Below are 54657 nucleotides of genomic sequence, written 5' to 3' on the forward strand. Positions count from 1 at the left end.
TGCGCTTCGCGCTGAGGGCGCCGCGGAGTCGGCGCTCGAAGCGTTCTCCCCAAATCCCAGGCGGCGCAGCGCCTCCGACGGCGAAGGCATGTCGGCGGCGTAAGCGAGCCGCACCAGCACCATGTCGGCCGCCGCCAACGGCCGCTGCGCGCCGCGCAATTCGTCGACGCCTTTCATCAATATTTGCCAGGCGCGCGTGAGCGCAGGAACCGAAAGGCGCGTTGCGGCCTCTTCGCCGCGACGTTTCTCTTCGGGCGTCAACGCCGCCGACTGGGCGGTCTCCGGCGCAAGCTTCAGGCGTGTGGCGAGATGGGTGAATTCGGCGAGCTCCAGCAGCACCTGCGCCGGATCGGCGCCGCCGTTATACTGATCTTCGAGAATGGCGATCGCCTTGGCGATATCGCCCGACATCGCCGCTTCGAAAAGGTCGATGATTCGCGCTTTGTCGGCGACGCCGAGCATCAGCCGCAGATCCTCGGCGGCGATCGCGCCGCCCGCCGAATGCGCCGCGCCATAGGCGATCGCCTGATCGAGCAAGGACAGCGCATCGCGCGCCGAGCCTTCCGCCGCGCGCGCGATCATGGCGAGCGCTTCCGGCTCGATGGCGACGCCTTCGGCCTTGCAGACGCCCAGCAGATGATTGGCGAGCAGACCGGCGTCGATGCGGCGCAGATCAAAGCGCTGGCAGCGCGAACGCACCGTCACGGGCACCTTGTCGATTTCCGTCGTCGCGAAGATGAACTTCACATGCTCGGGCGGCTCTTCAAGCGTCTTCAGGAGACCGTTGAACGCGGCCTTCGAGAGCATGTGCACTTCGTCGATGATGTAGACTTTGGTCCGCGCCATCACTGGGCGGTAGCGGGCGTTGTCGATGATCTCGCGGATGTCGTCGATGCCCGTGTGCGAGGCGGCGTCCATTTCGAGCACGTCGACATGGCGCGAATCGATGATCGCCTGACAGTGGACGCCGAGCGCCTCCATATGAATCGTCGGCTGATTGATCGCGGGCCGCCCGTCTCCTGCCGGCAGTTCATAGTTGAAGGCGCGCGCGAGAATGCGCGCGGTCGTCGTCTTGCCGACGCCGCGCACGCCGGTCAGCAGATAGGCCTGATGAATTCGATTGAGATCGAAGGCGTTTTCGAGCGTGCGCACCATCGGCTCTTGGCCGATCAGGTCTACGAAGGTGGTCGGTCGATATTTGCGCGCCAGCACGCGATAGGCCGACGGCGGCGCCTGATCGGCGCCAAATAGCGAAGGCCCCTCGTCAGGCGCCAGCGATGGCCTCGGCGGATCGTGCTCGTGGTCCATCTGCATCCATCCGGCGGCAGACGAGCGACGAACAGCGCAGTATATTGCGCTACGCCATTCGCTGCTCGCCGAAGAAGGTGGGAGGCTGAACGAAGACCCGCCCAAGCTCGTTAGGGCTGCTTCCTTCCGGACCTGACCCGGTTGGCGAGTGAAGCGTCCACCGCCAACCTCCCGGCCCCTTATTTGGCAGACGAGCGCGAGGGATGCAAGGCTCCGGACCGCGGCCTTTGCTTTGGGCGTTCACCTTTCGCCCGGAGCAGGGGTGCGCAGGCGCGGCGCACTTGCTAAAGAGAGCGCAAATTCGAGGGATTTGCGCTTGAACGCCGTCACCGCCACTTCCGCAGAACGAGAAGCTACGAGCCTTGCGGCCATCCTCGCGCATTTCGCGCGCGAGGGGTTCGCACGCTGCGAGCCGCGCCTCCTGCAGCCGGCCCATGTATTTCTGGATCGATCCGGAGAGGATTTCCGCGGCCGGCTTTACCTGACGAGCGATGGCTCAGGCGCTGAATTTTGCCTGCGGCCGGAATATACGATTCCGGTCTGCCTCGATTATCTCGCCTCCGCTCGGGCGGGCGATCCGGCCGCATATGCGTATGGCGGCTCGATCTTTCGCGCGCCTGAACATGGCGCGACCGGCGACGGCGAGTTTCTTCAGGCGGGGCTGGAGAGCTTCGGCCGCCAGGACCGCGAAGCAGCGGACGTCGAAATTCTGGCCGCTTCGCTCGAGGCCGCGGCGGCGGCCGGCGCGACGGCGCTCAGGGTCCTGATCGGCGACGCCGGGCTCGTCGCGGCCTTCCTCGAACGACTTGAGATGCCGCCGGTCTGGCGGCGGCGTCTGGCGGCCGGGCACGCGCGCGGCCAAAGGATATCCGATATTTTTGCCTCGCCCGAACGCAATGGCGGATCGGAACAGTCGGGCGTCTTGGCGGCGCTGACCAAAGTCGACCCATCGGATGCGCGCCGTCTCGTCGAGGACTTGCTGTCTATCGCCGGCATCACCGCCGTCGGCGGCCGCAGCGCGGCTGAAATCGCCGAACGCTTTCTCGATCAAGCGACGCTCGCCGAAGGCGCGGGAGTGTCCAACGAGACGCGCGCGTTGGCGGAGACTTTTTTCACCATCGAAGGCGCGCCCGAGTCAGCTTCCGCAGCCATGCGCCGGCTGGCCGCCGACGCACAGCTTGACCTCTCCGCCGCGCTGGACGCGTTTGACGCGCGCGCCGAGGCCATCGCCGCGCGCGGCCTCGCCGTTCACGAGATCCGCTTCTCGGCAAGTTTTGCGCGTCATCTCGACTATTACACCGGCTTCGTTTTCGAGGCCCGCCACTCCAGCGAGGGCGAGCCGGTGATCGGCGGCGGACGCTACGACAGACTGCTCAAGACGCTCGGCGCAGCATCGGACATACCGGCTGTCGGCGCCGCGATCTGGATCGACCGTCTTTCCCCGAGCGCGGGAGAAGCATGATGGCGCCCGTGCAAAAACTCATCATCGCCTCCCCCTCAAAAGGCCGGCTGCAGGAGAACGCCGCTGCCTTCTTCGCGCGCGCCGGCCTGGAGCTGACGCAAGGCCGCGGCGCGCGCGACTATCGCGGCGCCGTCGCCGGAGTCGAAGGCGCGGAAGTCGCCTATCTCTCCGCGTCCGAGATTACGCGCCGGCTGGCCTTGGGCGAAGCCCATCTCGGCGTCACCGGCGAAGATCTGGTGCGCGAGGAGATCGCCGACGCCGACAAGAAGGTGGAGCTTCTCGCGCCGCTTGGGTTTGGCGCCGCGAATGTCGTCGTCGCGGTTCCGCAAGCCTGGATCGACGTGCGCTACATGAGCGATCTCGCCGACGTCGCCGATGGATTTCGCACACGCCACGGCCGCGGGCTGCGCGTTGCGACGAAATACGTCAACACGACGCGGCGCTTCTTCGCCGCTCATGGCGTGTCCGACTACCGCATCGTGGAAAGCTCAGGCGCAACCGAAGGCGCGCCCGCGGCGGGCTCCGCCGATCTCATCGTCGACATCACGACGACGGGCGCGACGCTCGCGGCGAATGCGCTGAAGATCATCGAGGACGGCGTCATTCTCCGCTCGCAGGCCAATCTCGTCGCCTCGCTGACGGCGCCTTGGAACGATGCGGCGCGCGAAGCGGCGCGCGTCATTCTCTCCCGCATCGCCGCGGAAGAAGAAGCGCGCACGACGCGCGACGTGCGCGCAAGCCTGCCAACGCCGAGCGAACATATCCTGCGAGAGGCCGAGGCGAGCTTCGGCGCCGGATTGCGCAACATGGACTACGAGTCAGCGACGTTTTCCTGTCCGGCGAAAAAAGTGGCGGCGCTCGCCGATTGGCTGATCGCCCGAGGCGCCAAAAGCGTCACCAGCGCGCGGCTCGATTACATCTTTCAGGCGGAGAACGCTTTGTGGAGCAGGCTGGCGGCGCGGCTTGGGTGATCAAAATGTCATTCCCGGCGGGTCGAAGACCCGACCGGGATTCCAGAGCCGCTACACTGAATCCAAGATTTTTCTGGATTCCCGATCACGCGCATCGCGCGTGTCGGAAATGACAAGCCGCAAACTCACGCTTCCATCAATGCGCCGACATGCGCCGCAACGCTGCGCGCAAGATCCTCTGGGCGATAGCCACCTTCGAGCAGCGAGACGATGCGACCCTTGCAGCGGCGTGCGGCGATCTCCATCACGCGCAGCGTGACGTCCCTGAAATCTTCGGCGATGAATCTTAATCCGCCGAGCGGATCATGGAGATGAGCGTCGAAGCCGGCGCAAAGAATGATGAGATCGGGCGAAAACGCATCGACACACGGCAGAATGCGAGATGACAGCGCCTCACGGAATTGCGTGCCGCCATCGCCCTTTGCGAGCGGCGCGTTGACGATCGTGTCATGCGCGCCGGTTTCGCTCACCGCCCCGGTTCCGGGATAAAGCGGCATCTGATGCGTCGAAGCGTAAAGCACGTTTCGATCGCTCCAGAAAATCTCCTGCACGCCATTGCCGTGATGCACGTCAAAATCGACGATGGCGACGCGCGACGCGCCATGCGCCGCGCGCGCATGCAGCGCCGCCACGGCGGCGTTGTTAAAAAAGCAAAAGCCCATCGGCGCGTCGCGCGTCGCATGATGTCCCGGCGGCCGCATGGCGACGAAAACATTCTTGGCGTCGCCGCGCATCACCGCATCGACGGCCGCGAGCGCGCCGCCGGCTGCGCGCAGCGCCGCTTCATGCGTGGCGCCGTTCATGGCGACGTCCGGACCAATGCGCGCATATCCCTCTGAAGGCGCCGATTTTGCGAGAAGCGCGAGGTGTTCAAAACTATGCGCGCGCGATAAAGCTTCCTGCGACGCTAAAGGCGCTTCGGCGCGCATGAGGCCTTCGAAACGCGCTTCGTCAAGCGCGCGCAGAATGGCGCGAAGGCGCTCCGGCCGCTCGACGTGACCCGGCCCCATGTCATGCGCGAGCGCAGCAGCATGTGTGACGAGCAGGGTCGAGGCCGTCGCGGCGCGCGCGCCGGAACAGGCAAGGCTTGCGCCGGCGCCGATAATGGCTTGCCGTCGCGTAAAGCCATCAATGTAGCGTTTTCGCGGCATTTCCGGTTCGGTCCGTGGCTCAACCATACAACATAGGTTCGCCCGGCGAGTATCGGCCGGATCTAGATTTGACCGCAAGAAACGCATTGCGGCGGTCGTCGCAAAAGATGGATGATGCGCGGAATGCAGATGAACGACATGACGCAGGCACATTCGCTCGACCCCGACGAGACGCGCTGGGCGGCGGTTGTCGCGCGCGATGCGCGCCGCGATGGCGACTTCTACTATTGCGTCGAAACGACTGGCGTCTATTGCCGACCCTCCTGCCCGTCTCGGCCGGCGAAACGCGCCAATGTGCGCTTTTGCGCCACAGCCGCCGAAGCGGAGGCGGCTGGTTTTCGTCCTTGCCGCCGCTGCCGGCCCGAGGCGCCGTCGCAGCAGGAACAGGACGCGCAGAAGATCGCCCGCGCCTGCCGAATGATCGAAGCGGCCGAAGCGCCGCCGACGCTTGCGCAGTTGGCGCGCACGATCGGATTGAGCCCCTATCATTTCCACCGACTGTTTTCGCGCATCGCCGGGGTTACGCCCAAGGCCTATGCTCAGGCGCATCGGCGCGCGCGCCTGCGCGACGAACTCAAAGAGAGCCGCACAGTGACAAAGGCGATCTATGATTCTGGCTATAATTCGAGCGCGCGGTTCTACGCGACGGCGAAGGACACATTGGGCATGACGCCAAGCGCCTATCGCGCAGGGGCGCCATGCGAGACGATCCGCTTCGCCATCGGCCAGTCGTCTCTGGGCGCGGTGCTGGTCGTGGCGAGCGCGAAGGGCATTTGCGCCATTTCGCTGGGAGATGACCCCGAAGACCTGCTGCGCGATCTGCAAGCTCGATTTCCGCGCGCCACGCTCGTCGGCGGCGATGCGGGCTTCGAAGGCTATGTCGCCGCGGCGGTGGGCATGGTGGAGCGACCGCAATCATCTTTTGAACTGCCGCTCGACATGCGCGGCACGGCCTTTCAACAGCGCGTCTGGGCCGCGCTGCGCGAAATTCCCGCGGGAGAAACGGCAAGCTACGCGGAGATCGCCCGACGCATCGGCGCGCCGAAAGCGACGCGCGCCGTCGCGGGCGCCTGCGCGGCCAATCCGGTGTCGCTCGCGGTTCCCTGCCATCGCGTCGTGCGCAGCGACGGCGCGCTTTCCGGCTACTATTGGGGAGTAGAGCGCAAACGCGAGCTGCTCGAACGTGAACGCAAACCGTGAACCGGCGGCGCATTACGCGCTTCGAAGCGAAGCATGTTCTTCATTGATCGCGTCGTGCAGCTCTTTCCATAGAGCATTGATGCGCACGTCCGGCCCCCAGTTGTAGAGCGCCTTGGCGACCTCCGCGATCGTCTCATTGATGGGTTCGCTTTCCCCCTCCTCCAACTCGAAAGAGAAGAGCTGCGGCGGCGCTTCGCCTTTCCAGGCGTCCCAATGTTCGTTCGAATAATTGGAAACGCCTCGCTGCGCCGCGAGCAGTTCTGGCGCGTATTTGGCGAAGCGTCGGCGCAAGGGGCCGTCAGCCGCCTCTGCACGATAGGCGTCGCGCACAACGAAATAGCGCACATGCTGCAGTTCATGCGCGAGACAGCAGCCAAGGCGCGCGTCGCTCATATGCGGATCGTAAAAAATTTCGATGCGGCCATCGGGAAAAGACTGTCCCTCCGAAGTGAAGCTTTGGCCGAGATAGTTGAACGTCTTTTTCTGTGGGCTGAGGGTCACTTTGCTGAGGTCGTAGCCGAACTCCGCCACGAGCGCCGCGAGCGTTCGCCGCTTCCTTAAGAAATCGGGCGCGTTTTCGATCTCGCTCACCGTCTGCACGGGCGCCGGGTCGGCATGCGGCATGCGCCGCGCGGCAAGCCTTGAGCGGAGAAAAGACAGCGCGTCAAAACCCCGCCGCTCACGTCCCAGGCGCACTTCCGAACGGCTCCTCATGCGTGATCACCCAATCGAATTCGGGATGCGCCGCGGCGACATGTTCCCACCATCGCCGGCCGTCCTGCAAGCGCGGCGAAAGGTCGTTGACCCGCAGCAGCCGGAACGCGCCGGGACGCTCCTTTACCCCGGCGATGACGGCCTCCACCATCGCCCGCCCCAAGCCGCGCTGCAAAGAGTTGATCTGTTCGAAAACCAGCGACGGCGGCTCATACGCGCCGGCGAGCAGAAGCGCGATCCCAGACGCCTCCCGCCCGTCGGGCGTGGTGATCAATTTCGAGGAGGTCGAGGCTTTGATTTCAAAGAACCCGCGCCCGTATGGCCGCGAATCGACGAATAGGCCCAGAGCCGCGAGATTGCGGGAGATCGCCTCGGCGATCGCCAGCATGGCTGCGTCCGGCTGTTGAACCGCCGGCTTCCTCCACCAGAACCGCAAAACGTCCCAAAACGCCATACAGCCTCCTAAAAGGGGGGCCCAGATCGCCGTGCCCTTCCCGCCATTCCATGCGATAAAGGACCATGGCGACACCGATTCGCAACGCTTTCGACCCCGGCTTTGGCGTCTATGTCCACTGGCCGTTCTGCCTGTCGAAATGCCCCTATTGCGATTTCAACAGCCACGTGAGGCGCGGCGACGTCGACGAGGACCGCTTCGTCGAGGCCTTCAGCGCGGAGCTTGCGCATCGCGCCGCGCTGACGCCCGGGCGCGAAGTCCGCTCGATTTTCTTTGGCGGCGGCACGCCGTCGTTGATGTCGCCTTCGACGGCGCAAGCCATTCTCTCCCAGATTTCGAGCCATTGGAGTCTCGCCAAAGACTGCGAAATCACGCTCGAAGCCAATCCGACGAGCGTCGAGGCTTCGCGTTTCAAGGGGTTCAAAGCCGCCGGCGTCAACCGCGTCTCGCTCGGCGTGCAGGCCTTGAACGACATTGACCTTCGCGCGCTCGGCCGGCAGCATTCCGTTGCAGAAGCCCTGATGGCGCTCGACGTCGCCAATTCCGTCTTTGAGCGGACATCGTTTGATCTGATCTATGGCCGCTCGGGCCAGACCGCCGCCGCCTGGCGAAAGGAGCTGGAGCTGGCGCTCACCCGTTCGCCGGAGCATGTCTCGCTTTATCAGCTGACGATCGAGCCGGACACGATGTTCGAGCGCATGGTCAACACCGGCAAGATGGCGTTGCCCGACGCCGATACGCAGCGCGCGCTCTGGGACGTGACGCAGGAAGTCACCGCCCGCGCCGGCCTGCCGGCTTACGAAGTCTCCAATCATGCGCGGCCCGGCGCCGAGTGTCGGCACAATCTGGTGTATTGGCGCTACGGCGAATATGTCGGCGTCGGTCCCGGCGCGCATGGGCGGGTGGTCACGCCGCGCGGGCGGCGCGCCCAGTCCACCGAGCGGCATCCCGAGATGTGGCTGACCTGCGTCGAGACCGAAGGCCACGGCATCATCGAGGACGAATTGCTCTCGTCCGAGCAGGAAGGCGACGAATTCCTGCTAATGGGGCTGCGGCTGCGCGAAGGCGTCGATCCGCAGCGCTATTTCCTGCTGACCGGCAAACGCTTGTCGCAGTCGCGCATCAGCGAACTGATTGGCGACGGGCTGGTCGAATTCACCCGCGACAACAGGCTGCGCGTGAGCTCCGAGGGTTTCCCGGTGCTCGATGCGGTGGTCGCGGACCTCGCGGCGTAGCGGCGCGCCGCCGTTCTTGTCGCAGCGGTCGCGACCGTGACCTATATCGTAAGGATCACCGCTCCCTCTGATGCAGACGCGGTGAGCGCCCTTCTGGCGGCGAGCTATTCAACTCTGTTGGCGTCGCATTACGAAAAGGCGGTGCTCGAACGAGCCTTGCCTTTCATGACAAAGGCAAATCCGACACTCCTCGCATCTGGCGCCTTCTACGTCGCGCAGAGCAGCCACGGCGAACTCATCGGATGCGGAGGCTGGTCGCTTGAGCATCCAGGGACCGCCAAGATCGTCCGAGGGGAAGCGCATATCCGACATTTCGCCACCCATCCCGGCTGGGCTCGCTTGGGCGTCGCGCGTTCCATTATGAATCGGTGCTGCATGGACGCTAAGGCTCGGGACGTAAGCGAACTTCATTGTTGCTCAACGTACGCTGCCGAAAATTTTTACAAGGCGCTAGGATTTAAAACGATAGCGGAGGCGAATGTCCATCTTGATTCGGAGACGTCATTCCCGGCCGTGCTGATGCGACACGCATTGCCGTGAGGCAGATTCAGCCACATGGAAGCGTCGGCTTCTGCACATGCAGCGAACCTGAGAAAGCAACCGGCGCCGCTCCAAGAGTCGGCGCCGGCTTCGCAATATGCGGCGGGTGACTTAACGTCGATAGAGCTGCTCTAGCACATCCGCGCCGAGGAGTTCGTGAAGACGGCCAAGGATCAGCAGCACGACGCCGAAAGTCGCTAGCGACATCCAGCCGAAAAAGACGAAGCCCCAATGCAGCGGACCTGCAAAGCCTTCGTCCATTGCCCAGAACGTGTGACCCCATTCATTGAATCCCACATTCGGGATCGTCATGAAGACGCCGACGACAAGAACCACGAAGGCGAGAGAATAGCCCTTCGCGAAAGTCGGCAGACGCGTTTTCGCATAGCAGAACGCGCCGAGCCCGATGATCGAAAAAAGCGGATATGCAATATAGAAGGTGATGATATTGCTCGGCGTGAAATCCGTGTCGCGCACGGCGGTCATGTGCCAGACCGCCGTCTGCTCCGAAAAGAAGCTTAAGCCCCAAAACAGGGCGAGCGCGAAAACGAGCAGCCACTGGACGAGATAAACAAGCCGTCGCGTTTCGGCTGAGGCTTGCAAATTCGCCAGATCGCGATCGCGCGTGCGCCACAGAAAGCCGACGAGGCCGACCGCGCCCAAGCACGACGCGAGAATCGCAAATTGCAACAGGCCCAACCAATAGAGCTGAAACTCTGGCGAGAAGGAATCGAGGCCGAAGCTCCAGGCGAAGATTTGTTCATAGAGGCGCAGGAAGGCCACGAAGAACATCAGCGCCAAAACGCCGATAAGAACGGGCCTGGTGTCGATAATTCGTTCGGCGCTTCGGGCGGCGGAACGGGCCTCTGCTTTTGTCATGCTCATAAGTCATCTCCAAAATTCTGGTTATGGGGGGCATGCCCCTTCGAATGGTTTGATGCGCGCGCTCGGCAGTCGCCGCGTCTGCTATCGCAGCCGTCGCAACAGGATCCGTTGAAGGATCTTTCGCGAACGCGCTCTCGCTGCATCGCCATCGCAATGATGGCGGCTGCGTTGGATTTCAGCGCGAGAAAAACTTCAGCCCTGTCGGGGAGGAGCTCGTGGCGATTGAGGCGCGCGCTTTGGCTCGATGCGCGGCGCGTGACCGAACCTCTCCAGCGGAGGCGAATGCGCCTCAGCTGGAAAAATCAGAGCGATCGAAACGACTGGCTTGGAAGGAGGCGCGTCCAACGCGCCATTGTGAAGAACGCAACAGAACCCATGGCGATGGCGTTCATTTGGGAAAAGCGGCGCTTCGCCGTTCACCGCATCCTGCGGCGCGCAGATTGTTCCGAAAGCGACGCCTTCTCCCAGCGCAATGGCGCCTGCACCCGCGCTCGTGGTCTGCACGAGCAGAAGGAAAGCGATGAGCGCCGCAAAAATGCGCGCGCGCTGACTTTTCCGCTGGAAGATTGGATCCACCGCCGCCTCTCGGGTTCCAAGTACCGAACTTAGGTTTCAATCCTGGGCGCGGTCAAGCGAGGTAACGAAAAACCGCTGTGCGACCAAGCGACGCGTCATTTTTGATGCATGACAAAGCGAATGCGCGACGCCGCTTCACGCTTGATTACATGACTCGCGCTCGATCCGGGTTGGTCGGATTCCGGGACAGTGAGTCTGTCGATATGGACTTGCTTCTCGCAGTAACCCTCCAGCTTTGCCGTCACTGTGCGGGGGCGCGCAACTTTCGATCGGCCTTCCGGGTCGCACATGATGTTCGCCCAGCAGACTCGCCGAGTCGGAGGCGCGACCATAGATCTATCGAGCGACGCGTTATGCGGCGCATGAGTGGAAAGTCCATGCCGGAGGCGAAATCAGGCCTTGAGCGGGCGTCGATGCGCCCCGTGGAAGACGCCCAGGAGATCGTTCTTGAGGTCGTCCGCGGTCTCGTCATCGAGTTGCATCCGGATATGGTCGAGGCGCGTCTCGTGCAGCTCGACAGCGACCTTGATCGCGATCTGGCGCTGGATAGCCTGACCCGCGCCGAGCTGTTGCTGCGGCTCAACCGCAAATTCAAGGTGCAGCTCTCCGAACGGCTCCTGGGAGAGGTCAGCCGTCCCCGCGATCTCCTCAACGCCGTTCTCGCGGCCGGCGCCGCGGTCGCGCCTGCGGCGCCTCGTCCAGCTCCGCACCTTACGCTTGAGTCTGTGGACGAACCGCTCGAGGCCAAAACGCTGGTCGAGGCGCTGGCTCAACACGCAACGCGGCATGGCGCGCGCGAAAATGTTCTTCTTTGGCGCGCTGAAGGGCCTCCGGAGCCTCTGACGTATCACGACCTCTATCACGCCGCCCGGGCCGCGGCTGGCGGCCTCATCGAACGAGGCGTTGGCTCTGGCGATCGCATCGCGATCATGCTGCCGACGAGCCGTGATTTCTTCGTTGCCTTTTTCGCGGTTTTGTTCTGCGGCGCTGTTCCCGTTCCGATTTACCCGCCATTTCGTCTATCGCAGATTGAGGATCATCTGCGCCGCCAAGCCGGCATATTGTCGAACGCTGAGGCCTGTGCGCTGATCACCAACGACGAGATCAGAATTGTCGGACGCTTGCTCTACGGGCTGGTCGGCGCGCTTCAACACATCGTGACGATTCCCGAGTTGAGCTCTGCGGCGCCTTTGCCCGCGCCATTGCCGGCGCCGCCCGACGCGACAGCGCTCATTCAATACACCTCGGGCAGCACAGGCGACCCCAAGGGCGTTGTGCTGTCGCACGCCAATCTTCTCGCTAACATTCGCGCCATGGGCGCCGTGTTGAAGGCATCCTCGGCGGACAGGGTCGTCAGTTGGCTGCCGCTCTATCACGACATGGGGCTGATCGGTTGCTGGCTGGGCAGTCTCTACTATGGAGCGCCTGCGCTGATCATGTCGCCGCTGTCTTTTCTCGTTGATCCGGCCCGCTGGCTGTGGGCGATCGACGCTCATAAAGCGACGATCTCGGCGGCGCCGAATTTTGCGTACGAGCTCTGCCTGAAGGCCATCGACGATACGAAGCTCGCCAATCTCGATCTTTCTTCGCTGCGCGCAATCATGAACGGCGCTGAACCGGTGAGCCCAATATCAATAACGCGCTTTGTCCAACGGTTTTCGGCTTATGGCTTTCAGCACCAGATGATGACTCCCGTCTACGGCCTCGCGGAAAATGCGGTGGGGCTCGCCTTTCCGCCGCTCGGCAGAGGACCGCTCATCGATCGCGTCGATCGGAAAGCGCTCGATCGGGACGGCGTGGCGCGCGTGGCGGGCGCCAGCGGCGAGGATGTCATTTCCTTGGTGGCTTGCGGGCGTCCTCTCCCGCATCACGAGATCCGCATCGTCGATGACTCCAGTCGCGAATTGCCTGAACGCCAGGAGGGACGCATCCAGTTTCGCGGGCCATCCGCAACGCGAGAATATTTCCAAAATCCGGAAAAGACTCGCGCGCTGTTCGACGGCGACTGGCTCGAGACGGGCGACCGCGGCTATGTCGCCGGCGGCGACGTTTTCGTCACCGGCCGCATCAAGGATTTGATCAAGCGCGCGGGGCGCAACATCTATCCGCAGGAGCTCGAAGAGGCTGTCGGGTCGCTCGAAGGGACGAGAAAAGGCTGCGTCGCGGTGTTTCCCGCGCTCGACGCGCGCGCCGGCACGGAACGACTCATCGTTCTGGCCGAAACGCGCCTGACCGAAGACGCAAGGCGGGAATCGCTGCGCAAAATGATCGTCGAGGCGTCCCAAGCCTTGCTTGATCTCGCACCGGATGAAGTCGTCCTCGTTCCGCCGCACACCATCCCGAAAACCTCGAGCGGCAAGATACGACGCTCGGCTGCGCGCGCTATGTTCGAATCCGGTCGGCTGCGCGTGAAAAGCGAGAGCCCGCAATTGCAGCTTGTCCGCATCGCCCTGTCGGGCGCAGCGCCGCGGCTGCGCAAAGCCCTGTCCAACCTCGCGACCTCGGCATACAATGGCTACGCGTGGAGCGTGCTGACGTTAATTGGCGTTTTCGTTTGGCCATGCGTGCTGGCGACGCCAAAGCGGTCATGGCGTCACCGCCTTGTCAGCGCCGCGGCTCGATCGTTTTTTCGCATGATCGGATGCCCCCTCTCGGTCACGTGCGACGCGCCGCTCCCGCAAGACAATGCGATCCTCGTCGCCAATCATTCCAGCTATCTCGACAGCGCCGTGCTGGTCGCCGTCTGCGCGGGAGAACTCTCCTTCATTGCGAAGGAAGAGCTCGCGCATCAGCGCGTCGCCGGACCCTTCTTGCGGCGACTCGGCGCGATTTTCGTTCGCCGCTCTGATCCGGCAGGCGGCGTCGCCGACGCCAGGGAAGCCTTGAAGTCGGCACGCGCCGGCGTGCGTCTGGTCTGGTTTCCGGAGGGCACCTTTTCGCGCATGCCGGGACTGCTAGGGTTTCATATCGGCGCGTTTTCCAGCGCCGCGCAGTTGGGGCTTCCAATTGTGCCGATCACCATACGCGGCACGCGTTCGATTTTGCGCAGCGATTCATGGCTGTTCAGGCGAGGCCCGATCGCCGTCCATATCGGCGCGCCGATCGCGCCCGAGGGCGATGATTTCCAAGCGGCGATCGCGTTGCGCGACGCCGCCCGCCAAAGAATATTGGAGCGTTGCGGCGAACCCGACCTCGGTCACGAGCGCGTGGCGTTGACGGGGTAAGCCGACTCGCGACGACTCGCGATCAGCCCCGCGACGCGGCCCTCACCCCATTTGCCCGCGATGGCGCAGGAAGTGGTCGGCGAGCACGCACGCCATCATCGCTTCGCCCACCGGAACGGCGCGAATGCCGACGCAGGGATCGTGACGGCCCTTCGTAATGATCTCAGTCTCATTGCCAGAGCGATCGATCGTGCGGCGCGGCGTCAGAATCGACGACGTCGGCTTCACTGCAAAGCGCACGACGATGGGCTGGCCTGTCGAAATGCCGCCGAGCACGCCGCCGGCGTTATTGGACAAAAACTGCGGTCCGTTTTGTCCGGCGCGCATCTCGTCGGCGTTGTCTTCGCCGGTCAGCTCGGCGGCGGCGAAGCCCGCGCCGATCTCGACGCCCTTCACCGCATTGATCGACATCATTGCCGCGGCGAGATCGGCGTCGAGCTTGCCGTAAACCGGCGCGCCCCAACCAACCGGAACGCCCTCGACGACAATCTCGATCACCGCGCCCACGGAGGAGCCATCCTTGCGCACGCCATCGAGATAATCAGCCCATAATTCCGCCGCGCGCGCGTCCGGACAGAAAAGCGGATTGCGCTCCACCTCGTCCCAGTCGAACCGCGCGCGGTCGATTCTGTGCGGGCCAACCTGCACCAGCGCGCCGCGAATCGTCACGCCGGCGATGACCTTCCGCGCGATGGCCCCGGCGGCGACTCGCGCCGCGGTTTCCCGCGCCGAGGAGCGCCCGCCGCCGCGATAATCCCGGACGCCATATTTCGCGTCGTAGACGTAATCGGCGTGGCCGGGCCGATATTTGTCGGCGATCTCGCCATAGTCCTTTGAGCGCTGGTCGGTATTTTCGATCACGAGCGCGATCGGGGTTCCGGTCGTCACCTGTCGGCCATCGCCGTCAGAAAAAACGCCCGAAAGAATCTTCACCTCATCCGCCTCCCGCCGCTGCGTCGTGAAGCGGGATTGTCCCGGCTTGCGCTTGTCCAGAAAGCCCTGGATCTCCTCCGCTTCCAGCGGAATTTTCGGCGGACAGCCGTCAACGATCGCGCCGAGCGCCGGCCCGTGGCTCTCGCCGAAGGTGGTGACGCGGAAAAGATGGCCGAAACTGTTGTGGGACATGCGATCTTCTAGGCTTGGCGTCGGCGACGGTCAAACGGCGGTTTCGGGGTCCAGCGTCATGACGCGGCGCGCGCGCGCCGCTAAGATAGGCGCATGACCCTCACGCATAAGCCCGTCGGCCCCGGGAGCCACATCTTCCTCGTTGACGGCTCCTCCTTCGTCTTTCGCGCCTATTTCCAGTCGATCCGACAGGATGCGAAATACAACTATCGCTCCGACCGGCTGCCGACCGGCGCCGTGCGGCTGTTCTGCACGAAGCTGTTGCAGTTCGTGCGCGAAGGCGCGGCCGGCGTGAAGCCCACGCATCTCGCCATCATCTTCGACAAGAGCGAGCATTCCTTCCGAAAGGATCTTTATCCAGAATATAAAGCGCACCGCACCGAGCCGCCGGACGATCTCATTCCGCAATTCCCGCTGATGCGCGCCGTCGTGCGCGCTTTCGGCCTCACCCCGATCGAACAGGACGTCTACGAGGCCGACGATCTCATCGCCACCTATGCGACGCAGGCGCAGGCCAAGGGCGCGGACGTGCTGATCGTCTCGGCCGACAAGGATCTGATGCAGCTCGTCGGTGCCGGGGTCAGAATGTACGACCCCGCCTCGGGGACGGCTGGAACGAAAGGCGCGCGCGAAGAACGCCTCATCGGCGAAGCCGAGGTCGTCGATTATTTCGGCGTTACGCCGGACAAGGTCGTCGACGTGCAGGCGCTCGCGGGCGATTCCACTGATAATGTGCCGGGCGCAAGAGGCATCGGCGTCAAAACCGCTGCTCAGCTCATCAATGAATATGGCGATCTCGAAACGCTGCTCGCCCAAGCGCCCGGCATAAAGCAGCCCAAGCGCCGCGAGGCGCTGACCGAGCCGGACGCGGTCGCGCGCATCCTTCTTTCGAAGAAGCTCTGCGAACTGGTTCGCGACGTCCCCCTGGATACGCCGCTCGAAGACCTTGGCCTTCATCAACCAGACGCGGCGAAGCTGATCGCTTTTCTGCAGGCGATGGAGTTCACGACGATCACCCGCCGCGTCGCCGAAATGTATGGGCTCCAGGCGCAGGATATCGAGCCGGATCCCGGTTATGTGGGCGCGGCCGGCTGGCGCGGGCGCAACGGTGAATTGTCCGAAATCGCGGCGCCCGCTGCTGAAGCGCCGAAGCGCGTTGAGAAAGCAACAAGCGACGCCCTCACGCCCGCGAGCCTCGTCGCCGCGCGTCACGCCGAAGCGAAGGCGGTCAAGATCGACCGCTCCAGCTATGAGACGGTCATCTCGGCCGAGCGTCTGGATGATTGGATCACGGAAGCCGCTGGCGCAGGACTCGTCGCGATCAATGTCGAAACGACCTTGCCGGACCCAATGCGTTGCGAACTCATCGGCGTCGCCCTGGCGACCGCGCCAGGACGCGCCTGCTATGTCCCACTGCAGCATCGCTCGGGCGACTCGGCTGACCTTTTTTCCGGCGCCAATTTGGTCGAGGGACAGATCCCGCTCGACACGGCTCTCGCGCGATTAAAGCCGCTGTTTGAGGACGCCTCGATTCTCAAAATCGCACATAATATGAAGCATGATCTGCTGGTTCTTTCGCGCTACGGAATCGACGTCGCGCCGATCGACGACGCCATGCTCATGTCCTACGCGCTGGACTCGGGACGTGGCGATCATCGTCTCGAAGAGCTGGCGCGCAATTATTGCGGACACGAGGCTCTGACCTTCGCCTCCGTCGCCGGCGCGGGCCGCAATTTTCTCGGCTTTGCCCGCGCCGCGCTCACGGCGGCGACGGAATACGCCGCCGAACGGGCGGACATTTCCCTGCGCCTTTGGCGCGTGCTGAAGCCGCGGCTTTTGGCCGAGCGCATGACTGCCGTCTACGAGACCTTGGAGCGGCCGATGGTCGCGACGCTCGCCCGCATGGAGCGAAGGGGCGTCACCGTCGAGCGCGCGACCCTGTCGCGACTCTCCGGCGAATTTGCGCAGGACATGGCGCGTCTCGAGGCCGAGATCTTCGAACTTGCCGGCGAGAGTTTCAACCTTGGCTCGCCCAAGCAGTTGGGCGACATTCTTTTCGGCAAGATGGGGTTGCCCGGCGCGAAGAAAACGGCGACCGGCGCCTGGTCGACTTCCGCAAGCGTTCTCGAAGACCTCGCCGTCGCCGGCAATGATTTTTCACGCCGCATTCTCGATTGGCGACAGCTCTCCAAGCTCAAGAGCACCTACGCCGACGCCCTGCCCGGCTATATCAACGCCGAGACCGGTCGCGTCCACACGAGCTATGCGCTCGCCGCCACGACCACGGGCAGGCTCTCTTCATCCGAGCCCAATCTGCAGAACATTCCCGTGCGCAATGAGGCCGGCCGCAAAATTCGCAAGGCCTTTGTCTCGGCGCCCGGCCATGTGCTGATCTCGGCGGATTACTCGCAGATCGAGTTGCGGCTGCTCGCCCATATCGCCGACATTCCTCAGCTCAGACGCGCCTTCGCCGAAAACCTCGACATTCACGCGATGACGGCGAGCGAGATGTTCAATGTGCCGATCAAGGACATGCCGCCCGAAACGCGCCGCCGCGCCAAGGCGATCAACTTCGGCATCATCTACGGCATTTCCGCCTTCGGCCTCGCCAATCAGCTGAGCATTCCGCGCGAAGAGGCGAGCGCCTACATCAAGCGCTATTTCGAACGCTTTCCCGGCATTCGCGACTACATGGATTCAACGCGCAAGACGGTGCGCGAGAAAGGCGAAGTCTCAACGATTTTTGGCCGAATCTACCACTTCCCCGGCATCTCCTCGGCCAATGCGTCAGACCGCGCCTTCTATGAGCGCGCCGCGATCAATGCGCCGATTCAGGGCGCGGCCGCGGACATCATCAGACGCGCCATGATACGGATGGACGAGGCGCTCATTCGCGCCGGTCTCTCGGCGCAGATGCTTCTGCAGGTGCATGACGAGCTTGTCTTCGAAGCGCCGAACGATGAAGCCGAGGCGACGATCGAACTCGCGCGCCGCGTCATGGAGCAGGCGCCCGCGCCCGCCGTCCATCTCGCCGTGCCGCTGAAAGTCGATGCGCGCGCCGCCGCCAATTGGGACGAAGCCCACTGAGGCCCTCACAGCGTCTAATCGTCGCTTCCCTGCGCCTCACCCGTCGCGAGTCCAAAATTTAGTCGCGACCAAAACCGCTCGTGGAAATAATAGAGCGCGAAGATCGCGATCATTTCAACGCCGGTGATTTCGGCGGCGAGCGCGGCGCTTTGGACGAAGGCGTAAACGATCAGGAACGTCGAAATGCTTGCCGGCAGGAGCCAGGACAACGCCTTCACCAGGCTGCGCGTCGGGGTCGGTCGAAATGACTCCCGCGCCAGCGGCAGTCCTTCCATGGAGGCGTAGCTGAGCTCCGTCAGCGGCGGCGCGACGCGGCCATTCGATGCGGCGACGGCTTTGACCATGCCGACCGCGACCGTTTCATTGGTGATGCGGTCGATGAGAATGAACCCGCCTGTCTCGCGGTTCTCGCCATAGGGATCGCAGGCGATCACGGTCTCGAGCGACAGGCGCGCGCCGCCGATCTCGTTGAAGGCGAGCGTCGACCCTTCGGGAAGCGGCTGCGGCAGGCCGGTTTCGATGTCGATTCGCGCGTCGACCGCGGTCACGGCGGCCGGCGCAGTCTTTGTCCCGAGCTTTAAGAGATAGCTCTTGCCGACGACAAGAGGCTCACGCACGAGCCACAACAGCCTCGCTTCGAGACGATCCCCGGTCTTCGCCGGCGAGACGGGCGAACACAAAAGATCGCCGCGCGAAATGTCTATCTCTTCGGTGAGCGTGAGGGTCGCCGACTGACCGGAAACGGCGCTTTCGAGATCGCCGTCGAATGTCACGATCCTGGCGACGCGCGTGTCGCGCCCCGAAGGCAGGACGCGCACGATGTCGCCCGGCTGAATATTGCCGCCGCTGATGAAGCCCGAAAATCCGCGGAAGTCGAGGTTAGGCCGATTCACCCATTGCACGGGCATGCGGAAGGGCGCGATCCGCGTGGCGTCCTCCACCGCGACGCCCTCAAGATAGGAGAGCAGCGGCGGCCCGTCGTGCCAAGACATATTGGCGCTGTGGTGGACAAGATTATCGCCATCCTTGGCGACAAGCGGCGCGACGTAAATGGACGCGAAGCGAAGATGGTCGGCGAAGGCATGAAAATCCGCTTCGATCTTGCGGAACACCTCTTCGCTGTAGCCGACGAGATCCATCTTGTTGACCGCGACGACGACATGGCGGACGCCGAACATCGAGGTGATGACGCTGTGGCGCCGCGTTTGCGGCAGGATGCCCTTGCGCGCGTCGACAAGCAGAATGGCGAGTTCGGCGGTCGAGGCGCCGACGGCCATGTTGCGGGTGTATTGCTCGTGGCCAGGCGTGTCGGCGACGATGAACTTACGCCTGTCGGTCGCGAAATAGCGATAGGCGACGTCGATGGTGATACCCTGTTCGCGCTCTGCCGCAAGCCCGTCGACGAGCAAGGCGAAATCCAGCTCTTCGCCCTGAGTGCCATGCTTTTTCGAATCGCTTTCCAGCGCCGCGATAATATCGTCCGGCGCGAGATCGGCGTCGTACAGCAGACGACCGATCAGCGTCGATTTGCCGTCGTCGACCGAGCCGCAGGTGATGAATCGCAAGAGCGGCTTCTCGCCGATGAACCGCGCTGGCGCGCGCGACGGCGATGCGGCAGCGACGGCGCCGTGCATGTTAAAAATATCCTTCCTGCTTCTTTTGCTCCATGGAGCTGGAGCCGTCGTGGTCGATGAGCCGCCCCTGGCGCTCCGAGGAGCGGCTTTCGCGCATCTCCGTAATGATCTCTTCGAGACTGGCGGCATCGCTTTCGATGCCCCCCGTCAACGGATAGCAGCCGAGCGTACGAAAGCGCACCATCTTATGTTCGATAGATTCGCCGGGCGCGAGTTCCATGCGCGCGTCGTCGACCATGATGAGCGTGCCGCCACGGCGCACAACCGGCCGCTCCTTGGCGAAATAGAGCGGAACAACGGGGATGTTTTCGCGCGCGACGTAGTCCCAGATATCCGCCTCGGTCCAATTCGACATCGGGAAGACGCGCAGGCTCTCGCCGGGCGCCTTTCGCGTATTGTAGAGACGCCAGAATTCCGGGCGCTGATTCTTCGGGTCCCAGCGATGCTGCGCGGTGCGAAAGGACAGCACGCGCTCCTTGGCGCGGGATTTTTCCTCGTCGCGACGCGCGCCGCCAAAAGCAGCGTCGAATTTATACTTGTCCAGCGCCTGCTTCAGCGCCTCGGTCTTCATGATCTCGGTGTGAAGCTTCGAGCCATGAACAAAGGGGCTGATGTTCATCTCAATCCCTCTGGGATTGATATATTCGATGAGTTCGAGGCCAAGCTCTTTCATGCGACGGTCGCGAAACTCGATCATCTCGCGAAATTTCCAGGTCGTATTGACATGGAGCAGCGGAAACGGCGGCTTGGATGGATAAAAGGCCTTCATGGCGACGTGCAGCATCGCCGCCGAATCCTTGCCGATCGAATAGAGCATCACCGGCCGTTCGCATTCAGCGACGGTCTCGCGCATGATGTGGATGCTCTCGGCCTCGAGGCGATCGAGATGGCCGAGCGAACGCGTCGCAAGCGCGGTCATAGGCTCGCCTCTTGCGGCGCGCCGCGTCGCAACACGCCGTCGTCGCCGACATGGAGGCCGCATTCCTTCTTGTTGTCTTCTTCCCACCACCAGCGTCCGGCGCGTTCGTCCTCGCCGGGCAGCACCGCGCGCGTGCACGGCGCGCAGCCGATCGATAGAAATCCCTTGGCGTGGAGATCGTTGACCGGCACTGAAAACTCCTCGACCGCGGCGACGACCGCGTCGCGCGTGTAATCTGCCAGCGGATTGAGCTTGAGCACCCTGTGGGTCTCATCGAAGGCGATGAGCGGCGCCTCGGCGCGCGCCTGTGACTGATCCGCTCGAAGCCCCGTCACCCAGCCCGAAACGCCCGCGAGCAGCCGCGACAGCGGCTCAACTTTGCGAACATGACAGCAGGCCTTGCGCGCGTCCACGGACTTGTAAAAGCCGTTGATCCCCTGCTCCTCGATGAGCGCTTCGAGCGGCGCGGCCTGCGGATAGACCGCGCAAATACGCCGCGCATAGCGCGCTTCGGTGCGCTCCCACAGTTCATAGGTTTCGGGAAAGAGCCGCCCCGTGTCGATCGTCGCGACGTCGATATCGAGACCCTGCGTGAAGATCGAATGCGCGATGAGCTGATCCTCGACGCCGAAACTCGTGGTGAAGACGATCCGACCGGGAATGAACTCGCGCACGAGCAGCAAACGATGATCGAGATCGAGCGGCGCCAGTCGCGGCGCCAGCGTTTCGGAGATCGAAGGCTTCATGAGCGCACCGCCTTTCGGCGAGCTTCGAGGATCGAGCCACGCCCGGCGTAGCCGCGCTGATAGCTCATTGAATAGGCGTTGAGCGCGCCGCGCCACTGTTCTTCGTCCTGGCGATCGGCGAGATCGTCGGGAATTTCGATTGTATCAAAGCCGCAACCGATCGCGTGAGGATATTGGTCGGCGACGAGACGTCCGCTGGCGCGCAACTCGCCTTTAAACTCCGCCCGCCGCAACAGGCGCGCCAAAGAGAAGCCGCGGCCGTCAGCGAAAGCCGGGAAAGCGATCGAGATGAGATCGAGCCGCGGTAGGGCCGCGATGAGCGCCGACGGCTCCGTCGTGTTTGGAACGATCACGCCAAACGTGGCCATCGGCCCAAGGACCTCCACGGCATGTTCGAGTCGCGGCAATGACACGATGAACTTGCCGGTCTTCGGCAACGCTTCCTCGTCGGCAAGTCGGCGCCATGTATCTTCAATGAAGCGGCCGTCAGATATCAGCGCCATCTTCGCCCTCCCGACGCAGAACGTCTTTGAACCGCGCGTGACCGATGCGGCGCCAGGTGTCGATGAAGGCTTCGCCCTCCTCGCGTTCGGCAAGATAATAATCGACGAGATGTTCGACGACGTCGGGCACCTGCTCGGCGGTGACCCCAGGTCCCAGAATTTCGCCGATCGAGGCAGAGAAGGTCGGGTCGCCGCCGAGCGTGATCTGATAGGACTCCTGGCCCTTCTTCTCCAGGCCGAGAATGCCGATCGCGCCGACGTGGTGATGGCCGCAAGCGTTGATGCAGCCGGAGATCTTAACGCCGAGTTTGCCGATGCGCCGCTGCCTGGACATGTCGGAGAAGCGCTTCGAGATCGCCTGCGCGATGGGAATCGAGCGCGCGGTGGCAAGCGAGCAATAGTCGAGACCGGGGCACGAGATGATGTCGGAGACGAGGCCGGCGTTCGCCGTCGCGAGCCCGGCGGCGTCGAGCATGCGCCAAAGCGCGAAAAGATCGTCCTGCTTCACATGCGGCAGGATGATGTTCTGCTCATGGCTGACCCGCAGTTCGCCGAAACCGAAGCGCTCGCTGGCGTCGGCCAGCACCCGCATCTGATCAGAGGTGGCGTCGCCGGGGACGCCGCCGATGGGCTTCAATGAAACGGTGACGATGGCGTAGCCGGGGATCTTGTGCGCGCCGACGTTGACGTCGACGAAATTGGAGAAAGCCGGCGACTCCAATTTCGCGGCGCGCATCGAGGCGGACGTCGCCGGCAGCGAGTCATAGGGCGGCGGCGCGAAAAAGGCGGCGATGCGCTCGAATTCCACGGAGTCGTGGGCAAAGGGCGAGCGGTCCATCGCCGCGAACTCGGCTTCGACCGCGGCGCGGATTTCGTCAATTCCCCTCTCGTGGACGAGAATTTTGACTCGCGCCTTGTATTTGTTGTCGCGCCTGCCGAAGCGGTTATAGACGCGCAGGATCGCCTCGAGAAACGCGAGCAGATCCTCGCGCGGCACGAAGTTGCCGACAACCTTGCCGATAAAGGGCGAACGGCCGAGTCCGCCGCCGACCACGACCTGATAGCCGATCTCGCCCGCATCGTTCTTGACGATGCGCAGGCCGATGTCATGCACCAGAATCGCGGCGCGATCATGCTCGGCGCCCGTCACCGCAATCTTGAACTTGCGCGGCAGGAACGAGAACTCCGAATGCAGGCTCGACCATTGGCGGAGAAACTCCGCCGTCGGACGAGGATCTTCGATCTCGTCCGGCGCGACGCCGGCGAAATGATCGGCCGTCACATTGCGAATGCAGTTGCCCGAGGTCTGGATGGCGTGCATCTCGACTTCCGCCAGCGATTCCAGAATGTCCGGCGTATCGACGAGCTTGGGCCAATTGTATTGGAGGTTCTGGCGCGTCGTGAAATGGCCGTAGCCCTTGTCCCATCTATCCGCGATATCGGCGAGCCGACGCATCTGCCGCGCCGTCAGCGTGCCATAGGGAATAGCGACGCGCAGCATATAGGCGTGTAGCTGGAGATAGAGCCCGTTCATCAGCCGGAACGGGCGGAACTCCTCTTCGGTCAGCGCGCCGGCAAGCCGCCGGCGGACCTGCTCACGAAACTCCGCGACGCGTTCACTGACAAAGGCCGCGTCATATTCATCGTAGCGATAGGTGGTCATCGGCGCATTGGGCCGCTGCGCCACACGCAAATCGACCGCCGTCATAACGCGCCCTCGTCCGCCTGTTTGCCGAGATCAAGGCGAACGCTCGGTCCCTTCACGCGCATCTTTTCTCGATAATGTAACGGCGTCGGCGCGCCGTCGCTCCCGATCTCGACATCGGCGAGATAGACGTCGACCACGCGATTGGCTGAAATGTCGCGCTTGCCCAAGGTTTCGAGCTCCGTCGCCTCGTCGGCCTTCCGCGCCACCCGCGCGCGGCGGTGGTCGCGCTCCCAGCCCGAGGAGCCGAGAAACACCACTTCGCCGTCCGTCAAATTCGACGCGATCAGGATCTGGGGATGTTTAAAGACGGGCATCACGTTTCCTGCGCCAGCTTTAGCCGAAGGCCGCTCATCTCATCGGACCAGATGATCTGGCAAGAGAGACGCGAATTTTCGTAAAGCATCGGCAATTCATCGAGCTTTTCGACTTCCTCTTCGCGCGGCGGCGGCACGCGGCGGGCCGACTCCGCATCGAGGACGATGTGGCACTCCGCACATGCAAGAGCGCCGCCACAGGTGTTGTCCATGCCGACGCCATGGTCGCGCAAGATCTCCATCAACCGCCAACCTTCGACGGCTTCGAGTTCATGGACAACGCCGTCACGATCCTCGACGTGAAGGGTCGGCAGACTTTGCTGCGACGATTCGGCGGGCCGCCGCGCGACGATATTCTCGATATTGCTCATGCCTTGACGCGCCGACCTGGTCCGCGCCAGCGAGCAGCAACGGACGTTCTGTATTTCGAACGCATAAACCTCCAAACCGCACGAATGTCAATTCACGATCTTATTGCGGTGCTTGCGTTTAATAACATATTTAATGTGTTGTTTTAAGCGCGTCACAATTGGAGCGCCATCCGCAGTTAGCTGAAACAGGGCATGACAAGCGCCGAAAACCATGTTTGTTAAGCGCTTGTCATTCATTAACAGCGGCGCCAGCGCGACATGCGATAGGAGCACCCATGGTTAAGAAGCCGGTCAAAATTACCAGGGAAGCGCCTGCGAAACGGGAGCCGGAAAGCCGGCCGCGAAAGGCCGAGGCTCCGGCCGCCGCCGCGAACGCCGCCGCTCGCCCGGCGGTCATCCTCGTTGGCGCGGACAAGGGCGGCGTCGGCAAAACCACGATCGCCAGAGCCATCCTCGATTTTCTTTCGCTCAATGACATCCGTACTCGCGCTTTCGACACCGAAACGCCGCGAGGAACGCTTCATCGCTTCCACCCTGACGAGACGTTGATCGTCGATCTGACCGAACCGGCGGACCAGATGAAGATCATCGACACGCTGAATACCTCGCAGGCCAAGGTCAGCGTCATAGACGTGCGCGCCGGCGGCTTGAGTCCGGCGCTCGGAGCGCTCGACGAAATCGGCTTCTTCGATGCGGTGAAAGGCGGCGAATTCCGCTTCGTGCTGCTGCATGTGATCGGGCCCTCCATCGCTTCGCTGGAGGAGATCGCCGAAATTGCGCCCTACGTCGCTGACGCCAACTATTTCATGGTGAAGAATCACGTCAACGACACGACCTTCTTTGAGTGGGATCCACAAACGCACGCGAAATATTTCGAGCATGTCGTCACCTCGGGCGAGATCACGATCCCCAAGCTCAGCGAACTCGCCTACGAGCAGGTCGAGCTATCCGGCACGCCGTTCTCGACATTCATCGGCAATCAGGACGCGCAGGGCCGGCCGGCGGAGCATTCGTTCGTGTTGCGCGGCTACGTCCGCACGTGGCTGGCGCGCGTCGCCGATGAGTTCGAACGTGTCGGCCTTCTCGATCTTGTTGGCGAGAAGAGGCGATAGAGGGTCGCGGCGGCGCGCATCTCTCCGCGAAGACCACATGGCGCGTCGCACTCTTGCGTTCTTCGTTTGCTCGCCGCACTCGCGAACAGGCGTGACGACAGCGGCGCGTTTGCTGACCGACTATTATTTGTCGCGCAATATCGGCGTCGAAGGCTTCGACACGGATTTCCGGGAGCCGCTTTATGCAGTGTTCTTTCCGGAAGCGACGCACATCGTCGACCTCAGCGAGATCAAGGGGCAGATTTCGCTCTTCGACCGCCTGCTCGTCGCCGACGAAACGCCGAAGATCGTCGACGTCTGGCATCGCTCCTATGAGCGCCTGTTGGCGACCATCGCCGAAATTGGCTTCCTTGAAGAAGCGCGGCGGCGCGGCGTGGAGCCGATCGTGCTCTTTCAGACGGACGTCACGCAGAGCGCGGCGAACAGCGCGCTCACCCTCAAGACCACATGGCCAGATCTGACCATGAGCATCATTCACAATCGCGGCGCCTCGCCGCTCGGCCGCGACTCCATGGCGATTCTTGCGCGCTATCCAGCGAGCGGCAAATTCGTGATCCCGCGTCTTGAGGCGCCGATCGCGCGCGCGCTCGACGACATCGATCTGTCACTGTCCCGCTTCATGAGGGAGCCGCCGCCAGGAATGTCGATCGTGGTTCGCGCGGCGCTCAAAGCATGGCTCTTGCCAATCTTCACTCAGTTTCAAAGCTTCGAACTGCGACTTGAGCTGCAGTCGAGCGAATGGCTTCGTTAAGGGACGCGCTTCGTGGAATACCGCAAACTCGGCGACAGCAATCTCTCCGTCTCCGCCATTTGTCTCGGCTCAATGACGTGGGGACAGCAGAACAGCGAAGCCGAGGGCCATGCGCAACTGGACTATGCGTTCGATTGCGGCGTCAATTTCATCGACACGGCCGAAATCTATTCCATTCCGCCGCGGCAGGAAACTCAAGGCTCCTCCGAGCGCATCATCGGAAGATGGCTCGCCGCGCGTAAAAACCGCGACAAGGCGATCATCGCGACTAAGGTCGCCGGCCGCGGCGACGCCAACTGGCTGCGTCCCGGAGGCGCCGGAACGATTCTCGACGCCAAGAACATCAACGCTGCGATCGAGGGATCGCTGAAGCGGCTGCAGACCGATTACATCGATCTCTATCAATTGCATTGGCCGGATCGTTCGCTGCCGCTGTGGGGCGCAGGCGGCACGGTCTATCGACGCCCGACAAAGCGCGACGAAATTCCGATTGAAGAGACGCTGGAAGCGCTAACGCGGCTCGTCAAAGCCGGCAAAGTTCGTCACATCGGCCTGTCAAATGAAACGCCGTGGGGCGTGGCGCGCTTCCTGCGCGCGGCGGAACTCGGCCATGGGCCGCGCGTCGTCTCGATTCAAAACGCCTACAACCTCGTCAACCGCACTTTCGAGATCGGTCTCGCTGAGTTCACTGAGCGCGAGCGCGTCGGATTGCTCGCCTATTCGCCGCTCGCGCAGGGATACCTCACCGGAAAATATCAAGGCGGCGCGCGGCCGCCCGGCGCGCGCACGACGCTGTTTGAGCGCGCGCAGCGTTATGAAAAGCCGGAAGTCGAACGCGCGGTCGCCGCCTATTTGACGCTCGCGCAAGATATGGGAGCCGATCCGGCGCAGCTCGCCATCGCCTTCGTAACGTCCCGGCCCTTCGTGACGTCGAATATTATTGGCGCGACGACGATGGCGCAGCTCAAAACCGACCTCGAGTCGGTGGAGTTCAGGATCACGCCTGAAATCGAGCGGCGTATTGACGCCATCCACCATCTCCACAGCAATCCCGCGCCATGACCGGAAGCGCAACTCTTCGCGCGGAGACGCCGGAGGATCATTCCGCCATACGCGGGCTGCTTGTTGCGGCTTTCGACCGATATGGCGAGGCCGAACTCGTCGAGGCGCTTCGCAAGGAAGGCGACCTGGTTTTTGGCGGCGTCGCGGCTGTCAACGGCGTCATCGTCGGCTACGCCGCCCTGTCCAGGATGAACGCTCCCTTTCCGGCGCTCGGACTCGGTCCTGTCGCCGTCGCAGCGGCATATCGCGGAAAAGGGATCGCCAGCGCTCTTTTGCACTGGAGCTTGGCGCGTGCGCAGGAAGACCAGTGGCGCGGGATTTTTGTGTTGGGCCACGGCGCCTTTTACGGCCGTTTCGGATTTCGACCGGAGCTTGCAGCCGGCTTCGGCACGCCATATGCGGGGCCGCATTTCATGGCGCTGGCGCTTAACGGCGCGCTTCCAGCCAAGGAGGGACCAGTAGACTATGCGCCAGCCTTCGGTCGGCTCGGCGCCTAACGCTCAGGCGTGTCCCGCATGTGTCGACAGCCGTTCTGGATCGACGCCGATCGAGCGCAACGCGCGCGCATATTTGCTCCCGAGGTCGTGATCGAACAGCAAAGCGGGATCGGTCGGACAATTCAGCCATCCATTGCGCTGAATTTCTTCTTCGAGCTGACCCGGGTCCCAACCCGCATAGCCGAGCGCCAGCAGCGCGCGGTCCGGGCCGCGCCCTGCCGCGATCGCGCGCAGAATGTCGATGGTCGCCGTGAGCGAGACGCCGTCGTCGATCGGCAAGGTGGAATTGTCCAGGAAGAAATCCGGCGTATGCAGCACGAAACCGCGGTCGGTCTGCACCGGCCCGCCCGACAGAACCTGGATGTCTTCGGCGCGGCTCGGTAGGCTGATGCGCTCTTGAGGCGCGATCACTTGCAGCTGAACGAGCAAATCAGGAAAATTGCGCACACGGGCCGGCTGGTTGACGACAATGCCCATGGCCCCTTCTTCGGAATGGGCGCATAGATAGATCACCGCGCGCGCGAAGCGCTGATCCAACATGCTCGGCATCGCGATCAGCAATTGGCCGTCGAGAAAGCGGCGCTCCTCGGAACGCCCGCTGCGGCGCTCGCTCACCCTCTCCGCGAAATCTTGCTTCTTGCCGCTCGGCCTCATAGGGTCATGCTACGCCCGCCGCGTCCTCTCGACAAGCGGCGCAGATCACGTAACTGACTGCCTTGACTGGGGGACGGGGCGCCGAAGGAACACGATGCGCTCAAAATTCTTTCTCTTCGCGACGCTAGCCGTCACGCTGGCGCAGAGCTTTCCAGCGGCGTCGCTCGCGGAGAACACAGTCTTCGCGTCTACGACCGTAAAGGGAACGGCCTCGAGCGCTCGGCTCTTGTCAGCCGGCCCTCCGCAGGGCGGGGCTTACCGCGCCGCCGTCGAGATCGCTCTCGCGCCGGAAACCATCACCTATTGGCGCCAGCCTGGCGAGGCAGGCTCCGCGCCCGCGTTCGATTTCTCGAGATCGGTCAATGTCGCCAAGGTCGAACCCTCCTTTCCCGCGCCAAAGCATATCGACGAGGCCGGAACCACCGTCGCCGGCTATGATGCGCGCGTCGTCCTGCCGTTGAAGGTGACGCCGCGCGATCCCAACGCGCCGGTGACGCTCAATCTCGTGCTCGACTACGCCTCCTGCGGCAAGATCTGCCTGCCGGCGCGCGCCGATTTGTCTCTGGAGCTGCCGCGCGACGGCGCTTCGCCTCATGCGGCGGCGATCGCCGAAGCCGAACGGAGCGTGCCAAGGAAACTCAGCGCGGCCGAAGCCAAAAAGCGCTTTACGGTTTCTCGTAATAGCGCGGACGGGTCGTGGCGGCTGCGCTACCTTGGACCCGGCAAGGCCAAGGACGTCTTTGCCGAAGCGCCTGAGCCGTTCTTCATTGAAAGCACGCGCGCGGGCGAGGGCTTCGAGCTTAAACTCTTTTCCGGAAGCCAAACCGCCAAGGCCGCCGACGCGACGTTAACGATCGTCACCGACGCCGACGCTTTCGAGGCCCCGGCGCGGCTGGAGTGAGCGCGAGCGGCTTTCGCCCTACTCCACCTCAGCGTCGACCGGCGTCGCAGCTTCATGATCGAGCTTGGGCGTGCGCTTGAACGTCGATTTGCGCCCGCGCAGGGTCTGGAGGATCTTCGCGCCATTGGCGAAGGCGAGATAGATCATCAGCGGCGGAATCGACGCGACCGTTTTCACATAATCGGCGACGGTCCCGCGCTTGAGCGCCAGATAGGGCGGCAGCGTGATGCCGAGCGCCACCAGGACCGTCATGATTCCGATGATCTCCAACATCCCGGCGAAGGGCGCGAGCGATCCGTGCAGGATCACGCCGAGGACAAAGGCGATGAGACCAATGGCGGCTGTGGGGAAGAAAATCTGATGAGCGATCAGCGAAATCGCCATCACGCGGCGCGTCAGGCTCCATGGCGAACGCCAGATCGGCAGGACGGTCTTTTGCGCGACCTGCACGAATCCGTTCGACCATCGCCTTTGCTGGCGGCGGAAATCGCGGATTCCCTCGGGCACCTGACCGGGAATCGGCGGCTCCGAGACAAACAGCCCATGCCATCCCTGGAGCGCCGCGCGCACGGTGAGGTCGAGGTCCTCGCATAGCGAATAGTCGGACCAGCCGCCGGCGTCCTCGACCGTCGCGCGTCGCCAAATTCCGCCGGTGCCGTTGAATTGAAAGAGCCAGCCGGCATGCGCGCGCGAACGCTGTTCGACGAGATAATGGCCGTCCTGCACGAGGCCCTGGGCGCGCGTCAGCCAGTTTTTCTCGAAATTCTGGAACTCGCAGCGCGACTGCACGAAGCCGATGCGATCGTCGGTCAGAAAAAGCGGGACCGTGCGCTTGAGCCAATTGGGCGGCGGACGGAAGTCGGCGTCGAGCATTGCGATGAAGGGCTCGTCGGTGAGCGTAAGGCCATGCGCGCAGGCGCCAGCCTTGAAGCCCGAGCGATCGGCGCGCCGCACATGGTCGATCACGGCGCCGCCGGTGCGAAGCTCCGCCGCCACTGCGTCTGCCCGCGCGCTCGTCGCATCCGTCGAATCGTCGAGAAGCTGGATGCGCAGCCTGTCCTTGGGCCAGTCGAGAAGCGCGACGCAGCGCAACGACTGCTCGGTGACGAGCGGCTCGTTGAAAACGGGGATTTGAAGCACGACCCGCGGCAGATCCGTGTCTGGGATGGCGGGCGCTTCGGGATCGCGCACGCCGCGCAGCTGGTCGTAACAGAAGCGGCCAATGACGATCAGATAGCCGATTCCGATCGCCATCAGGATCGAAGCGCAGACCATCGCGACCGCGTCGACGAGGAATTGAAAAAGCCCCAGCACCAAACGGCCTATCCTTCTTCGTGCGGAACCGGCGAGGGCTTCGCCCCGGCGCGCGCATTCACGCTGTCCCTCGCCCAAACCACCTGGTCAGTGACCCAGGCGTTCAACCAGACCGCCAGCATCGTCGCCTCGCGAACCACAAACACCGCGGGCGCGGCCCACGATAACTGCCATCCTTTGGCCACAGAAAGCAATGTCTCAAGCGCAAACCACAGCAGAAGCGTCGCCGACGCGGCGGCAAGTGGCGCGATCCCGACGAGCGGCGCCGCGAGCGACGAAGCGATAACTGCTGGAACCGCTTGGCATATTGGCTCGGCGAGGAAGGAGATGAGTTCGTCGCTGCGGCGAATGACGCTCCAGCGCAATTGCCGCTGATAAACATCGTCGAACGTGCGCGCGCCGAGCTCCTGGCGCACAAGCCTGTGGGAAAAGACCGCGCGTTTGCCGATCCGCCGCATCGCCTTGGCCAAGGCGTTGTCTTCTCCGACCGTATGGGAAATCGCGTCAAAACCTCCCGCGCGCAGGAAGTCCGAACGTCGAAACAGCATGATTTTGCCAACGCCATGCCCCTGCCCCAGCGCCGAGGCGAGAAACAGCATGCGGGCATGCGGACCGTTAATGATCGCAGCCTCGACTTGCGCGGCGAAATTCTCGAGTCGCGCGCAATACGGAATGGCGCAGACGAGCCCGACCTCGTCCGTCAGCTGCCTGACGTGCTGCGCCAGCGCGTCGGGCTCGAGCAGCACATTGGCGTCCTTCATCAGTATGACATCGTGCGTTGACTGCATGAAGGGCGCGTAAAGATTGTCGACCTTCGGACTTACCGCGAACTTCGCTGTCGAGCGAAGAATGCGCGACGGCACAGACGGGTGACGCGCGAGAATGGCGCGCATGCGCTCGACGGCCGCTCCCTCGATGTCGGTTGTGGAGACGGTCACGTCGAAATCGCGGTAATGCTGCGTCAGCGCCGATTCTTGCGTGCGGTCGAACTGGTCCTCGAGCATCTTGACGGGAAGCACGACCGAGACCGGCGGCTGGTCGCGGCGCGTGGCGCGGCGCGCGGCGAGCCAGGGCTGCGCGATCGTCGCCGCGACAGAGACGACAAGCAAAGCGACGGCGATCATCCAATAGCCGGCAGCGGCCCAAGCAAGGACGGTGAAAGCCGTCACGAAATCTCCCGTTCCGGCGTCTCCGGCACTTCGGCTGGAAACTGGCGCATGACGCCGTCGACGAGCGCCGCCGGCAAGAGGGAGAAGACGCGCATCGCCCAATACATGTAACGCGGAAAGGCGATGACGTTGCGACGGCGGTCCAGCCCGTTCTTGATGATGCGCGCGGCTTCTCCGTCGGACATGGCGCTGGGTTGCCAGGATTCTACGCCCGCCGACGCTGACCTCTTTTTTAAGAGAGTGCGCGCCGAAAGGGGCGTCTTCACGATGGTGCGCGCCGACATGGGCGTCTTCACATAGCCCGGCACAATCAGCGCTACATGGACGCCATGGGCTGCGAGCTGGGCGCGCAGGGAGTCCGCCCACATGTGCACGCACGCCTTCGCCGCACAATAGGCCGGCGAATGCGGGAGCGCGCGCACGCCCGCCATCGAGCCGACAATGGCGATCCTGCCGCTCTTTTGCGCGCACATCGGCAGAATTGCCGGCTCGACGGTATTGAAAACGCCATCAACATTGATCTTGAGCATTGCTCGGACCGCCTCGGGCGTTTCGAGAAGCTGGCCGGGCGAAAGGCCTGTCGCGACGCCGGCATTGGCGACGAGAATGTCGATGGGGCGCTTTTCATGCGCAGATTGAACGATGCGCGCCATCGCTTCGCGATCCCGCACGTCGGCGACGTGGGTCTCCGCCTCCTCTGCCCCGGCCGCGAGACAGGCGCGCGCGGCGGCGTCGAGCCGCTCCGCGTCGCGGCCAAGCAAGACAAGGCTCGCGCCTTCGCGCGCATAGGCGAGCGCCAAGGCGCGCCCAATGCCGCTTGAGGCGCCGGTGATAAGAACCCGAACAGCGCTCTTAGCCATATGCGCGCCCCGCTCCATGGCGCAGCCGATCATTCATGTGGCCGGCCTCGGCCGCAAGGTCGCTTCGCCGACGATGCCGGGCGCCCGCGCCGCGCCATAGGCCACCAGACGGACGAAAATCTCGTTTTCAGTGGCGCGCAACACGCGACCCGACAGCCTGACGGTCTCGCCGCGCAAGATCGGCTGCACGAACTTCCCCGCAAGCGAAGCGATGACGAGGTCGCCGCGCCAGGCTCTCAGCATCGGTTCAAACGCGGCCAGAAGCTTCATGCCATGTACCGGCGGCGCGGCCAGCCCGATCGCCGCCGCCACGGCGTCGTCGAGATGCAATGGATTGGCGTCGCCCGAGACCTCGGCGTAGCGCGCAAGCGAAGGCGCGTCGAATGGGCCTATGACGGTCTCCGGCAGTATGTCGCCGACCTTGATGGGATCGCTCATGACGCGCTCCCAAATCCCGCGCGCGGCACGAGCCGCAATATGGTTTCGATTCGTGCGCAGGGCTCGCCTTGGGGCGTTGCGACTGTCCCAACCATCGTCAGACGCGGCGGCGCTTCCTCGCTTCGCATGGTGACGCTCAAGTCGTAACTCTCACCCGCGACGAGGGGCGCGTCATAGGAAAAGCTCTGCGACTCATGCACGGGCACGACGTCGCGCTCGGCGCAGAGGTCGCGCACAACCGAAAAAAGCGAAGGCTCGGCGAGCCAGATCGCCGGATAAGCGAGCGGAACGCTCACGCCGTCGCCGCCAGTTTCTTGCGCATAGGCCGCTGCGCGCGCCGGATCAACGCGCAGCCGAAAAGGCCCCAACGCAAGCGGCCGATCAGCTTGCATGACGCACGATCAACACGGCGTTGATCCCTCCGAAAGCGAAGGAGTTCGACATAGCGGCGTCGATCTTGTGCTTGCGCGCCGCGTTGGGGACGACGTCAAGCGGGCACTTGGGGTCGGGCTCCAGAAAATTGATCGTCGGCGGCGCGATCTGTTCGCGAAGCGCGTGTATGGTGATGGCGAGCTCCAAGCCGCCGCTCGCGCCGAGCGCGTGGCCGTGAATAGGTTTCGTCGACGACACCGGCACCACCCGTCCATAATCGCCGAATATGCGCAGAATCGCTTCGGCTTCGGTGATGTCGTTGGCGTGGGTCGCGGTGCCGTGCGCGTTGACGTAATGAATTTCCTGCGGAGTTATTCCCGCGTCTTCAAGCGCCAGGGCGATCGCGTTCGACGCGCCTTCAAGATCCGGCCGCACGGGGTCCTTGGCGTCGCTCGTCGTGCCGTAGCCGACGAGTTCGCATAGGGGCGCGTGGCCGCGCGCTCGCGCCGCCTCCTCCGTTTCCAGAACGAAAACCGCCGCGCCTTCGCCAAGCGACATGCCGTTGCGGCCCTTGGAGAAGGGGCGGCATAAATTCGGGCTCAGCACGCGAAGGCCTTCCCACGCGCGGATCGTCGCGTTGATGACGCAGGCCTCGGCGCCGCCGACGATCGCCTTGTCCACGAGGCCCTGTCGAATCATCTGCATGCCAAGTCCGATCGACTGCGTCGCCGACGAGCAGGCGCTGCCGATCGCGAATGTCGGGCCGAGGCAAGAATAGCGCATCCCCAGCGTCGCGGGCGCGGCGCTCGGAATGAGCTTGGGAACGCTGAGCATCTCGGGCCGCGTTCCTTCGACGTAATAGCGGTAGATGCCGTCCTCGATCGTCGTCATGCCGCCGATGCCGGAGCCGATGATGACGGCCGTTCTCGGCCCGGCGACGTCCTTGCGTCCGAAACCCGCCTGCGCCACCGCTTCGTCGGCGGCGACGATGCAGAACTGCGTAAAGGGATCGCAGAACGGCAGAACGTTGGGTTCGATGTAGTCAGCGGGATTGAAATCGGGCACCTGCGCCGCGATCTTGATGCGCCCGTCATAAGGGCGCTCTGTCTTGAGCGGACGAATCTGGGCGACGCCGTCGCGCGCCGCTTCCCATAGCTTTTGCGCGCCGACTCCAGAGGCGCAGACCGCGCCCATTCCAGAAATAACGACGCGGCGCCCCTCGGCCCGCGCTCGCGAGAATGCCATCTACTGCTTCTCGCGCTCTTTCTGGATGTGGTCCGCGATCGCCTCGATCAGACTTTTGACGTCTTTGGCTTCCTGCAGCGACCCGTCCATGGGGATGTAGACGTTGAACTTCTCCTCGAGCGCCGTGAGAATCATAACGATGTCGACGGACTTGAGGTCGAGGCTCTCGATCGACGCGTCGGGGGTGATCTTGCTTTTGTCGACCATACCTTCCGACGCGATCACTTCGACGATCTCGTCGACGAGCTGATTCTTGTCCTGCGGATTATCAGTCACGAATCCCTCCGTTTCAGGCTCTTCGCCGCCCGGCGACAGCCCGCGCTTGCGCGCGACGCATTGACGCGGCGGCCCCGATCCAGCGCCTTTAAATCGGAGCGCGTGGCCAGAACCGCCCGCCTCTGGCTTTTCCGCTCCAGCGCCCTGTTTCCCGCCCTCGGGCGCAGTCGGCACTGGTTAAGGCGTTTGGTCCCGAAAATAAAGCCCGCCCCGCTTCCGGCGGATTTGCAGTGGCCCGGCGGAGCGCTTCATGCGAAAACGCCGCCCGAAACAACGGAGGGCGACAGCGAAAATGACGGGACAGGAGACGGCGCTGGCGGGGGTCTTTCCGCAGGCCACTGACGCGCAGTGGCGCGTTCTTGTTGAGCGGGCGCTCAAAGGCGCGTCCTTCGAAACGCTCGTCTCCAAGAGCTACGACGGGCTTTCCATTGAGCCCATCTACGCCCGCGCCGCTGGTTCGCCCTTCCCGGTCCTGCGCAAAAACCCCGGCCGCTGGGCGATTCTCGCGCGCGTCGACGTCCCCAACGCTGACGTCGCCAACCGCTTGGCGTTGCAGGACCTCGACGGCGGCGCCGATGGATTGCATCTCGTCTTCGCCGGCTCGATCGGCGCCTACGGCGGGGGTCTCGTCGGCGACGACGATGACGCAATCGCTCACGCGCTCGCCAATGTTCGCCTCGATTACGGCATTCCGCTGACGCTCGACTCTTCGCCGCGCGCGCCCGGCGCCGCGCAGGCGCTCATGCGCTTTGTCGACCGCCAACATATTGAACCCTCGCTCACCCGCGTCTCGTTGGGCTTCGATCCGCTGGGCGCGCAGGCGCGGCACGGATTCGCCGCGGAGCCCTGGACGCACGTCTCCAGGAGCTTCGCGCGGGACGTGAAGGCGGCCGCCGACGCCGGCTTCGTCTACGCGACCGCCGTCGCCGACGCCCGCGTCGTGCATTCGGCGGGCGGGACCGAGTCGCAGGAGCTGGCTTTCGCGCTTTCTTCCGGAATCGCCTATCTACGCGCGCTGGCGGACGCCGGAGTAGACCTCGACGCCGCGCGCGGACTGATCGCGTTCCGATTCTGCGCCGACGCCGACGAACTATTAGGGGTCGCGAAATTCCGCGCCGCGCGCCGCCTTTGGGCCCGCGTTGAAGAGGCTTGCGGCCTCTCTCCCAAGCCGGCGCTGGTCTTCGCCGAGACAGCCTGGCGGATGATGTCTCGGCGCGACCCTTGGAACAATATTTTGCGTGGGACGCTCGCCACGTTCTCGGCGGCGGTCGGCGGCGCCGACGCGATCTCCGTCCTCCCCTTCACCCAGGCGCTCGGCGCCCCCGACGACTTCGCGCGACGGCTGGGGCGCGACACCCAGCTCGTGCTGCAGGACGAATCCCATATCGACGCCGTCGACGATCCGACGAGCGGCGCGGGCGGCTTCGAGGCGCTGACAGACGCGCTTTGCGAGCGGGCGTGGGGATTTTTTCAGCGGATCGAGGCCGACGGCGGCCTTCCCAACGCGTTGGAGACGGGAGTCTTTCAGGCGGAGGTCGCCGAAGCCGCCGCGTTGCGGGCGAAGAACGTCGCGCGCGCCAAGGATAAGCTCATCGGCGCGAACCAGTTTCCCGACATTCACGAGGGAGCGCTCGACGTCCTCGCGCCCTATGACGCCGCGGCTGAAACCGTTGAGCCGCCAATAGGCGCGCGAAAGAGCGTTCCGCTCGCGCCGCGCCGTCTCGCCGAGCCCTTCGAACGGCTGCGCGAGGAGTCAGACGTCCGCCTCGCCGAATCGGGCGATCGCCCGAAGATTTTCCTCGCAAATCTTGGCCCCGTCGCCGCATTCACCGCGCGGGCGAATTTCGCCAAGAATTTTTTCGAGGCCGGCGGCGTCGAAGCGGTTTTTGGACCCGAAACCGAGTCCACGACCGAATTGGTCGACGCCTACCGGGAGTCCGGCGCCAAACTCGCTTGCCTCTGTTCGTCCGACAGAATCTACGGAGACTCGGCGGAAACGGCGGCGCTGGCGCTAAAGGGCGCAGGCGCTGAGCTTTATCTTGCCGGCCGGCCGGGCGAACTCGAGGAGCGTCTGCGCCATGCGGGCGTGACGCAGTTCATCTACGCGGGCTGCGATATGCACGGCGCGCTGCGGCAGGCGCTTTCGGAGGCCAAATGAGAATTCTAGCGTTGGCGCTGGCGGTCTGCGTATTGGCCCAGGGAGCGTCCGCCAAGCAGCCGCGGAGCCAAAAGGCGAAGCCGGACAACGAACAAGCGCTGACCGGCCCCGTCGGCGATCCAAGCGGCAGATGGAACATCGAAGCGACGACGACGGTGGGAGAGTGCCCTGCTCTCATTCCGCCGTCCGTTGACATCATCGACAGTAAAATCGTGGCCTCGCCTGGGCCGGCCGTCTCGTCCTGGGGCTATGTCGACGAGCAAGGCACAATCGTCGCGCGATTCACCGGCCAAGGAGAACGGGTCGCGCGCTTCCACGGGATGCTGCGCGGCGGCAGAGGCTCCGGCGCCTGGTCGTCCTCGACGGACCTTTGCGGGGGAACCTGGCGCGCGTCGCGCAGCGACGCTGCGGCGCAGTAGCGCGCCGTTACCGGGAACGCTCCTCGAAATAGCTGTCCTCGTCGCTCGGGAACAACCCTTCGCCGCGCATCGGACGCGCCGCCTGCACGACCGTCGACGCCGGCGAATCGGCGCCGGCGGACCGCACGCCCAGCCCGTCGCGCTGGTAGATGTCGTCGCGGAACTGGGTGACGCCGTCCGGCGTCGCCCACGCGGTGATATAGACCCAGTAGACCGGCACGGCGGGCGTGATCTTGACGTCCACGCGTTCGCCGGAGGCAATGACCTGATCAATGTGGTCGCGGTCCCAGCCGGGCGTCTCCTTCAGCAGCCAGGCGACATAGTCGCGAACGTTCTGAAGCCGGATGCAGCCCGAAGAGACGAAACGGAAGTCGTCGCCAAACACGCCCTTAGCGGGCGTATCGTGCATGTAAACGCCATAGGGGTTGGCGATGTCGATGCGCACGACGCCAAGCGAGTTGAAATCCCCGCCGATGTCCTGGCGGAAGCGGAAATTGAGCGCGTCGAGCGAGCGCCAATTGATCTGCTCGGGCTGTAGCTCCTGATTGTCCTTGCTGTAGACGCGGATGTGATTGGCGTTGAGATAGTTGGGATCCGCCTGCATCTTGGGGATCAGATCCTTGCGGATCACCGACGCCGGCACGGTCCAGAACGGATTGAAGTTGACCTGGATCGCCTTGGTCTGCATCACAGGCGACTGGCGGTCGATCTTGCCGACGCCGGCCATGTGATGGGTGACGACCTCGCCGTTCTCGACTGTCTCGACCGAAGCGGCCGGGATGTTGGCGGTGACGTAGCGGTTGCCGAGGCCGTGCGAAAAACTGCGCAGACGCACCAGGTTGGTCTCGAGCTGCTTCAGCCGGGTCTCCGCCGGCACATTCATCGCCTGAACGGTCTGCTGATTGACGACGCCGGTCGGAATGATGCCGTGGCGCGCCTGGAACCGGCGCACCGCCGCTTCGACATAGGAGTCGAAGACCGGGCTCGCGCCAGTTTCGGCCCCGATGTCGCCGGAGACGATCAGGCGGCGACGTAACACCGAGACTACCGGACTGTTGGAGCCCAGCCGCAGCTGTTGGCCCGCCGGCACCTGCGGCCAACCGCCCTCCGCGGCGATTTGGCGCAAACGCTCGATCGCCGCTTCCGTAGCGGCCACCGTATGAGTCGAAAGTATGGGGGTCGTCGAGCGCGAGACGGTCAGGCGGGCGTCGGCGTCATAGTGCTGCGCCCACTCGGCCTGTCCGTCCTGGTCCCAGGCGGCTGAGGCGGGCGTAATAGCGACCGCGCCAAGGACGAGCGCGGCGCAGCGGGCAAACTGGAAAATTGCGGATTCTCGCACAGATCGCTCCAATCGCATCGCCGGAGTGCTCCGACGGTCAAGCCGAAAGACGACGCCGCCTAGAGGACCGCGCCGGCTCTTTCGATCGAGTTGTGCATCTTCGGCGTTAACAAGGCGCGAATAGTCCGGCGATTTTGTGGCCTGCCGGGCGCCCGAACAGCCGCCCTCAAGTCTTGGCCCCCAAATCTTCGCCCTCAAGTCTTCGCTCCTGATCCTATCCGGCTAGTCCACGCGGACCCAGCCGCTCAGGCCCAGGCGCTCTTGAGGCAGGAAGCGCGACTTATATTCCATTTTGCGCGAACCTTCGACCCAGTAGCCCAGGTACACATGCGGCAGACCAAAGGCGCGGGCGCGCTCCGCATGATCCAAAATCATGTAAGCCCCAAGCGACCTGTGCTCGAGTTCAGGCTCATAGAAGGAATAGACCATCGACAGCCCGTCGGAGAGCCGGTCTGTCAAGCAGCAGGCGACGAGCGCGCCAATCTCGCCATTGCCTTGGGCGAGACGATATTCGACGAGCCGCGTGTCGACGTGGCTGTCTTCGATCATCATCTGATAGTCGATCATGCTCATATCGGCCATGCCGCCGTCGGAATGGCGGGCGCTGACGTAGCGGCGAAACAAGGCGTATTGCTCAGGCGTCGCCCGCGCCGGCCGTGTTTCGGCGACAAGCTCGGCGTTACGCCGGCGGATGCGCCTCATGCCGCGCGACGGCGTGAACTCATCGATCTTGACTCGCACCGACACGCAGGCTCGGCACTGCTCGCAAGCGGGGCGGTAGGCGATGGTCTGCGAGCGACGGAAACCGGATTGCGTCAGCGTGTCATTGAGCGCGGGGGCGCGCAGCCCGATCAGATGCGTGAAGACCTTCCGCTCCTCGCGACCCGGCAAATAGGGGCACGGCGCCGGAGAGGTTAGATAGAATTGCGGCGCGTCGCGCGGCTCTTTCGTCACGCTCTAAGATCCCAGATCCACAACTAATCTAGAGCGCCCATGTGGCGTGCGCCAAGGGTGATTTGCGGCGTCGATTAGCGGATTTTAGGACGAGCGCCGTAAAACGATGACGTCCGCGAGCATGTCGTGCAGGCAGCGCTTATCGCCCATGAACAGCGAAACGAGCAGCAGCGGCGGGAATAGCCAAGTGACATAAAACAGCACGGCATGGACGGCCGCCTGCAGAAACGGCACCGGGTCTCCGTCCATGGTGCGCATCTCCAGGTCCATAAAGGCCATGCCGGGCGTCGCCATTCTCCGCCCCGACACCGTCAGACCATTGTAGAAAAAGGCGACGATCGGGAACAGCGGCGGCAGGATGAACGCCGACAATCCCGCGCTGAGGATGAAGAGAGCGACGAACAGCGCCGCCGACATGCCGGCGACAAGAATTAGATCGAGCATGACGGCGACGATGCGGCGCGTCCGGACGCCCTCCAGCGCCTGTGGCGGAATGTAAGGCGCGGCGCGCCCCCCGATGGGGGCCATTGGGCGCTCACGACTGGAAAAGGGTTCCCGCTCGGTCATTAAATTTACGGCCTTTCTGGTGTTCCGCCAAAGATCGGCGACCTTAAGGCCGGTTTCAAGTGCGCCGCTCGGGCTGCGGAATTCGGGGATTAGTGGCTGCGCCGCCTTGACGAGCGCCGCCGGTTTGTCGCAAGGCTCGCGCCCAGCCGGCGCGCGCCCCGCCCGCCCGGAGCAGCCTCGGGAATTGCACATGGACACCAACGCCGTCGACGGCGGACATTTGCGCGCCTTCATCGAGCGGATCGAGAAGCTCGAGGAGGAAAAGCGTGCGATCAGTGACGACATCAAGGACGTCTACGCGGAAGCGAAAGGAACCGGGTTCGACCCCAAGGTGATGCGCAAGATCGTGTCGATACGCCGTTTGGATAAGCACAAGCGGCAGGAGGAGGAGGAAATCCTCGACCTCTATCTTTCCGCGCTCGGCATGGAATAGGCTCAATCAAACCCATAGCGGACTGGCCTCTGGGGGCGGCACCCCTCATGCACGGCGTCAGTGGGCGCGAGTTCCGAGACTCCACATGGATTTTGGCGCGCAAGATGAAGTCGTGCGCTTTCTCGCCTCGCTCGAGGGCGGCGCGGAGCGAATCGTCACGACTCACATTTCCGTCGTCGCGCTCTGCGGAACGCACGCCTATAAGCTGAAGAAGGCGGTGGTCTTCCCCTATCTCGACTTTTCGACGCCGGGCCGCCGATGGGAGATGTGCGAGCGTGAAGCGGCGCTCAACACAAGCTTCGCGCCCGAACTTTATCTCGGCGCGCATCGCGTGACCCGCGAGAGGGATGGGCGGCTGGCGCTCGACGGCGCGGGCGAGATGATCGACGCGGTGGTCGTCATGCGGCGCTTCGCCGACGAAGACCTCTTCGAACAGATTGCGAAGGACGGCCGCCTGACGCCCGTGATGGTGGAGGCGCTGGCGCGCCTAATCGCGAAGACCCATGACGCGGCGGCGCCCAATTATGAAAAGGGCGGCGCGGCGGCGATGCGCCGAACGCTGGACGATACGGCTTTGAGCTTGCGCAACGCGGCGGCCGCAAGCGCGAAGCAAATCGATTTGCTTGTCGCCCGGCTTAGCGGAGCGCTCGACGCGCAAGGCGCGCTGCTCGACGCGCGCAAGGCGCGGGGCAAAGTGCGCCGCTGCCATGGCGATCTGACGCTGCGCAACATCTGTCTGTTCGAGGGCGCCCCGACGCTCTTCGACTGTCTCGAATTCGATGACGAGATCGCGACGATCGACGTGCTGTATGACGTCAGCTTCCTGCTGATGGATCTGTGGCAAGTCGGCGCGTTTGGCTGCGCCAATCTGGCGCTCAACCGCTATCTCGACGCGCGCGACGAAACCGACGGCCTGCCGCTTCTTCCCTTCTTCATGTCGTTGCGCGCCGCCATACGCGCGCATGTCGAGGCGTCGCAACACAACCCCGAACGCGCGCGCCTCTATTTCGATCTCGCGATGACTCTGCTTGCGCCGGCGAAAGCCGCCGTCATTGCCATCGGCGGTCTCAGCGGGTCAGGAAAATCGAGCGTCGCCGCGGCGCTTGCGCCCGTCATCAGATGTCCGCCCGGCGCGCGCGTCATCAACAGCGATCGCATCCGCAAGCGGCTGTTCGGCGTCGCGCCGACCGCGCGTCTTCCGCAAGAGGCCTATGCCAGCGCCGTTTCGGCGAAGGTTTACGGCGAGATGTTCGACGCATCGGCGCGAACGGCCGCGCTCGGCTGGCCTGTCATCGTCGACGCCGTCTTCGATCGTCCCGAGGATCGCGAAGCGATAAGAGCCGCGGCCGAGCGTGTGCGCGCGCCGTTCCTTGGCGTCTGGCTCGATCTCGATCTCGACCAACGCGCGGCGCGCGTCGATGCGCGCGTCAACGACGTGTCCGACGCCACGCGCGACGTGCTCGAGGCGCAAATGGAGAAGGCGACGGGCGAGATCGACTGGCTCAAGATCGACGCCTCGAAGGATGCGGCGACAATCGCCGCCGAGATTGAGAACGCTTTGAAGTCGTCATCGCAAGCCGCCAAACTGTGATGTCAATTCCGACGCGCGCGACGCGCGCGATCGGGAATCGAGAACGAAACTCATCACTCACGCCATTGCTCTGGATTCCCGGTCAGGCCTTGGGCCTGCCGGAAATGACAATCGGCAAACGCCTATCCTTGCGGAGCGCGTAAACGATCACGGCTTATGGAATGAGCACCGCGGCGCCTTGCAGCCGACCCTCGCGCAGATCGGCGAGCGCTTCATTCGCCTGCGCCAGAGGATAGCGTGTCGCATGCATGTTCAGCGGAATCGTCGGCGCCAGCGCAAGGAACTCGCGCGCGTCTTCGCGCGTGAGATTGGCGACCGAAAGCAGTCGACGCTCCTCCCAAAGCAAGGCGTAGGGAAACGTCGGAATGTCGCTCATGTGAATGCCGCCGCAAACGACCGCGCCGCCTTTCATCGTCGCGGCGAGCGCGCGCGGAATGAGCGCGCCGACCGGCGCGAAGATCAGCGCGGCGTCGAGCGGCTCCGGAGAGGGCGCTTCGGAATCCTGCGCCGACGCCGCGCCGAGCGAGAGCGCGAATTCCGCCGCCGCCTGATCGCCGGGCCGAACGAATGCGTGAACGCGCTTGCCCTGAGAGATCGCAACCTGAGCGATGATGTGGGCGGCGGCGCCGAAGCCGTAGATGCCGATCGCTTCCGCCGGACCCGCCATCTTCAATGTGCGCCAGCCGATGAGGCCCGCGCACAGCAATGGTGCGAGCGTCGCCGAATCGCCGGTCTCGGTCAGCGGGAAACAGTAGGACGCGTCGGCGATCGTATGGGTCGCATAACCGCCATCGCGCGTGTATCCAGTGAAGAGCGGATCGTCGCACAGATTTTCGCGCGCGCTCAGACAGTAGGGGCAGTGCCCGCAGGTGTGGCCAAGCCAGGGAACGCCGACCCGCTGTCCAAGCGAGAAGCCGGTCACCCTCCGACCGATCGCCTCGATGCGCCCGACAATTTCGTGGCCTGGAACGATCGGAAGCTTCGGCTGGGTCAGTTCGCCGTCGACGACATGGAGATCGGTGCGACAAACGCCGCACGCCTCGATCTTGAGCCGCAACTCGCCGGTGCCGGGCGACGGGATCGGCCGCTCCTCCACGACGAGCGGCGTATTCGGCCGCCGCAACACCATCGCCTCCATGGTCTCCGTCATCGCAGCGACTTCCTGAAAAACAGCCGAGCGTGTCCAGGAGGAAAGCCGACGATCTCGCCGGCGCGCGTAAATCCAAGATTTTGGTAAAAAGCGGCGGCTTGCGGGTCGAATGTGTCGACATAGATCCCAACGCAGCCGCGGTCCTTGGCCAGCCGCTCGGCTTCCGCCATGAGCCGACGCCCCAAGCCGCGCCCACGCTGCGACGCCTCGACCCAAAGATGACGAACGTAAAGCCAACGCCAGTGGGAGGCGCCGTTCAAACCGCCGGCAAGCGTCCCCTGCGGATCGCGCGCCACGATGCAGAGGGGCGTTTCGTCGCGCGGGCCGAACTGACCCGCGATCGCCTCGCCGAGCCTGGCCGCAAGCTCGCTCGACTCCTCCGACTCGACCGAAAGGGCGATCTTCTCAATCTCTTCCTTCTTGATCATGATCGCGCCGTGAGACGGGTCCTCGTTCTGCTATTGTGGGCGTGCATCGCCGGCGCCGCAACGGCGCGCGGCGAAGACAGACCTTGCTCGTCCGTCGCACTTATCCCAGGACCCGCGCCGACAGGCGCGCGCGTGCGCGACTATGCGCCAATTTTCGAACTTTGCGCCAAAGAGAGCGTCTTGCGGCTCGCCATCCGGCGCATGAACGTCGACGGAACGCCCCTGCTCCTCACCGTCGATCCGCAATCGCTGCAGACATCTCTCGAGCGCGCCGCTTGCTGGCGCTGCGAAGCGACGAGCGATGCGGCGCAGGCCGAGACGCGCTATCTCAAGGCGCTGCATCCGCCGCCTGACCCGACGCGTCCGCCGGCGCTCGCCAACGCCGGCCTCATTCACGGCGCCGGCGGCGGCGCCTTTGTGACCGGCGACCTCTGCCCCAGCCGCAAGCCGCTGGACCGCGCCTTTTTCGAAGAACTCGCCGCGCAGGGGCCACGCACGCCCGTGATGCTCGCCGTCTCCGGCGGCTGGATCGCCCGGCACGGCGCCGACTTCGCCTGGCTGCGCGAGAAGGCGCGCAGCGGCGCGCTCGACATCGCCTGGGCCAATCATTCCTACAGCCATCCCTATGTTCGCCGCCTTCCGGACGGGCGCAATTACTTCCTGCGGCCGGGCGTGGACGTCGATCGCGAGATTTTCGAGACGGAAAAGCTCATCATCGCCGAGGGCGAAACGCCTTCGGTATTTTTTCGCTTTCCGGGTCTCGTCGCCGACGCCGCGCTGCTGGGGAACGTCCGCAGCCGGCATCTCATCGCGCTCGGCGCCGACTCCTGGCTCGCGCTCGGCTTAAGGCCCCGCCCGGGCGCGATCGTGCTCGTGCACCCCAACGGCAATGAGCCGGTGGGCATAAAGCTGTTTTTGCGGCTGATGCAGACGGGCGTGATGCCGTCGCCCCTACGCCCCATCAACGAGGCGCCATGAACCCCTATTTGACGAGGTTGATCGTGTAGTTGTTGTTGCTGCCGATATATTTCTCGCGGAAGCCGACCGTCCGGCATGTCGGCGAGCAGCAGGTGTTGATGCACCACTCATAGGCGCTCTGCGGCACGCATGTGTTGAAGGGGCCGCTCCACTTCGTCCCGTCGCTCGATTCGGCGTAATAATAGTAATAAGTATTAACGCTCTGGAGGTCGCTGCCGAAAACGGTCTTGATCTGGCCGGGCTCTAGTTTCCACCACCCCTTTTTCGTCCAGTCGCCGCCGTCGGAACAGCCAGGCGAATACCAAAGAAACGACACCCACACCGTGGCGCTGGTTTTATTGCGGAACTTGAACCAGGCCTGCGCGGCGTTCGGCGCACAGACGATGCTGAGCGTGGCCAATAAAATCAAAAATCTGCGCATGGTCCCCTCCCCTGCGAAGTGCGCGGGACGCGATCGAAAAGAATTAAGGCTTGGGCGTGGGCTGGGCCGCAGGGTCGCGGCGGATGGACCGCGCCTTGGTGGGAACTTGCGGCTCCTTGGAAACTTCGCCGACGCCCGGCCGGGCGTCTTCTTCGCCCGAGACGGGCTTCTTGCTCGGCGGCGCGGCTTCTTCCTTGGGAGGCGCCTTTTCACCGAAGTGCTCCGTTGGGCTCACACCGGCTTCGGGAGGGGTTCGGCGCTGGGCCTGCGCCGTCGCGCCGCCAAGAAAAATTGCGGCGCTAAGAGCGGCGATAAGCCAACAATGACGGCTAGCCAATGGGACCTCCTTAAATCTGCTCCGAATATGGACGCGCGACAAAAAAACGATTGATCAAGCGACGCTAGGCCTGGCGCTGGCCGCCGTCAACGTCCGTTTGGCTTACCCCAGGCGATGGGCGTCAGACCTGATCCACATGGCGCCGCGCCGCCAAATCCCTTACATTGACAAGGTTTCCGGCGGCTCTTATCTCTCGCGCGGAAACGCCGCGTCGGTCTCGGCGCCCCGCCGCCATTGGGTCGATGTCGCAGGCGTATGTTATTCATGCATTATGCGACGTTCCGCCGGCCGCCGTTCCCCGGCGCGCCGAGAAGGCGGCAGACGCTGCTCGGGAGAAAGGTTCGCAAGGATGATCGGCGCACTCGCCAAGAAGATTTTCGGCACGGCCAATGACCGCCGGCTCAAGACCTACGCGCCGAAGGTCAACGCGATCAACGCTCTGGAGGCGGACGTCGAAGCGCTGACCGACGACGAGCTGAAGGACCGAACCCGCCAGTTCCGCGACGAGCTCGCCGCCGGCAAGACGCTCGACGATCTGCTCGTTCCCGCATTCGCCACCGTGCGCGAGGCGGCCAAGCGCACCCTCGGGCAGCGCCATTTCGACGTCCAGCTCATCGGCGGCATGGTGCTGCATGAAGGCGCGATCGCCGAGATGCGCACCGGCGAAGGCAAGACTCTCGTCGCCACGCTCGCGGTTTATCTCAACGCGCTCGCCGGCAAAGGCGTCCATGTCGTCACGGTGAACGACTATCTCGCCAAGCGCGACTCCGAATGGATGGGGCAGATCTACAGATTTCTCGGCATGAGCGTCGGGGTCGTGGTGCATGACCTCATGGACGAGGATCGCGCCGCCGCCTACGCCTGCGACATCACCTACGGCACCAACAACGAATTCGGCTTCGACTATCTGCGCGATAATATGAAATATGAATTCTCGCAGATGGTTCAGCGAGGACATAATTACGCGATCGTCGACGAAGTGGATTCGATCCTGATCGACGAGGCGCGCACGCCGCTCATCATCTCGGGCGCCATCGACGACAAATCCGATCTCTACAATACGATCGACAAGCTGATCCCCAAGCTCAACGCCGACGACTTCGAACTCGACGAGAAGCAGCGCACGGTTCATCTGACCGACGCCGGCAATGAGCATATGGAACAGCTCCTGTCCGAGGCCGGCGCGCTGACCGAAGGCGCGCTTTACGAAGCGCACAATGTGACGCTCGTGCATCACGTCAATCAGGCGCTGCGCGCGCATAAGCTCTTCCAGAAGGACAAGGATTACATCGTCCGCAAGGGCGAGGTGGTCATCATCGACGAATTCACCGGCCGCATGATGCCGGGCCGCCGCTATTCGGAAGGCCTGCACCAGGCGCTCGAGGCGAAGGAGCATGTTCAGGTTCAGCCTGAAAACGTCACGCTCGCGTCGATCACCTTCCAAAATTACTTTCGTCTCTATGGCAAGCTCGCCGGCATGACCGGCACGGCGTCGACCGAGGCGAATGAATTCGCTGAAATTTACAAGCTGGACGTCGTTGAGATTCCGACGAACCGCCCGGTCTGCCGTCTCGATGAGGATGATGAGGTCTATCGCACGTCCAAGGAGAAGCTCGGCGCGATCGCCGCCGAAATCCAGGACGCCAACGGGCGGATGCAGCCGCTTCTCGTCGGAACGACGTCGATTGAGAAGTCGGAGCAGCTGGCGGAATTCCTGCTGACGCAGGGCTACAAGATGATCGACTTTGCCGATCCCAAGGGACTGACGGGACTCTACGCAGCGGCGCGTTCGAGCAAGCCGTCGAAGCTTTTCGCGGTGCTCAATGCGCGCTTCCACGAGCAGGAAGCCTATATCGTCGCGGAAGCCGGCGTGCCCGGCGCGATCACCATCGCCACCAATATGGCCGGTCGCGGCACCGACATTCAGCTAGGCGGCAACGTCGAGATGCGCGTGACGCAGGAATGCGCCGGCCTCGAAGGCGACGCGCGCGCCAAGAAGGAAGCGGAAATCCGCGAGGAGGTCGCGGACTTCAAGGAGAAGGCCATCGCCGCCGGAGGCCTCTACATCATCGGCACCGAGCGCCACGAGAGCCGGCGCATCGATAATCAGCTGCGCGGCCGCTCCGGACGCCAGGGCGACCCTGGCCGCTCAAAATTCTTCCTGTCGCTGCAGGACGACCTCATGCGCATCTTCGGCTCCGAGCGCATGGATTCGATGCTGGTGAAGCTCGGCCTGCAGGAGGGCGAAGCCATCGTCCATCCGTGGATCAACAAGGCGATCGAGAAGGCGCAGCATAAGGTCGAGGCGCGCAATTTCGACATCCGCAAGAACATCCTCAAGTTCGACAACGTCATGAACGACCAGCGCAAGGTGATCTTCGAGCGCCGGCTCGAAATCATGGATGAGGAGAGCGTCGAGGAGCAGATCGCCGACATGCGCGCCGACGTGGTCGACGCGATGGTGTCGCAGCACATCCCGCATGACGCCTACGCCGAGGCGTGGAACGTCGACGGGCTGGCGGAAGACGTCAAAACGAAGCTCAATCTGGATCTGCCGGTCGCCGACTGGGCGAAGGAAGAAGGCATCGCCGACGAGGAGCTCAAGGAGCGTCTGCTGGAGGCGGCCGACGCCGCTTACGCCGAACGCGTCGAAAAGAACACTGAGCCGCTGATGCGCATGATCGAGAAGCAGGTCGTCCTGCAGTCTCTCGATACGCTGTGGCGCGAACATCTCATCGCGCTCGACCACCTTCGGCAGGTGATCGGCTGGCGCGGCATGGCGCAGCGCGATCCGCTCAACGAGTACAAGTCCGAAGCGCTCGAACTCTTCAAGAGCCTAATGACGCGGTGGGACGAAACGGTGACCACGCAACTGATGCGCGTCGAAGTGTCCTTCGAGGCGCCGCCTTCCGCGCCGCCGGAGCTGCCGCCGATGGAAATGTCGCATCCAAATCCCGAGGCGCTGATCGGCGGCGGACAGCAGCTTGCGCTCGATGAGCTCAATACGCGTCTCGCGGGGGTCGATTTCTCGGCGCGCGGGCTCGCGGTCAGCGAGGCGCCCACTGAACGCGACCCTGGCAATCCGACCACTTGGGGCAAGGTGGGCCGCAATGAGCCCTGCCCTTGCGGCTCGGGTAAGAAATACAAGCATTGCCACGGCGCTCTTGTCTAAGCCGAGGATGCGGACAGCGATGTGGAAGATCAGCGTCTCGGCTCTCCTGTCGACGCTGGCGTCTTCCGCATCGGCCCGCGTCGAATGGGTCGAGGTCTCCAAGGACGATTTCTCGACCGTCTATCTGGACCCCGGCTCTCGCCGGATAACGTCCGACGGAATCGTCACGGTCGACGCGCTGACGGATTACAACGCCGCCTCGCCAAAAGCCGCCGCATTCGGTCTTGCCGAAAAAGGGCTGTCGGAAATCGAGAAAGTGTCGCTCGATTGCGCCAATCGTAGATACCGGTCCGAGGGTGGCGGCTGGCGGCAGGGCCAAATGGGGCAAGGAAAGATCACCAAGCCATATCCGCCGAAAAACGAATGGTCGCCGGCGCCGCCCTATTACGAAGGACTCTTCGCCAAGGTCTGCGCGAGCGCGTCCGCGGAATAGCGGTCGGATCGATTTGAACCGCCTGGCGCCTGAGAATATAAGCGCAGCGCGGTTGAAGCGCCGCCGTCCCGCGTTCGCGGGAAAGCTGCCGCCGCGGGTTTCCAGGAGCTTGTCGTGACCGCCATTGATTTTTCCAAAGTGCTCGTCGCTCAGGGCGGCGGCCCCACCGCCGTCATCAATCAGTCGCTCGTCGGCGCCGTGCTGGAGTCCCGCAAATTTCGCGAGGTCGAGCGGGTTTATGGCGCTTTCCATGGCGTTCGCGGCGTCGTGAATGAGGATTTCGTCGACCTCACGCAGGAGACGACCCATAATCTCGAACTCGTCGCCTGCACCCCGTCTTCGGCGCTCGGCTCGACGCGCGACAAGCCGGACCTCAAATATTGTCAGGAAATCTTCCGCGTCCTACGCGCGCATGGGATCGGCTGCTTTTTCTATATCGGCGGCAATGATTCGTCGGACACGGTGCGCATCGTCTCGCAGCAAGCCCAAAACGCCGGCTATCCGCTGCGGACGGTTCACATTCCAAAAACCATCGACAACGATCTGATGGTCAACGACCACACGCCGGGCTTCCCCTCGGCGGCGCGCTGGGTGGCGCAGGCGTTCGCGGGCGCCAATCTCGACAATTGGGCCCTCCCCGGGGTGTATATCGCGATCGTCATGGGCCGGCACGCGGGCTTTCTGACCGCCGCCTCGGCGCTCGGCAAGAAATTCCCCGACGACGGCCCGCATCTCATCTACATCCCCGAGCGCGCCTTCATCGTCGACAAGTTCCTCGCCGACGTTAAGGCGACGATGGCGAAATATGGCCGCTGCGTCGTCGCCGTGTCAGAAGGCGTCTGCGACGAAAACCATACGCCCATCGCCGAAAAGCTGGCCAAGGCGGTGGAGCGCGACGATCACGGCAATGTCCATCTGGGCGGCGGCGCGCTGGCCGACGAACTTACCCGCCTCGTGAAGGATCGGCTCGGATTCAAGCGGGTGCGGGCCGATACATTCGGCTATGTGCAAAGGAGCTTCGTCGGCTGCGTTTCCGACGTCGACCAGCGCGAGGCGCGCGAGGTCGGCGAAAAGGCCGTGCAATACGCCATATGGGGCGACCGCGACGGCTCGGTGACGATCCACCGGACCGGCTTTTATTCGGTCGACTATCAGCTGACGCCGCTTGAAGAGATCGCCGCGAAGACAAAAGTCATGTCGGACGAATACATTAGCCCCTGCGGCACAGACGTCACCGACGCCTTCCGGATGTATCTGCGCCCCTTGCTTGGAAGCGGCATGCCGGACGCCTATCGCTTGCGGCTCAATCGGGTTCCCAAGATCCTTACCGCCTGAGCCGTGGTCGAGGGCGCCTTTCTTGCTTCAACAGAGTTTCCGGCGAAGGTTGCAATTTGGCCGTCGTGTAAAATACACTAACCAGTCATGGTTCTCGGGCGCTCGTCGCTGACGACCGAAACTGGATGGGGAAACGGGCACGCCAGCCGCTTCCACTTTTTGTTAGTGTGGCGCCGGTAACACAGGTGTTCGGGCCGATTCGCCCGGCAGTCCGGCCCGATAGGAGAGCAATATGAGCAAGGTCGGCGGCGGCGATTCCAAGAACACGCTTTACTGTTCCTTTTGCGGCAAGAGCCAGCACGAGGTGCGTAAGCTCATCGCCGGACCGACGGTGTTCATCTGCGATGAATGCGTCGAATTGTGCATGGACATCATCCGCGAGGAGAACAAGTCCTCGCTGGTCAAGCAGCGCGACGGCATTCCGACCCCGCGAGAGATTTGTAAGGTTCTGGACGACTATGTCATCGGCCAGTCACAGGCCAAGCGCGTTCTCTCGGTAGCGGTCCACAACCATTACAAGCGCCTCAACCATGCCACCAAGCATGGCGACGTCGAGCTGGCGAAGTCCAACATTCTGCTGATCGGACCGACCGGCGTCGGCAAGACCATGCTGGCCCAGACTCTGGCGCGCATCCTGGATGTTCCGTTCACCATGGCGGACGCCACGACCCTGACCGAAGCCGGCTACGTCGGCGAGGACGTCGAAAATATCATCCTCAAGCTTCTGCAGGCGTCGGACTACAATGTCGAGCGCGCCCAGCGCGGCATCGTCTACGTGGACGAGATCGACAAGATTTCGCGCAAGTCCGACAATCCTTCAATCACCCGCGACGTTTCGGGCGAAGGCGTGCAGCAGGCGCTCTTGAAGATCATGGAGGGCACCGTCGCCTCCGTGCCGCCGCAAGGCGGCCGCAAGCATCCCCAGCAGGAGTTCCTGCAGGTCGACACGACGAATATCCTGTTCATCTGTGGCGGCGCTTTCGCGGGGCTCGAAAAGATCATCTCCGCCCGCGGGCGCAACACGTCGATCGGCTTCGCCGCCGCCGTGCAGTCGCCCGACGAACGGCGCACCGGCGACATTTTTAGGCAGGTGCAGCCGGAAGACCTGCTGAAATTTGGGCTCATCCCCGAATTCGTCGGCCGCCTCCCGGTCATTGCGACGCTCGAGGATCTTGACGAGGACGCCCTCAAGCGGATCCTGACCGAGCCCAAGAACGCGTTGGTCAAGCAGTATCAGCGGCTTTTCGAGATGGAAAACGTCGAACTCACCTTCCAGGACGACGCGCTGTCGTCCGTCGCGCGCAAGGCGATCGAACGGCACACCGGCGCTCGCGGCCTGCGCTCGATCATGGAAGGAATCTTGCTAGACACGATGTTCGATCTACCAGGTTTGGAGGGAGTCGAGCAGGTTGTGATCGGGCCGGAAGTCGTCGAGGGCAAAGCGCGGCCGCTCTATATTTACTCCGAGCGCAGCGAGAAAAGCGGCGCCAGCGCCTGACGCGCGGAGACCGATGCGGCGGCGACGCCCGCGGGTTTAAGCTTGGGCGCCGCAGCGTCTTGAATCGATTGTTCGCGTAACCATTTGCGTTAACGGGGCCGTCGGGCGCATCCGCCGGCGGTCTTTTATGGCGCGAAATCGGCGGGCGACCGTATCGCGGCCTAAAGCCAAAATCGCCCTGCGGACTCGCGCCGCCGCTTTAGCGGGACGCGTCAAGGACAGGACAAAAAGAATGTCGAACGAAAAGCGAGACGCCGTCATGCCCGGAACCATCGAAAGCTATCCGGTGCTGCCGCTGCGCGACATTGTCGTCTTCCCGCACATGATTGTTCCTCTGTTCGTCGCGCGCGAGAAATCCATCCGCGCGCTCGAAGAGGTGACGAAGTCCGACAGGCTCATTCTGCTGGCGACGCAGAAGAACGCGGGTGACGACGATCCCTCGGCCGACGCGATCTACCCGATTGGAACGCTCGCCTCGGTGTTGCAGCTTCTGAAGCTGCCCGACGGCACGGTGAAGGTGCTGGTCGAAGGCGTCGCGCGCGCCAGCGTTCGCACATACACGCGCGCAGACGATTATTACGAAGCGGACGCCGAAGTCGTCGCCGACGATCTCGCCACTCCGGTCGAGGTCGAAGCGCTTGGCCGGTCTGTGATCGCCGAATTCGAAAGCTATGTGAAACTCAACAAGCGGGTCTCTTCCGAGGTCGTCGGCGCGGTGACGCAGATCGACGACTATTCGAAGCTCGCCGACACGGTCGCGTCTCACCTGTCGGTGAAGATCGCCGAGAAGCAGGACGTGCTTGAGACGGTCAGCGTCGCGCGCCGCCTCGAGAAATGTCTGTCGCTGATGGAGAGCGAGATCTCGGTCCTGCAGGTCGAGAAGCGCATTCGCACGCGCGTCAAGCGCCAGATGGAGAAGACGCAGCGCGAATACTATCTCAATGAGCAGATGAAGGCGATCCAGAAGGAGTTGGGCGACGAGGACGGCAAGGACGATCTCGCCGAACTCGAGGAGCGCATCAAGAACACCAAGCTTTCCAAGGAAGCGCGCGACAAGGCCTTCGCCGAGTTCAAGAAGCTGCGGCAGATGTCGCCGATGTCGGCCGAAGCCACTGTCGTTCGCAACTACCTTGACTGGATCCTGTCGATCCCGTGGGGCAAGCGCTCCAAGGTGAAGCGGGATCTCGGACAGGCGGAGGAAGTGCTCGACGCCGAGCACTTCGGCCTCGAGAAGGTCAAGGAGCGCATCCTTGAATATCTCGCCGTGCAGAGCCGCGCCAACAAGCTGACGGGTCCGATCCTCTGCCTCGTCGGCCCGCCCGGCGTGGGCAAGACCTCGCTCGGCAAATCCATCGCCAAGGCCACGGGCCGCGACTTCGTGCGCATGTCGCTTGGCGGCGTGCGCGACGAAGCGGAAATCCGCGGCCATCGGCGCACTTACATCGGCTCGATGCCCGGCAAGATCATCCAGTCGATGCGCAAGGCGAAGACGTCCAATCCGCTCTTTCTCTTGGATGAGATCGACAAGATGGGCATGGACTTCCGCGGCGATCCGTCGTCGGCCTTGCTCGAAGTGCTGGACCCAGAGCAGAACGCGACCTTCAACGACCATTACCTCGAAGTCGACTACGACCTTTCGAATGTGATGTTCGTGACGACGGCGAATACGCTCAATATTCCGGCGCCGCTGATGGACCGCATGGAGATCATTCGCATCGCCGGCTACACGGAAGATGAGAAGCTCGAGATCGCGCGCAGGCACCTCATCCCCAGCGCCGTGCATAAGCACGGCCTTTCGCCCGACGAATGGATGATCGCCGACGACGGGCTGCTCACCCTCATTCGCCGCTATACGCGCGAAGCGGGCGTGCGCAATCTGGAGCGCGAACTCTCCAATCTCGCGCGCAAGGCGGTGAAGGAAATCCTTCTCAAGAAGAAGGAGAAGATCGTCATCACGAGCGAGAACATCGCCGAATATCTTGGCGTGCCCAAGTACCGCTATGGCGAGGCCGAACTCGAAGATCAGGTCGGCGTCGTGACCGGACTCGCCTGGACCGAGGTCGGCGGCGAATTGCTGACGATCGAAGGCGTCATGATGCCCGGCAAGGGCAAGATGACCGTGACAGGCAATCTGCGCGACGTCATGAAGGAGTCGATCTCCGCGGCGGCGTCCTACGTGCGCTCGCGCGCGGTCGACTTCGGCGTTGAACCGCCGGTCTTCGATCGACGCGATTTCCATGTGCACGTGCCGGAAGGCGCGACGCCCAAGGATGGACCGTCGGCTGGCGTGGCGATGGCGACCGCCATCGTCTCGATCATCACCGGCATTCCCGTCCGGCGCGACATCGCCATGACCGGCGAGATCACGCTGCGCGGCCGCGTCTTGCCGATCGGCGGCTTGAAGGAGAAGCTGCTGGCGGCGCTGCGTGGCGGCTTGAAGAAAGTGCTGATCCCGGAGGAGAACGCCAAGGATCTGGCGGAAATCCCGGATGCGGTGAAGAACCGCCTGGAAATCGTGCCCGTCGCGCGCATGGAAGAGGTGCTGCGGCACGCGCTGATCTCCCAGCCGACGCCGATCGAATGGCGGGAAGACGCCGCCGCGATCGCCAAGCATGCCGTCAGCGACGATGACGGCACCGGCGTCCGCGCGCACTGATCGTTAGAGC

General features: G+C 63.5%; 51 protein-coding genes and 1 other RNA gene. 23 read left to right on the plus strand and 29 right to left on the minus strand.

Features of this window, described 5'->3' with window-relative positions:
* Window positions 1-1308 (minus strand): DNA polymerase III subunit gamma/tau (locus NEI07_RS17280; protein WP_256036291.1); only part of this gene is annotated, 1308 nt, incomplete at its 3' end.
* A gap of 76 nt (window positions 1309-1384) precedes the next feature.
* An RNA gene (gene ffs / locus NEI07_RS17285) (signal recognition particle sRNA small type) lies at window positions 1385-1481 on the minus strand.
* A 137-nt stretch (window positions 1482-1618) separates the two neighbouring features.
* Between ffs and NEI07_RS17290 the strand changes: the two genes are divergently transcribed.
* Window positions 1619-2770 carry an ATP phosphoribosyltransferase regulatory subunit gene (locus NEI07_RS17290; protein WP_256036293.1) on the plus strand — a complete coding sequence of 384 codons (1152 nt, stop codon included), beginning with the start codon at window positions 1619-1621 and terminating at the stop codon, window positions 2768-2770.
* Window positions 2770-3741 (plus strand): ATP phosphoribosyltransferase, encoded by a 972-nt coding sequence (hisG, locus tag NEI07_RS17295; protein ID WP_256036294.1) that lies wholly within the window; start codon window positions 2770-2772, stop codon window positions 3739-3741. Before NEI07_RS17290 ends, hisG begins: the two co-directional genes overlap by 1 nt.
* Window positions 3742-3866: 125 nt before the next feature.
* On the opposite strand, the gene NEI07_RS17300 is transcribed toward hisG, so the two are convergent.
* Window positions 3867-4892 carry a histone deacetylase family protein gene (locus tag NEI07_RS17300; RefSeq protein ID WP_256036295.1) on the minus strand — a complete coding sequence of 342 codons (1026 nt, stop codon included), beginning with the start codon at window positions 4890-4892 and terminating at the stop codon, window positions 3867-3869.
* 129 nt (window positions 4893-5021) lie between these two features.
* Between NEI07_RS17300 and ada the strand changes: the two genes are divergently transcribed.
* Window positions 5022-6092 (plus strand): bifunctional DNA-binding transcriptional regulator/O6-methylguanine-DNA methyltransferase Ada, encoded by a 1071-nt coding sequence (ada, locus tag NEI07_RS17305; RefSeq protein ID WP_256036296.1) that lies wholly within the window; start codon window positions 5022-5024, stop codon window positions 6090-6092.
* Between the two features lie 12 nt (window positions 6093-6104).
* Here ada and NEI07_RS17310 read toward each other — a convergent pair whose 3' ends face one another.
* On the minus strand, window positions 6105-6716 hold the full coding sequence (locus NEI07_RS17310) for a hypothetical protein (protein ID WP_256036297.1): 612 nt from the start codon (window positions 6714-6716) through the stop codon (window positions 6105-6107).
* Between the two features lie 55 nt (window positions 6717-6771).
* Window positions 6772-7260, minus strand: a complete 489-nt coding sequence (locus NEI07_RS17315; RefSeq protein ID WP_256036298.1) for a hypothetical protein — start codon at window positions 7258-7260, stop codon at window positions 6772-6774.
* A gap of 65 nt (window positions 7261-7325) precedes the next feature.
* On the opposite strand from NEI07_RS17315, the gene hemW reads away from it, so the two are divergent.
* Window positions 7326-8495, plus strand: coding sequence for a radical SAM family heme chaperone HemW (gene hemW / locus NEI07_RS17320; RefSeq protein ID WP_256036299.1), 1170 nt, complete (start codon window positions 7326-7328; stop codon window positions 8493-8495).
* A gap of 165 nt (window positions 8496-8660) precedes the next feature.
* On the plus strand, window positions 8661-9035 hold the full coding sequence (locus tag NEI07_RS17325; RefSeq protein ID WP_256036350.1) for a GNAT family N-acetyltransferase: 375 nt from the start codon (window positions 8661-8663) through the stop codon (window positions 9033-9035).
* A gap of 111 nt (window positions 9036-9146) precedes the next feature.
* Here the strand turns inward: NEI07_RS17325 and NEI07_RS17330 are convergent, their stop codons facing one another.
* The gene (locus tag NEI07_RS17330) at window positions 9147-9920 is read right to left on the minus strand and encodes a methane monooxygenase/ammonia monooxygenase subunit C (protein ID WP_256036300.1); all 774 of its coding nucleotides are present in this window, start codon (window positions 9918-9920) and stop codon (window positions 9147-9149) included.
* Between the two features lie 222 nt (window positions 9921-10142).
* Here NEI07_RS17330 and NEI07_RS17335 point away from each other — a divergent pair, with 222 nt between their 5' ends.
* Both NEI07_RS17335 and NEI07_RS17340 read left to right on the plus strand, forming a co-directional pair.
* Window positions 10143-10529, plus strand: a complete 387-nt coding sequence (locus NEI07_RS17335; RefSeq protein WP_256036301.1) for a hypothetical protein — start codon at window positions 10143-10145, stop codon at window positions 10527-10529.
* Window positions 10530-10873: 344 nt separating this feature from the next.
* Window positions 10874-13720, plus strand: coding sequence for an AMP-binding protein (locus tag NEI07_RS17340; protein WP_256036302.1), 2847 nt, complete (start codon window positions 10874-10876; stop codon window positions 13718-13720).
* A 42-nt stretch (window positions 13721-13762) separates the two neighbouring features.
* Here NEI07_RS17340 and aroC read toward each other — a convergent pair whose 3' ends face one another.
* Complete coding sequence (gene aroC / locus NEI07_RS17345) at window positions 13763-14845, minus strand: chorismate synthase (RefSeq protein WP_256036303.1); 1083 nt, start codon at window positions 14843-14845, stop codon at window positions 13763-13765.
* A gap of 93 nt (window positions 14846-14938) precedes the next feature.
* Here aroC and polA point away from each other — a divergent pair, with 93 nt between their 5' ends.
* Entirely contained in the window at window positions 14939-17932 is a 2994-nt protein-coding gene (polA, locus tag NEI07_RS17350; RefSeq protein WP_256036304.1) for a DNA polymerase I, read from the plus strand.
* A gap of 14 nt (window positions 17933-17946) precedes the next feature.
* Here the strand turns inward: polA and cysN are convergent, their stop codons facing one another.
* Genes cysN through NEI07_RS17385 form a run of 7 tightly spaced genes read right to left on the minus strand, consistent with a single transcriptional unit; the run spans window position 17947 to window position 24127 of the window.
* Complete coding sequence (gene cysN, locus NEI07_RS17355; RefSeq protein WP_256036305.1) at window positions 17947-19566, minus strand: sulfate adenylyltransferase subunit CysN; 1620 nt, start codon at window positions 19564-19566, stop codon at window positions 17947-17949.
* Window position 19567: 1 nt separating this feature from the next.
* A complete protein-coding gene (cysD, locus tag NEI07_RS17360; protein ID WP_256036306.1) occupies window positions 19568-20485 on the minus strand; it encodes a sulfate adenylyltransferase subunit CysD in 918 nt (305 codons plus the stop codon).
* The gene (locus tag NEI07_RS17365) at window positions 20482-21231 is read right to left on the minus strand and encodes a phosphoadenylyl-sulfate reductase (protein WP_256036307.1); all 750 of its coding nucleotides are present in this window, start codon (window positions 21229-21231) and stop codon (window positions 20482-20484) included. The genes cysD and NEI07_RS17365 overlap by 4 nt, the downstream gene beginning before the upstream one ends.
* On the minus strand, window positions 21228-21734 hold the full coding sequence (locus tag NEI07_RS17370) for a DUF934 domain-containing protein (RefSeq protein ID WP_256036308.1): 507 nt from the start codon (window positions 21732-21734) through the stop codon (window positions 21228-21230). The genes NEI07_RS17365 and NEI07_RS17370 overlap by 4 nt, the downstream gene beginning before the upstream one ends.
* Entirely contained in the window at window positions 21718-23442 is a 1725-nt protein-coding gene (locus NEI07_RS17375) for a nitrite/sulfite reductase (protein WP_256036309.1), read from the minus strand. Before NEI07_RS17375 ends, NEI07_RS17370 begins: the two co-directional genes overlap by 17 nt.
* A complete protein-coding gene (locus NEI07_RS17380; protein WP_256036310.1) occupies window positions 23439-23756 on the minus strand; it encodes a DUF2849 domain-containing protein in 318 nt (105 codons plus the stop codon). Before NEI07_RS17380 ends, NEI07_RS17375 begins: the two co-directional genes overlap by 4 nt.
* Window positions 23756-24127 carry a 2Fe-2S iron-sulfur cluster-binding family protein gene (locus tag NEI07_RS17385; RefSeq protein WP_256036311.1) on the minus strand — a complete coding sequence of 124 codons (372 nt, stop codon included), beginning with the start codon at window positions 24125-24127 and terminating at the stop codon, window positions 23756-23758. Before NEI07_RS17385 ends, NEI07_RS17380 begins: the two co-directional genes overlap by 1 nt.
* A gap of 275 nt (window positions 24128-24402) precedes the next feature.
* Here NEI07_RS17385 and NEI07_RS17390 point away from each other — a divergent pair, with 275 nt between their 5' ends.
* Genes NEI07_RS17390 through NEI07_RS17405 form a run of 4 tightly spaced genes read left to right on the plus strand, consistent with a single transcriptional unit; the run spans window position 24403 to window position 27549 of the window.
* Window positions 24403-25239, plus strand: a complete 837-nt coding sequence (locus NEI07_RS17390; protein WP_256036314.1) for a P-loop NTPase family protein — start codon at window positions 24403-24405, stop codon at window positions 25237-25239.
* Between the two features lie 37 nt (window positions 25240-25276).
* The gene (locus NEI07_RS17395) at window positions 25277-25990 is read left to right on the plus strand and encodes a hypothetical protein (protein ID WP_256036316.1); all 714 of its coding nucleotides are present in this window, start codon (window positions 25277-25279) and stop codon (window positions 25988-25990) included.
* 12 nt (window positions 25991-26002) lie between these two features.
* The gene (locus NEI07_RS17400) at window positions 26003-27052 is read left to right on the plus strand and encodes an aldo/keto reductase (protein WP_256036318.1); all 1050 of its coding nucleotides are present in this window, start codon (window positions 26003-26005) and stop codon (window positions 27050-27052) included.
* A complete protein-coding gene (locus tag NEI07_RS17405; protein ID WP_256036319.1) occupies window positions 27049-27549 on the plus strand; it encodes a GNAT family N-acetyltransferase in 501 nt (166 codons plus the stop codon). Before NEI07_RS17400 ends, NEI07_RS17405 begins: the two co-directional genes overlap by 4 nt.
* A 3-nt stretch (window positions 27550-27552) precedes the next feature.
* Here NEI07_RS17405 and NEI07_RS17410 read toward each other — a convergent pair whose 3' ends face one another.
* On the minus strand, window positions 27553-28203 hold the full coding sequence (locus tag NEI07_RS17410) for a YqgE/AlgH family protein (protein WP_256036322.1): 651 nt from the start codon (window positions 28201-28203) through the stop codon (window positions 27553-27555).
* Window positions 28204-28297: 94 nt separating this feature from the next.
* On the opposite strand from NEI07_RS17410, the gene NEI07_RS17415 reads away from it, so the two are divergent.
* Complete coding sequence (locus NEI07_RS17415) at window positions 28298-29104, plus strand: protein-disulfide reductase DsbD domain-containing protein (protein ID WP_256036324.1); 807 nt, start codon at window positions 28298-28300, stop codon at window positions 29102-29104.
* Between the two features lie 18 nt (window positions 29105-29122).
* Here the strand turns inward: NEI07_RS17415 and NEI07_RS17420 are convergent, their stop codons facing one another.
* The 7 genes from NEI07_RS17420 to NEI07_RS17450 are packed head-to-tail and all read right to left on the minus strand — an operon-like array spanning window position 29123 to window position 34778.
* Entirely contained in the window at window positions 29123-30418 is a 1296-nt protein-coding gene (locus NEI07_RS17420) for a glycosyltransferase family 2 protein (protein WP_256036325.1), read from the minus strand.
* A gap of 8 nt (window positions 30419-30426) precedes the next feature.
* Window positions 30427-31587: a glycosyltransferase gene (locus tag NEI07_RS17425; protein WP_256036326.1), complete on the minus strand. Its 1161-nt coding sequence runs from the start codon at window positions 31585-31587 to the stop codon at window positions 30427-30429.
* Window positions 31584-32447 (minus strand): SDR family NAD(P)-dependent oxidoreductase, encoded by an 864-nt coding sequence (locus tag NEI07_RS17430; protein WP_256036327.1) that lies wholly within the window; start codon window positions 32445-32447, stop codon window positions 31584-31586. The genes NEI07_RS17425 and NEI07_RS17430 overlap by 4 nt, the downstream gene beginning before the upstream one ends.
* Before the next feature lie 33 nt (window positions 32448-32480).
* Window positions 32481-32885 (minus strand): MaoC family dehydratase, encoded by a 405-nt coding sequence (locus NEI07_RS17435; protein WP_256036328.1) that lies wholly within the window; start codon window positions 32883-32885, stop codon window positions 32481-32483.
* Window positions 32882-33277, minus strand: coding sequence for a hypothetical protein (locus tag NEI07_RS17440; protein ID WP_256036329.1), 396 nt, complete (start codon window positions 33275-33277; stop codon window positions 32882-32884). Before NEI07_RS17440 ends, NEI07_RS17435 begins: the two co-directional genes overlap by 4 nt.
* The gene (locus NEI07_RS17445) at window positions 33267-34502 is read right to left on the minus strand and encodes a beta-ketoacyl-[acyl-carrier-protein] synthase family protein (RefSeq protein WP_256036330.1); all 1236 of its coding nucleotides are present in this window, start codon (window positions 34500-34502) and stop codon (window positions 33267-33269) included. Before NEI07_RS17445 ends, NEI07_RS17440 begins: the two co-directional genes overlap by 11 nt.
* Complete coding sequence (locus tag NEI07_RS17450) at window positions 34503-34778, minus strand: acyl carrier protein (RefSeq protein ID WP_256036331.1); 276 nt, start codon at window positions 34776-34778, stop codon at window positions 34503-34505.
* Window positions 34779-35070: 292 nt separating this feature from the next.
* On the opposite strand from NEI07_RS17450, the gene NEI07_RS17455 reads away from it, so the two are divergent.
* A complete protein-coding gene (locus tag NEI07_RS17455; protein WP_256036332.1) occupies window positions 35071-36936 on the plus strand; it encodes a methylmalonyl-CoA mutase subunit beta in 1866 nt (621 codons plus the stop codon).
* On the plus strand, window positions 36933-37355 hold the full coding sequence (locus NEI07_RS17460) for a hypothetical protein (protein ID WP_256036333.1): 423 nt from the start codon (window positions 36933-36935) through the stop codon (window positions 37353-37355). The genes NEI07_RS17455 and NEI07_RS17460 overlap by 4 nt, the downstream gene beginning before the upstream one ends.
* A 7-nt stretch (window positions 37356-37362) precedes the next feature.
* On the opposite strand, the gene NEI07_RS17465 is transcribed toward NEI07_RS17460, so the two are convergent.
* The 3 genes from NEI07_RS17465 to NEI07_RS17475 all read right to left on the minus strand — a co-directional run bounded on the left by NEI07_RS17465 (window position 37363) and on the right by NEI07_RS17475 (window position 40176).
* Window positions 37363-38712, minus strand: a complete 1350-nt coding sequence (locus NEI07_RS17465) for a L,D-transpeptidase family protein (protein ID WP_256036334.1) — start codon at window positions 38710-38712, stop codon at window positions 37363-37365.
* 204 nt (window positions 38713-38916) lie between these two features.
* The gene (locus tag NEI07_RS17470; RefSeq protein ID WP_256036335.1) at window positions 38917-39648 is read right to left on the minus strand and encodes an arginyltransferase; all 732 of its coding nucleotides are present in this window, start codon (window positions 39646-39648) and stop codon (window positions 38917-38919) included.
* 84 nt (window positions 39649-39732) lie between these two features.
* Complete coding sequence (locus tag NEI07_RS17475) at window positions 39733-40176, minus strand: RDD family protein (RefSeq protein WP_256036336.1); 444 nt, start codon at window positions 40174-40176, stop codon at window positions 39733-39735.
* A 229-nt stretch (window positions 40177-40405) separates the two neighbouring features.
* Between NEI07_RS17475 and NEI07_RS17480 the strand changes: the two genes are divergently transcribed.
* Window positions 40406-40648, plus strand: a complete 243-nt coding sequence (locus NEI07_RS17480) for a DUF2312 domain-containing protein (protein WP_256036337.1) — start codon at window positions 40406-40408, stop codon at window positions 40646-40648.
* 85 nt (window positions 40649-40733) lie between these two features.
* Window positions 40734-42239, plus strand: a complete 1506-nt coding sequence (locus tag NEI07_RS17485) for a bifunctional aminoglycoside phosphotransferase/ATP-binding protein (RefSeq protein ID WP_256036338.1) — start codon at window positions 40734-40736, stop codon at window positions 42237-42239.
* A 154-nt stretch (window positions 42240-42393) separates the two neighbouring features.
* Here the strand turns inward: NEI07_RS17485 and NEI07_RS17490 are convergent, their stop codons facing one another.
* On the minus strand, window positions 42394-43377 hold the full coding sequence (locus tag NEI07_RS17490) for a zinc-dependent alcohol dehydrogenase family protein (protein ID WP_256036351.1): 984 nt from the start codon (window positions 43375-43377) through the stop codon (window positions 42394-42396).
* An 8-nt stretch (window positions 43378-43385) separates the two neighbouring features.
* A complete protein-coding gene (locus tag NEI07_RS17495; RefSeq protein ID WP_256036339.1) occupies window positions 43386-43817 on the minus strand; it encodes a GNAT family N-acetyltransferase in 432 nt (143 codons plus the stop codon).
* Window positions 43818-43826: 9 nt separating this feature from the next.
* Between NEI07_RS17495 and NEI07_RS17500 the strand changes: the two genes are divergently transcribed.
* Window positions 43827-44795 (plus strand): polysaccharide deacetylase family protein, encoded by a 969-nt coding sequence (locus NEI07_RS17500; RefSeq protein ID WP_256036340.1) that lies wholly within the window; start codon window positions 43827-43829, stop codon window positions 44793-44795.
* A gap of 4 nt (window positions 44796-44799) precedes the next feature.
* On the opposite strand, the gene NEI07_RS17505 is transcribed toward NEI07_RS17500, so the two are convergent.
* Together NEI07_RS17505 and NEI07_RS17510 are read right to left on the minus strand one after the other, a co-directional pair.
* A complete protein-coding gene (locus NEI07_RS17505) occupies window positions 44800-45216 on the minus strand; it encodes a DUF1036 domain-containing protein (RefSeq protein WP_256036341.1) in 417 nt (138 codons plus the stop codon).
* Window positions 45217-45259: 43 nt separating this feature from the next.
* A complete protein-coding gene (locus tag NEI07_RS17510) occupies window positions 45260-45553 on the minus strand; it encodes a hypothetical protein (RefSeq protein ID WP_256036342.1) in 294 nt (97 codons plus the stop codon).
* A 349-nt stretch (window positions 45554-45902) separates the two neighbouring features.
* Here NEI07_RS17510 and secA point away from each other — a divergent pair, with 349 nt between their 5' ends.
* The 5 genes from secA to lon all read left to right on the plus strand — a co-directional run bounded on the left by secA (window position 45903) and on the right by lon (window position 54647).
* The gene (secA, locus tag NEI07_RS17515; protein ID WP_256036344.1) at window positions 45903-48725 is read left to right on the plus strand and encodes a preprotein translocase subunit SecA; all 2823 of its coding nucleotides are present in this window, start codon (window positions 45903-45905) and stop codon (window positions 48723-48725) included.
* Between the two features lie 19 nt (window positions 48726-48744).
* Entirely contained in the window at window positions 48745-49158 is a 414-nt protein-coding gene (locus tag NEI07_RS17520; protein WP_256036345.1) for a surface-adhesin E family protein, read from the plus strand.
* Between the two features lie 114 nt (window positions 49159-49272).
* Window positions 49273-50493, plus strand: coding sequence for a 6-phosphofructokinase (locus NEI07_RS17525; RefSeq protein ID WP_256036347.1), 1221 nt, complete (start codon window positions 49273-49275; stop codon window positions 50491-50493).
* A gap of 232 nt (window positions 50494-50725) precedes the next feature.
* On the plus strand, window positions 50726-51991 hold the full coding sequence (gene clpX / locus NEI07_RS17530; RefSeq protein ID WP_256036348.1) for an ATP-dependent Clp protease ATP-binding subunit ClpX: 1266 nt from the start codon (window positions 50726-50728) through the stop codon (window positions 51989-51991).
* 232 nt (window positions 51992-52223) lie between these two features.
* On the plus strand, window positions 52224-54647 hold the full coding sequence (gene lon, locus NEI07_RS17535) for an endopeptidase La (RefSeq protein WP_256036349.1): 2424 nt from the start codon (window positions 52224-52226) through the stop codon (window positions 54645-54647).
* Window positions 54648-54657 lie beyond the last annotated feature (10 nt).

This window comes from Methylocystis suflitae (genome assembly GCF_024448135.1).
GTDB lineage: Bacteria > Pseudomonadota > Alphaproteobacteria > Rhizobiales > Beijerinckiaceae > Methylocystis > Methylocystis suflitae.

Bases quoted from the DNA above. Each gene is read 5' to 3' on its own strand.
- cysD (WP_256036306.1), bottom strand. From the start codon at position 20,485: ATGACCGCGCTTGCGACGCGTTCGCTCGGCCATCTCGATCGCCTCGAG.
- NEI07_RS17465 (WP_256036334.1), bottom strand. From the start codon at position 38,712: ATGCGATTGGAGCGATCTGTGCGAGAATCCGCAATTTTCCAGTTTGCC.
- NEI07_RS17375 (WP_256036309.1), bottom strand. From the start codon at position 23,442: ATGACGGCGGTCGATTTGCGTGTGGCGCAGCGGCCCAATGCGCCGATG.
- NEI07_RS17415 (WP_256036324.1), top strand. From the start codon at position 28,298: ATGCGCTCAAAATTCTTTCTCTTCGCGACGCTAGCCGTCACGCTGGCG.
- NEI07_RS17365 (WP_256036307.1), bottom strand. From the start codon at position 21,231: ATGAAGCCTTCGATCTCCGAAACGCTGGCGCCGCGACTGGCGCCGCTC.
- NEI07_RS17445 (WP_256036330.1), bottom strand. From the start codon at position 34,502: ATGGCATTCTCGCGAGCGCGGGCCGAGGGGCGCCGCGTCGTTATTTCT.
- hemW (WP_256036299.1), top strand. From the start codon at position 7,326: ATGGCGACACCGATTCGCAACGCTTTCGACCCCGGCTTTGGCGTCTAT.
- aroC (WP_256036303.1), bottom strand. From the start codon at position 14,845: ATGTCCCACAACAGTTTCGGCCATCTTTTCCGCGTCACCACCTTCGGC.
- lon (WP_256036349.1), top strand. From the start codon at position 52,224: ATGTCGAACGAAAAGCGAGACGCCGTCATGCCCGGAACCATCGAAAGC.
- NEI07_RS17300 (WP_256036295.1), bottom strand. From the start codon at position 4,892: ATGCCGCGAAAACGCTACATTGATGGCTTTACGCGACGGCAAGCCATT.
- NEI07_RS17480 (WP_256036337.1), top strand. From the start codon at position 40,406: ATGGACACCAACGCCGTCGACGGCGGACATTTGCGCGCCTTCATCGAG.
- NEI07_RS17405 (WP_256036319.1), top strand. From the start codon at position 27,049: ATGACCGGAAGCGCAACTCTTCGCGCGGAGACGCCGGAGGATCATTCC.
- NEI07_RS17460 (WP_256036333.1), top strand. From the start codon at position 36,933: ATGAGAATTCTAGCGTTGGCGCTGGCGGTCTGCGTATTGGCCCAGGGA.
- NEI07_RS17495 (WP_256036339.1), bottom strand. From the start codon at position 43,817: ATGATCAAGAAGGAAGAGATTGAGAAGATCGCCCTTTCGGTCGAGTCG.
- clpX (WP_256036348.1), top strand. From the start codon at position 50,726: ATGAGCAAGGTCGGCGGCGGCGATTCCAAGAACACGCTTTACTGTTCC.
- NEI07_RS17310 (WP_256036297.1), bottom strand. From the start codon at position 6,716: ATGCCGCATGCCGACCCGGCGCCCGTGCAGACGGTGAGCGAGATCGAA.
- polA (WP_256036304.1), top strand. From the start codon at position 14,939: ATGACCCTCACGCATAAGCCCGTCGGCCCCGGGAGCCACATCTTCCTC.
- NEI07_RS17505 (WP_256036341.1), bottom strand. From the start codon at position 45,216: ATGCGCAGATTTTTGATTTTATTGGCCACGCTCAGCATCGTCTGTGCG.
- NEI07_RS17325 (WP_256036350.1), top strand. From the start codon at position 8,661: ATGACAAAGGCAAATCCGACACTCCTCGCATCTGGCGCCTTCTACGTC.
- ada (WP_256036296.1), top strand. From the start codon at position 5,022: ATGAACGACATGACGCAGGCACATTCGCTCGACCCCGACGAGACGCGC.
- NEI07_RS17455 (WP_256036332.1), top strand. From the start codon at position 35,071: ATGACGGGACAGGAGACGGCGCTGGCGGGGGTCTTTCCGCAGGCCACT.
- NEI07_RS17440 (WP_256036329.1), bottom strand. From the start codon at position 33,277: ATGCAAGCTGATCGGCCGCTTGCGTTGGGGCCTTTTCGGCTGCGCGTT.
- NEI07_RS17435 (WP_256036328.1), bottom strand. From the start codon at position 32,885: ATGAGCGATCCCATCAAGGTCGGCGACATACTGCCGGAGACCGTCATA.
- secA (WP_256036344.1), top strand. From the start codon at position 45,903: ATGATCGGCGCACTCGCCAAGAAGATTTTCGGCACGGCCAATGACCGC.
- NEI07_RS17315 (WP_256036298.1), bottom strand. From the start codon at position 7,260: ATGGCGTTTTGGGACGTTTTGCGGTTCTGGTGGAGGAAGCCGGCGGTT.
- NEI07_RS17485 (WP_256036338.1), top strand. From the start codon at position 40,734: ATGGATTTTGGCGCGCAAGATGAAGTCGTGCGCTTTCTCGCCTCGCTC.
- NEI07_RS17395 (WP_256036316.1), top strand. From the start codon at position 25,277: ATGGCGCGTCGCACTCTTGCGTTCTTCGTTTGCTCGCCGCACTCGCGA.
- NEI07_RS17330 (WP_256036300.1), bottom strand. From the start codon at position 9,920: ATGAGCATGACAAAAGCAGAGGCCCGTTCCGCCGCCCGAAGCGCCGAA.
- NEI07_RS17340 (WP_256036302.1), top strand. From the start codon at position 10,874: ATGCCGGAGGCGAAATCAGGCCTTGAGCGGGCGTCGATGCGCCCCGTG.
- hisG (WP_256036294.1), top strand. From the start codon at position 2,770: ATGGCGCCCGTGCAAAAACTCATCATCGCCTCCCCCTCAAAAGGCCGG.
- NEI07_RS17390 (WP_256036314.1), top strand. From the start codon at position 24,403: ATGGTTAAGAAGCCGGTCAAAATTACCAGGGAAGCGCCTGCGAAACGG.
- NEI07_RS17370 (WP_256036308.1), bottom strand. From the start codon at position 21,734: ATGGCGCTGATATCTGACGGCCGCTTCATTGAAGATACATGGCGCCGA.
- cysN (WP_256036305.1), bottom strand. From the start codon at position 19,566: ATGCACGGCGCCGTCGCTGCCGCATCGCCGTCGCGCGCGCCAGCGCGG.
- NEI07_RS17380 (WP_256036310.1), bottom strand. From the start codon at position 23,756: ATGCCCGTCTTTAAACATCCCCAGATCCTGATCGCGTCGAATTTGACG.
- NEI07_RS17475 (WP_256036336.1), bottom strand. From the start codon at position 40,176: ATGGCCCCCATCGGGGGGCGCGCCGCGCCTTACATTCCGCCACAGGCG.
- NEI07_RS17410 (WP_256036322.1), bottom strand. From the start codon at position 28,203: ATGAGGCCGAGCGGCAAGAAGCAAGATTTCGCGGAGAGGGTGAGCGAG.
- NEI07_RS17430 (WP_256036327.1), bottom strand. From the start codon at position 32,447: ATGGCTAAGAGCGCTGTTCGGGTTCTTATCACCGGCGCCTCAAGCGGC.
- NEI07_RS17385 (WP_256036311.1), bottom strand. From the start codon at position 24,127: ATGAGCAATATCGAGAATATCGTCGCGCGGCGGCCCGCCGAATCGTCG.
- NEI07_RS17490 (WP_256036351.1), bottom strand. From the start codon at position 43,377: ATGGAGGCGATGGTGTTGCGGCGGCCGAATACGCCGCTCGTCGTGGAG.
- NEI07_RS17520 (WP_256036345.1), top strand. From the start codon at position 48,745: ATGTGGAAGATCAGCGTCTCGGCTCTCCTGTCGACGCTGGCGTCTTCC.